Genomic DNA, 55792 nt, shown 5'->3' with positions numbered 1-55792 from the left:
GTCGGTGCGGTTGGCGACACCCTCCAGCTCGGCGAACTCGGTCCCGCCGAACTGGAAGCGGTACTCGATGTCGACGGTGCGCTTCGAGTAGTGCGACAGCTTCTCGGCGGGGTGCTCGTACAGGCGCAGGTTGTCCGCCGAGAGGCCGAGGTCGAGGTACCAGTTCCAGCGCTCCTGGAGCCAGTACTCGTGCCACTGCTCGTCGGTGCCCGGCTCGACGAAGAACTCCATCTCCATCTGCTCGAACTCGCGGGTCCGGAAGATGAAGTTGCCCGGGGTGATCTCGTTGCGGAACGACTTGCCGGTCTGCGCGATGCCGAACGGCGGCTTCTTACGGGCGACCGTCTCGACGTTCTTGTAGTTGACGAAGATGCCCTGCGCGGTCTCCGGGCGCAGGTAGTGCATCCCCTCGTCGCTCTCCACCGGGCCCAGGTAGGTCTTCATCAGGCCGTTGAACATCTTCGGCTCGGTGAAGGTGCCCTTGTTGCCGCAGTTGGGGCAGTTGACCTCGGCGAGCGAGGTGGGCGCGTGGCCGTGCTTGGCCTCGTACGCCTCCTCGATGTGGTCCGCCCGGAACCGCTTGTGGCAGAACTGGCACTCGGTGAGCGGGTCGACGAACTCGGCGATGTGGCCGGACGCCTCCCACACCTTGCGGGCCAGGATCACCGCGGAGTCCAGGCCGACGACGTCGTCGCGCTGCTGGACCATGGTCTTCCACCACTGCCGGCGGACGTTCTCCTTCAGCTCCACGCCGAGCGGACCGTAGTCCCACGCCGACCGGGTGCCTCCGTAGATCTCGCTGGAGGGGAAGACGAAGCCTCGGCGCTTGGCGAGGCTGACGACGGCGTCGATACGGTCGGCTGGCATGTTTCCTCCTACGCCGGCTGGCGGTCGGCGGGGGCGAGATGTGGATGGATCGGTCGGTTCGGGACAACGGTACGACCACCGGCGTCCCGAGCCCAGCAGAATACCGGGGGCGGGTCAGCTCACCCCGCAGACCTCCATGCCGCCGGTCTGACCGTCCTGGCCCAGGCTGACCTGCTGCCGCTCCCGCTCGCCGCCGTCGAGGGTCACGTCGACTCCGACGGTCAGGTTGGTGGTGTCCACCTCGCCCACCCGGAACCCGGTGACCTGCGGCTCGGCGGCCGCCCGCCGTTCGAACTCGGGGCGGGACTCATGCCGCTGCGCGTCGTCGCAGAGCTGGTCGTACGCCTTGCCGTAGTTGTGCTCGACGAGCGCCTGGTAATAGTCGCCGGTCACCGTGCGGCCCTGCTCGCGTACCGCCTGCACGCCGCTCACGGCCAGGCCGACGACGGCCGTGCCTCCGCCGCCACAGCAGAGCAGCACGGCCAGGGCGCCGACGCCGAGGCCGATCCAGAGCCGGGTCCGCCGACCTTCGGTGGGCGGTGCGGCGAACGGCGGAGCCACACCGGGACCGGGCGGCGGGGCGGGTGCGGTCATAGGAGCAGGGTAGTGCCCGACGGCTCAGCGGTAAGGACCAGCGGCCCGATCACTCTCGGCGACCACCACGGCTCCCCCGGGCGCGGCGTTGGCCAGCGCCTCGTACGCGGACGGCTCGTCGACCGACTCGGCGAGCAGCGGCACCGCGCTCACCTTGACCTCGAAGGCGCCCAGCGCCCGCCGGTAGGTGCCGACCGACTCCCACTCGGTGACGAGTGACCAGTACCGGGGGTCGTCCAGGGCCCGGACCAGTTGACCGCGCAGGTAGCCGGGGCAGGCGGCGAGCGCGGTGAGGGCGGCGTGCGCCCGTTCGGTGAAGCCGTCGGCGGTATCGACGTCGACCACGAACCGGTTGGTCACCAGCACCGGGGGTTCCTCCTCGTAGAGTCTGTGGGATGCAGCGTACGCAGCGCCCCCTGCTGGCCCGTCTGGCCGGGGCGAACCCGACGTCGGTGTTCCTGCTCGCCCTGGTGGTGGTGCTGGTGGCGTTCTTCACGCCGGGGGCGGTGGGTGGGGTGCTGACGTTGGCGCTAGCCGCCGCCCTGATCGCCCTGTTGGCGACCACGTGGTCGGTTCAGGCGCCGCAGACCCGGCTGATCCGGCTGCTGATGCTGACTCTGCTGGTCACGGTGGGTCTGGCGAAGCTGCTCTGACATGCAAGCATGCGTTTTTGACAATCATTGTCGTTACCACGGACAGTTGGGCACATGACCAACCGCACCACGTCCCGCGCCCTGGCCGCCGCGACCGCCCTGCTCGCCCTCGGTGCCGTCGCCGGCTGCTCCACCGGTGGCCCGGCCGGCGCCGATCCCCAACGGGTCGACGTGGTGGCCGCGTTCTACCCACTCCAGTTCCTCGCCGAGCGCGTCGGCGGTGACGACGTCCGCGTCACCAACCTGGCCAAGCCCGGGGCCGAGCCGCACGACCTGGAACTGAGCCCACGCCAGGTCGGCGACATCACCGAGGCCGAACTGATCGTCTACCTGAAGGGCTTCCAGCCCGCGGTGGACGAGGCGATCGCGCAGGACGACGATGCCCGCGTGTTCGACGTGGCAAGCGTGCAACCGCTCCTGGACGCGAGCGCCGGGGGCCACAACCACGAGGGCGAAGAGGAACAGGGCGACAAGCGGCACGAGCACGCCAAGGACCCGCACGTCTGGCTCGACCCCACCCGGCTCGCCGCCATCGGCGACCAGCTCGCCCACCAGCTCGGCACGGTCGACCCGAGCCATACCGCCGGGTACACCGCCCGCGCCGCGAGCCTGCGCGCCGACCTGACCGCCCTCGACGGCGAGTTCAGCAAGGGTCTGGCGACCTGCCAGCGGCGGGAGATCGTGACCAGCCACGCCGCCTTCGGCTACCTGGCCGACCGCTACCGCCTCCAACAGGTCGGCATCACCGGGCTGAGCCCCGACGTCGAGCCCTCGCCGCAGCGACTCGCCCAGGTCGTCGAGGAGGCCAAGGAGCACCGAGCCAGCACGATCTTCTTCGAGTCGCTGGTCAGCCCGAAGGTCGCCGAGACGATCGCCGGCCAGGTCGGCGCGAAGACCGCGGTGCTCGATCCGATCGAAGGACTCGCCCCTGGCAGCGACGCCGACTACTTTTCGGTGATGCGTACCAACCTGCAGACCCTGCGGACGGCGTTGAGCTGCTCGTGAGCACCCCCGTCATCACCGTCGAGCACGGCGCGGTCGGCTACGACGGCCGTCCCGTGCTCCAGGACGTCTCACTCACCGTGACCGCCGGAGAGGTGGTCGCGGTCCTCGGCGCCAACGGCTCCGGAAAGTCCACGCTGATTCGCGCGATCCTCGGCCTGGTGCCGCTGGGCGCCGGCTCGATCACCCTCTTCGACCGGCCGTTGCGCCAGTTCCGCCAGTGGCAGCGCATCGGGTACGTCCCGCAGCGCCTCGGCGCCGGCGGAGGCGTGCCCGCCACCGTCCGCGAGGTGGTGGCCTCCGGTCGACTGGCCCGCCGGGGCATCCTGCGCCCGCCCGGCGCGGCCGACCGGGTCGCCGTCGACGCGGCTCTGCACGCGGTCGGACTCGCCGACCGGGCCACCGATCCGGTGTCCACCCTCTCCGGCGGTCAGCAGCAGCGCACTCTGATCGCCCGCGCGCTGGCCGGCCAGCCGGAACTGCTGATCCTCGACGAGCCCACCGCCGGGGTGGACGCGGCCAGCCAGGAAGCGTTCGCCGGCGCGTTGCGCGACTTCGTCGCCGACGGCGGCACGGTCCTGCTGGTGGCCCACGAGCTGGGCCCGCTGCGACCGGTGATCAGTCGGGCGGTCGTCGTCCACCAGGGCGGCATCTGTCACGACGGCCCGGTTCCGGACCCGGCCGGCCACCACGCGGAGCCCGACCACGACCACGTGCACCCGCACGGTCCCGACGAGCCCGCCGGGCTGTGGAGCAACTGACAATGGAACTCTTCCAGTACCCCTACATGCAGCGTGCCCTGATCGGCGCGCTGGTGATCGGCCTCGCCGCGCCGGCGCTCGGCATCTACCTGGTGCAGCGGCGGCTCACGCTGATCGGCGACGGCATCGGGCACGTGGCGTTGACGGGCGTCGGCGCGGGCCTGCTCCTGAACCGCTCGCCGGTGCTGGTGGCGGTGCTCGTCGCCACCGCCGGCGCGATCGCCATCGAGTTGGTCCGCGCTCGCGGGCGTACCTCCGGCGACCTGGCCCTCGCCCTGCTCTTCTACGGCGGCATCGCCGGTGGCGTCCTGCTGGTCGGCCTCTCGGACGCCACGAGCGCCAACCTCAACGCCTACCTCTTCGGATCTCTGCTCTCCACGTCGACGGCCGACCTGGTCACCGTCGGAGTGCTCGGTGCGGCGATCCTGATCACCATGATCGCCCTGCGGCCGGCGCTCTTCGCGATCAGCCACGACGAGGAGTACGCCCGCGTTTCCGGCCTGCCGGTGCGCACCCTCAACCTGTTGATCGCGGTCACCACCGCGGTCACGGTGACCATCGCGATGCGGGCCGTCGGGGTGTTGCTGATCAGCGCGCTGATGGTGGTTCCGGTGGCCACCGCCCAGCAGGTCACCCGGGGCTTCCGCAGCACGATGACCGCCGCCATGGCGCTCGGATTCTTCGCCGCCGGCTCCGGCGTCTGGGTGGCCGCCAACGCCGACACCCCGCCGGGGGCCTCGGTGGTGCTGCTGGCGATCGCCTCGTTCCTGGTGGTGGCCGTCGCCGGCGCGATCTGGCGTGGGCTGCGCCGCCGTGCCGTGCCAGCGTCCATGACGGCCGCCGAGCCGCACGAGGTCGTCCTGGACTAGGGCGCGTTGTCAACGCCCTCGCTCGTCTGGGCCCGCCGCAGGCCCGCCAGGGGCTTCGGCACGCGCCCTCAGCCTGATCGGCGGATGTCGGTGGTATTGGTTACCGTTGCAAGATGACCAGCGCAACAGGCTACGAGGGTTTCGACGGAGCCAGCGAACTGCTCCGAGCCCTGTCGGCGCCCATCCGGCTGGCCATCGTCAGCGAACTCGCCGACGGCGAACGATGTGTGCACGAGCTGGTCGAAAAGCTGGGCGCCGCCCAACCGCTGGTCTCCCAGCACCTGCGGGTCCTGCGCGGAGCGGGCGTGGTGCGCGGCTCCCGCCGAGGCCGGGAGATCGCCTACAGCCTGGTCGACGAGCACGTCGCGCACATCGTGGCGGACGCGGTCAGCCACGCGGGGGAGGGATCATGAGCGAGAGCGGCGCCGCGGTGCGCAACACCCGGCAGCGCTCGGCGGTGAGCGCGCTGCTGGGCGAGATGGAGGGCTTCCACAGCGCCCAGGATCTGCACGCGATGCTCCGGCAGCGCGGCGAGCGGGTCGGCCTGACCACCGTCTACCGCACTTTGCAGGGGCTGGCCGACGCGGGCGAGATCGACGTGATGCGCCCGCCGGGTGGGGAGCACCTCTACCGCCGGTGCAGCGAGGGGCACCACCACCATCTGGTCTGCCGGGCCTGCGGCCGTACGGTCGAGGTGGCCGGCCCGGCGGTGGAGAGCTGGGCCGACCGGGTCGCCGCCGAGCACGGGTACGCCGACGTCAGCCACACCGTGGAGATCTTCGGCACCTGCCCCGCGTGTGCGCGCTGACCAGCCGTGCCGGATCTTCGGTTCACGCCGGTCCAGCCGGCAGGCAGTGCACTGGCACTGCTGGACTGGCAGCACATCCACAACTCGATCATCCCCACGGCTCCCCTGTCGGCCGACGAGATCGTCGCTCGCGCCCAGCGCAACATCCTCGAGGTCGCGTACCTCGACGGGACGGCGGTGGGCTGCTCCACCGTGCGGCCTCCGGCACCCGACGCCGCGACCGTGATCGCACGGGTCCTGCCCGGCAGCCGTCGGCGCGGCTACGGGGAGCAGATCTACCAGCGCGGGCTAACGCAGGCCCGCGAGCTGGGGGCGACCGCGATCGAGACCGTCGTCCTGGCGTCCAACGACGAGGGCCTGCGGTTCGCGCGCCAGCACGGCTTCGTGGAAACCGACCGGTACGTCCTGCCGGGTGACACCATCGCATTCGTGGACCTGCGGCTCGCCTGATCGCGGCTTTCTGTGGACCTGCGGCCAGTCTGATCGGGGCCCGGCTGCGGCGCTCCGGCCGAGGACCTTCCCAGGCGCCGATCGACGGGTGCCGGGCCGCTGTCGTTCGTGGCACGCTGTCCGGCGTGAAGATCTACGCCGATCGGTTTCCGACCGCCGTCCGCCAGTTGCTCACCGACCTGCTCGTCGTCATCTGGGTGTACGTCGCGATCCGCGCCGCACTCTGGCTGCACGACCTGGTGCAGAAGCTCGCCGTACCCGGACAGAAGCTGGAGGGCGCCGGCGCCGGCCTTGCCGACAACCTCGCCGACGCCGGAGGCAAGGTTCGCCGGGTGCCGCTGGTCGGTGACGAACTGACCGCGCCCTTCCAGCGTGCCGCCGACGCCGCCCGAGGGCTCGCCGACGCCGGCCGGGAGCAGCAGCACCTGGTCGACCAGCTCGCCCTCGCCCTCGCCATCGCAGTGCTGATCTTTCCGCTCGGCCTGGTGCTCTTCGGCTGGCTGCCGCTGCGGCTGCGCTGGATGCGCCGGGCCGGATCGGCCGCGAAACTGGCCGCCGGGCCAGCAGGGCGGGACCTGCTCGCGCTCCGCGCGCTGGCCACCCAACCGCTGGGTCGGCTGACCCGGATCGCCCCCGACGTCGCCGAGGCTTGGCGACGCGGCGACGACGAGACAGTCGACGCCCTGGCCGCGCTGGAGCTACGCCAACTCGGCCTACGCAACAAAAGCCGATGAGCCCGACCGTCGTCGCTCTGCTCGTGAGCGCGTGCTTCGTGCGTGAGCCCGTGTCCGTGGATCTTGGCGCATCGGCACGGCGGAGGCGGGGTGGCTGACCGTGATCGACACGAGGTCGGCGATCTGGGGGTGTCCGGGCCGCTGGATACCCCCAGATCGGTGACCTGGTGTGGATCAACCGCCTGTTACCCCCGCCTGCCGCAGTCTGCCTGCGGATCCAGGCCGTTAAGGTCGTCGGGTGTTCTACTTCCTGATCGTCATCGCCGTACTGCTGCTCGGCTACGCCGCCGTTCTGGTCTCCTTCGTCCGCCGGGGCAAGAAGATCCCACCCGCCGCGTACCTCGCCCTGGCCGGGCTGAACGGTCTGATCCTGGCGGGAGTGCTGGCCTGGGCGGTCGCACGCTGACACGGCACGCCGCGACCGGGCGCGACCGGCGGGTTACGGCTTCGGCGGGATACGGCGCCGGACGTCCTCGGCCGTGGACGGGCCGGGCTGCCAGCGGGCCACCCAGGGCAACTCGTCGGACGGGGTGACCACGCCCCCTTCGACGCTCGCGTAGCGGCCGGCGAGGATCCGCTTGGCGGCGGCGGTGTCGACCGAGTCGGTGTTGTCCCAGAGGGCCGCGAACAGGGCGTCCACCCGGACCCGGGCCTGCCGGCAGAACAGGTCGGCCAGCTCGACGTTCTCCGGGCGGGTGTCGCGCTCGGCGGTTGCCCGGACGCAGACGGCGGACATGGCGAACAGTTCCGCGCCGATGTCCACGATTCGCCCGAGGAACGCCTGCTTGCGCTCCATCTTCCCCTGCCAGCGGGACATCGCGTAGAACGTCGAGCGGGCCAGCTTGCGCGAGGAGCGTTCCACCTGGCGCAGGTGGCCGGCGAGGGGGCCGAACTCGGCGTACGCCGATGGGCTCTGGCCCTTGCCGACCGTGAGGGTCGGCAGCCACCTCGCGTAGAACGCTCCCGCGCGGGCGCCGGCGCGGGCCTTGCGGCCGAGTCCCGCCTCCGGGTCGATGATGTCGCCGGCCACCGACAGGTGGGCGTCGACGGCCTCCCGGGCGATCAGCAGGTGCATGATCTCGGTGGAGCCCTCGAAGATCCGGTTGATGCGCAGGTCGCGGAGCACCTGCTCGACGGTGGCCGGGCGTTCACCGCGGGCGGCCAGCGAGTCGGCCGTCTCGTAGCCGCGCCCACCCCGGATCTGGACCAACTCGTCGGCGATCTTCCAGGCCATCTCACTGGCGTAGAGCTTGACCAGCGCCGCCTCGATCCGGATGTCGTTGCGGTCGTCGTCGGCGAGCAGGCAGCACAGGTCGAGCATGGTCTCCATGCCGTACGTGGTGGCGGCGATGAAGGAGAGCTTCTGGGCGACCGCCTCGTGCGCGCCCACCGGACGGCCCCACTGGACGCGGTCGGCGGCCCATCCCCGGGCGACGTTCAACGCCCACTTGCCGGCGCCGACGCACATGGCCGGCAGGGAGAGCCGGCCGGTGTTCAGCGTGGTCAGGGCGATCTTCAGTCCTTTGCCCTCGCCGCCGATGACGTTCTCGGCGGGCACGAACACGTCGTGGAAGCGGGTCAGGCTGTTTTCCAGGCCGCGCAGGCCGACGAACTCGTTGCGCCGTTCCACGGTGATGCCGGCGCTGTCACCGTCCACCACGAACGCGGTGATGCCGCCGCGTCGCCCATCGGCGGCGGGCACCCGGGCCATCACCACCAGCAGGGTGGCCACGGTGCCGTTGGTAGCCCAGAGTTTCACGCCGTTGAGCCGGTAGCCGGTGCCGTCCTCGGTCGGTTCGGCGGTGGTGGCGAGCCGGGCCGGGTCGGAGCCGACGTCCGGCTCGGTGAGCAGGAACGCGGAGACCTCACCCGCGGCAAGTCGGGGCAGGAAACGCTGCTTCTGCTCGGCGGTGCCGAACATCTTGAGCGGTTGCGGCACGCCGATCGACTGGTGGGCCGAGAGCAGCGCGCCGATCGCCGGGCTGACCGAGCCGGCCAGCATGAGGGCACGGCAGTAGTGCAGGTTGCTCAGCCCCAGGCCGCCGTACTTCCGGTCGATCTTCATGCCGAACGCGCCGAGGTCCGCGAGCCCGTGGAAGACGGAGTCGGGGATGGAGGCGTCCCGCTCGATGGCCGCGCCGTCCACCTCGGAGGTGACGAAGGCGCGGAGCTGGCCGAGGAACTTCTCGGCACGGGCCATGTCGTCCGGGTCGGAGCGCGGCCACGGGTCGATGAGGTCGAGCCGGAACCGGCCGAGGAACAGCTCCTTGCCGAAGCTGGGACGGTCCCAGGTGGACTCGCGGGCCGCCTCGGCGACCCTGCGGGCCTCCTTCTCGGAGACCTGACCGGCCTCGGCGGGCAGCGGTGCGGCGGTGCCAGCGGTGGGCGGGGCAGCGGCTCCGGCGGCGGGCGGCGCAGCGGTGCCGGCGGCGGCTTCGGGATCGGGGCCGTCCGGTGCCGGTCGGCCGTCCTGTGTCGTGGTCACGGCTGCCCCCTCGAAACTCGATGTGGCTGCGTCGACGTGCGCGACTAACGCCACGCTACCCCCGGTTGTTACCCAGGGGTAGCGTGGCGTGAACATCGAGGGAGATCAGCCGGCGCTGAGCGTGGCCGGGTCGTCGTCCTCGTCGTCGATGTCGTCGTCACCCCAGTTGCGCCGCGCGAACGGCAGGAACACCCAGAAGGCGAGGAACCAGAGGCCGGCCAGCGCGCTGAGCACGAAGGCGATCGGCCGGTCCAGCACGAAGTCGGTGATCAGCAGGACCGCGCTGACCATCGCGATGAGCATGAAGCCGAGGCCGCCGGTCGCCATGCGGTGTGCGAACCGCACCAGCTCCGGCTTGCGCCCCTGACGGAACAGCGCCCGGTGGAACGCCACCGGTGAAATGATCATCGCGGTGGCGGCGGCAGCGGCGAGCAGGGCGACGATGTAGACGTCCCGCTGGAACTCGCTGGTCCGGGTGAACCCGTTGCTGAACGGCAGGGTGAGCAGGAAGGCGAAGAGGATCTGCACGCCGGTCTGGGCGACCCGCAACTCCTGGAGCAGGTCGGCGAAGTTGCGCTGCCAACGCTGCTTCTCGGTCTCCTTGGACACGCGCTACCTCCGGTCAGACGGTACTGCCGGCGGTCCCGGCCGCCGGCAGCAACGCCAATGCCCCACACGGCCGAGCACGAAACTGGTTCACGACATGTCCCGGCCATCTGCCGGCCACCCGCCGGACACCGCGACGTCGATCGACCGGACCGGGTCAGGACCCGCGGCGAATCCGACCGGCGTACCGGGCCTCCAGCGCGTTGTTGTGCGCGTCCCCGTCCGGGATGTTGGCCGACAGGTAGACCGGGGGCCGCTCCCCCGCCGCGAGTATCCGGGCGACCACCTCCACGGTGACCTGCTGGGCCAGGAGCGCGGCCGTGATCGAGGAGACCGCGCCGACCGCGCCGCCGCCCGGCAGCGGCAGCGTCGCGTCGCCGTACGGCGCGCCGTTGTCGAGCACCACGTCGGCGAGATCGGCCAACGTGCGTCCGGACGGGTGGCGGGAGGTCATCCGGCCGGAGTGCTGCGCGGAGGTGATCGCCACCAGCGGATGGCCCCGCTCCTTGACCAGCGTGGCGAACTCGACCATCGCGCCGTTGACCCCGGAGTTCGAGGCGAGCACGAAGACGTCGGCGGGCCGTACGGGAGCCAGCTCGTAGAGCCGGTGCGCCACCGCCGGGTCCCGCTCCAGCAGCGGCCCGAGCACGTCGGCCGGCTCGCCGCCGAGCAGCACCAGGTCCCGCAGGGCGATCCGGTTGGTGGGCACCAGCCCGCCCGCCCGACCGGCGATCTCCATGGCGAGGGCCTCCGAGTGCCCGGTACCGAAGGCGTGCACCACCCCGTCGGCGCGTACCGCGTCGGCGATCAGATCGGCGGCCCGGCCCACGGCCTCCCGCTGGCTGGCGGCGACCCGGGACATCGTCTCGGTCACCACGGTCAGGTAGTCCTCGGCACTCACCGTCATACGTCCTCCATCCGTCTGTTGCGGGCGAACCACCGCACCGCGAAGTCGACAGCCGCCCGCTGGCCCACCAACCTCGCCGTTCCGGCGCCCACCGGGCCGACGCGGACCACCGCCGTGTCGTCGAGGTCGCGGCCCAGCGCGCCGAAGTCACTTCCGTCGATCCGGACGTCCTGCCACCACACCCATTCGCGGCCACCGTCGGCGGTCCGCACCGCCGCGCCCAGTCGCTCACGCACGAGGGCGGGTCGGCGGTACTCGGCCAGGTGCAGCGAGGTGTTGACGCTGTGGTCGACCCCGAGCAGCAGGACGTCGGCGTCCAGGTCGTAGAGCCGGGCCAGCGGAGATCCCTCGCCGAGCATGTCGGCCAGGGTGTGCCCGGCGACCACCCGCTCGGCCGCCGGGCCGAGCGCGGCGAAGGACACCTGGGGGTGCCCGCTGCGCAGCGCCGACGGCCAGCAGCGGACCGTCTCGGCGAACACGCCCATGTGCCTGCTCGGCGTGACCACCGGGTCGAAGCCGGGCATCTCGGCGCGGATCAACGGCCACCAGTCCACCGGCACCGGCGGATTCCGCCACTGCGCCGGGTCGCTGTTGTCAGGTGTGTGGGTGGGCACCACGATCGTGCCGTCCGGACCGAGGGCGTCACGCAGGGCGAGCACCAGCGCCTGCGGCCCGCCACAGACGTAGCCCAGCGGGCGCATCCCGGCGTGCACCAGCACCGTCGATCCGGGGCGTACGCCCAGTAGGCGCAGCTCCGCGGCGATCGACCGGCGAGTGCCCGGCCCGCCGACGGGAACGGTCACGACTCTCCCCCGCCCGGCACGGCTCAGGCCGTCCCGGCGACCCGCGCCAGGACCGCCTCGGCCAGCACGGCGGGCGCGGCGTCCGGGATCCAGTGGCTCACCCCGGCCAGGGGTACGAAGAGGTAGTCGCCGGTCACGTTCGCGGCGCACGCCTCGGCGGCGGCCCGGCCGATCGCGACGTCCCGGTCGCTCCACACGTACGTGGTCGGTACGGCGACCGGGCCGACGGCGGCCAGGTCGGCACGGGACATGGCCCGGTACCAGTTCAGGGCGGCGGTCAGTGCGCCCGGCTCGCGCATCGGGTCGGCGTAGCGGTCGACGCGGGAGGCGTCGCCGACCCCGCCCAGCAGCTTGCGCAGCGCCGTCGCGTGCCACGCCAACAGCACCTTCTCGGCCTTGCCGGGTTTACGGAACAACGCGATGTACGACGAGCGGGCCTTCTGCTGAGCGTCGGTGGCGAGCGCGTGCGCCATGGCCGCCGGATGGGGCACCGACACCGCGGTCAACGTACGGACACGCTGAGGGTGCGCGGCGGCCACCGCCCAGGCCACTATCGCGCCCCAGTCGTGGCCGACCAGGTGCACGGCGTCCAGACCGAGCGCGTCGAGCACCGCGACCGCGTCGGCGACCAGTTCGGGGATGCGGTACCCCGCCACCTCGGCGGGCCGGGCACCCGGCGAGTAACCCCGCTGGTCCAGCGCGTACGTGCGCAGGCCGGCGGCGTGCAGTGGCGGCACGACCGCGTCCCACTCGCCGCTGTGCTGCGGAAACCCGTGCAGGAGCAGGATGGGGGCACCGTCGGACGGGCCGCCGGTGCGTACCTCGAACGTCAGACCCCGCGCGTCGACCTGCATGATCGTCAGCCTACCCAGCCGTCGTCGTGCCGGCCCGGATGCGCGCACGTCACGACGCCCTGCTGGGCTGTTACCCCTGGTCGGTGCTAGCGTCAGCGAGACAACTTCACATCCGACAGGGGAGCGCACAGCGCTGAGAGTGCGGGCACGCCCGCAGACCCTCGAACCTGATCTGGGTAATGCCAGCGCAGGGAGTTCGGTCGACCTCCAGCCGCGCCGTGAGTCCGGTGCCACCGGACGCGCGGCGTGCGTCTTCTCCTGGTTCGTTTCACTGAACTGGGAGCACAGCATGGACAACACCACCAACCGCTGGCGCACGATCGACATCGTGGTCGCCTCGGTGATCGCGGTCGCCTTCGGCGTCATCTTCTGGGCCTGGGGCCTGGTCTGGAGCGCCACCGAGGGCGCGTTCGCCTTCTTCCCACCGGCGCAGACGCTGATCTACGGCGTGTGGCTGCTGCCGGCCGTGGTCGGCGGGCTGGTCATCCGCAAGCCCGGCGCCGCGCTCTACTGCGAGACGGTGGCCGCGGTCGTCTCCGCGCTGCTGGGCAGCCAGTGGGCCGGCACGGTCATCCCGCAGGGCATCGTGCAGGGCATCGGGGCCGAGCTGGCGTTCGCCGCGTTCCGCTACCGGTCGTACCGGCTGCCGACAGCCGTGCTGGCCGGCGCGCTGACGGGCCTCAGCGCGGCCCTGTTCGACTTCTTCGTCTGGAACGCGGACTACGCGCTGGGCGACTACCGCATCCCGTACGCGCTGCTCACCATCGTCAGCGCCACGATCATCGCGGGTGTCGGCGGCTGGCTGCTCACCCGCGCCCTGGCCAACACCGGCGCCCTGGACCGCCTCCCCTCCGGCCGAACCCGCGCGCTGATCTAGACCTGCGCGCGCACCCCGTGATCAAGAGGTTCGCGTCATCGGCAGGCGGAATTCTGACGCGAACCTCTTGATCACCGGCGAGGACATGGAGGGAGGGGTCGTGGGCGTACTGCTGCGGGGTTTCGGGTGGCGGCACGCCGGGCGGCGGGCCTGGGCCGTACGCGGGGTGGACCTCCGGGTGGAGGACGGCGAGCGGGTCCTGCTGCTCGGGCCCTCGGGGGCCGGCAAGAGCACCCTGCTCAGCGCGCTGGCCGGGCTGCTGGCGGAGGACTCCGGTGAGCAGGAGGGCACCGTCGAGATCGACGGGCTCGACCCCCGCAAGGGCCGGGAACGGGTCGGCATCGTCTTCCAGGACCCGCAGACCCAGCTGGTGATGGCACGCAGCGGCGACGACGTGGCGTTCGGGTTGGAGAACCGGGGCGTACCGACCGACGAGATCTGGCCACGGGTCGACGAGGCGCTGCGGCGGGTCGGCTTCCCGTACCCCCGGGACCGCGGCACCGCCGCCCTCTCCGGCGGCGAGCAGCAGCGTCTCGCCCTGGCGGGCGCGCTGGCGCTGCGGCCCGGCCTGCTGCTGCTCGACGAGCCCACCGCCAACCTCGACCCGGACGGGGCTGCCCTGGTCCGGGGCGCCGTGGCGGGCGCACTGGACGCCGACACCACCCTGATCCTGGTCGAACACCGGGTCGCCGAGGCGTTGCCCCTGGTCGACCGGGTGGTCGTCCTGGAGCCCGGCGGTGGGGTCCGCGCGGACGGGCCACCCGACGTGGTCTTCGCCGCGCACGGTGACACCCTCGCCGCCGAGGGGGTCTGGGTACCCGGCCATCCCGTCGCGCCGCGCCGGGCCACCGCCGCGGCCGGCGACGTGTTGCTCACCGCCGACCGGCTCGGCCTGCCGCCCCGGCTGGGCTCCACCGATCTGACGGTACGCGCCGGAGAGGCGCTCGCCGTGCGCGGACCGAACGGCGCCGGCAAGTCCACCCTGGCGCTGCTGCTCGGCGGGCTGCTCAAACCGGGCACGGGCCGGGTCACCGCCTCGGCCGAGCTGGCCGGCGCCCACCACCGCACTCCCCCGCACCGCTGGCGCGCGCCCGCGCTGGCCCGACGGATCGGGTCGGTCTTCCAGGACCCGGAGCACCAGTTCGTCACCGGCACCGTCTTCGACGAGCTGGCGCTCGGCCCACGCCGGACGGGCCAACCCGAGGCGGCGGTCAAGGAGACGGCGGCCGGGCTGCTGGAGCGGCTGCGGCTGACCAGGCTCGCGGCGGCCAACCCGTACACCCTCTCCGGCGGCGAGGCGCGACGCCTCAGCGTGGCGACGGCCCTGGCCACCGCGCCCCGCCTGCTGATCTGCGACGAGCCCACCTTCGGCCAGGACCGGCGGACGTGGGGCGAGCTGGTCGACCTCTTCGCCGACCTGCGCGACGCCGGGCACGGCGTCGTCAGCGTCACCCACGACGTGGACTTCGTCGCCGCGCTCGCCGACCGCACCGTCACCCTGGAGCGGTCGTGACCGTGCCGGCGCGTCGCGACCGACGCCTCGACGCCGGACGGGAGTCGCACCGATGATCAGCATCGAACCGGTCGCCCGGCCCGGGGCGCCGCTGGCCCGGCGCAACCCGGTGGCGAAGCTCGCCGCCGCACTGCTCTTCTCGTTCACCCTGCTGGCCACGCTCGACCCGCTGGCGCCCGCGATCGCCATCGCCGTCGAACTCGCGGTCCTGCCGCTGTTCGGCCTCCGCTACCGGGTGCTGGCCCGGCGTGCCCTGCCGCTGCTGCTCAGCGCCGTCGGCATCCTGGTCACCCTGGTGCTCTTCGCCGCCGACCAGTCCGGTCGCGTTCTGCTGGACGCCGGCCCGGTGCTGGTGAGCACCGGCGTGCTGCTCACCGCGCTCGGCCTGGTGCTGCGGATCTTCGCGGTGGCCCTGCCCGGCGTGATCGTCTTCGCCACCACCGACCCGACCGACCTGGCGGACGCGTTGATCCAGAACGCGAGGGCGCCGGCGCGGTTCGCCGTCGGGGCGCTGGCCGCGTTCCGGCTGGTGCCGCTGCTCGGTCAGGAATGGCAGATGATCAGCATGGCCCGCCGGGCACGTGGCGTGGACGCCGGACGCAACCCCGTGGCGAAGCTGCGGCTGTTCGCGTCCACGGCGTTCGCGCTGCTGGTCGGAGCGATCCGTCGAGGTACCCGGCTGGCCGTCGCGATGGACGCCCGCGGTTTCGACGCCGACACACCCCGTACCGTCGCGCGCCGCCAGCACTTCGGCCTCGCCGACACACTGCTCGTCGTCGGCGCGTTCGCGCTGGCCGGCGCGGCACTGACGACAAGCATCCTGGTCGGTACCTTCCGCCCCCTGCTCGGCTGACGCCGCCCGACGCCGGACCGCCGTCCACCCCGGCCGCCGTGCGCCGGGCCGCGCCGCGCCGGGCCGCGCCAGGCCAGGCCGGGCCGGGCCGCGCCGCGCCGCGCCGGCGGCAAGATCCGCGCAACTTCAGGGATGTAGTGGCCTCGTCAGCGTGGGAAGCCACTACATCCCTGAAGTTGCTGTCGCGGAGTCGTGCGCCAGAGCGGGCGCACGGCTCGGTCAGCTTCGCCGGAAGGCGTAGCGGCGGGTCTGCCCCGCCGCCTGGCTGCGGCCACCGGTCGAACGGTTGCCCCGGCCCGTGGGCGGCCCGGCCGTCGGTGCTGACGGTCGGCTGGCCGGCGTGGGCAGATCCTCCACCGCAGGCGCCTCGACAGCCGCCGGCACGTCGACAGGCAGCGCCGCGTCGGCCGGGACCGCTCCGGGCCGGAGCGGCTCGACGGTCACCGCCGGGTCGACCAGCGCCGCCAGTGGCGCGGACTCGACGGACGCCGCCGGGTCGACCAGAGCCGCCGGCAGCGTCGGCGCCGCCGGCTCAACCAGCGCCGCCGGCAGCGCGGGCTCCACGAGCGCCGCCAGTGGCGCCGGTTCGACCAGCACCGCCGGCAGGGCCGGTTCGACCGCGACATCCGGGCTGGACGACAGGCTCGTGCCGCGACCAGTCGTCGGGCCGTGGTCCGCCGCCGGAACCTGTCCGGAGGGGGACATCTTGGGGGTACGGGACTTCTTCGGGTTACGCCTGGCGGGCATCCGGGTCTCCTTCGGTGCCGACCGTCCCGGCCGTTCCCGCGCTCCGGCGGTCGGTCGGATCGGCTGGTGACCGTCGCGGCGCGACGGTCGGATGGGAAGGGACTGCTCACCGGGAATCAGGAAGGCTCGACGCCGCCGAACGGCGGGGACGCGCGACGCCCGGGAGCGCACGGACCGCGACGCGGGGCGGCGGACCGGCTCGGAAAAAGGGGCGTCAGTTACGCATGCCGGAACCCTAACCGTCACACGAGGAGACGCGCACCCTGTTTACTGGCACGATCGGCGCATGCTGATCGCGTTCTCGATCACCCCGCTCGGCGGCGGCGACTCCGTGGGCGACCTCGTGGCCGAGGCGGTACGGGTGGTCCGCGAGTCCGGGCTGCCGAACCGGACCGATGCCATGTTCACCACCGTCGAGGGCGAGTGGGACGAGGTGATGGCGGTGGTCAAGCGGGCGGTCGACGTGGTGGCCGCGCAGGCGCCCCGGGTGAGCGTCGTCCTCAAGGCAGACGTCCGGCCCGGTGTCACCGACGCGCTCACCGCGAAGGTGGCGCGTGTGGAGGAACGACTCGCCCAGCGGTGAGCGACCGGTGGACGGACGGGCCGCGACCAGGCGGTGACCCGCCGTGGGACGACCTGCCCGCGATGCCGTGTGCCGCGATACGGTCGCAGGGACAGTTCGACGGCGAGAGGTGGCGGCACGAATGGCTCAGCAGGCGACAGCGCAGATCGGCGTGACCGGGCTGGCGGTGATGGGCCGTAACCTGGCCCGCAACCTGGCCCGTAACGGCTTCACCGTGGCGGTGCACAACCGGTCCCCGGAACGCACCCGCAGCCTTGTCGCCGAGCACGGTGACGAGGGCACCTTCGTGCCCGGTGAGTCGATGGCCGACTTCGTGGCGTCGCTGGAACGGCCCCGCGCGGTGATCGTGATGGTCAAGGCGGGTGCGCCCACCGACGCGGTCATCGACGAGCTGGTGCCGCTGCTGGACGAGGGCGACATCATCGTCGACTGCGGCAACGCCCACTTCGCCGACACCCGCCGCCGCGAGGAGTCGCTGCGCGCGCAGGGGCTGCACTTCAGCGGCACCGGCGTCTCCGGCGGCGAGGAGGGCGCGCTGCTCGGCCCGAGCATCATGCCGGGCGGTTCCACCGAGTCGTACGCGAAGCTCGGGCCGATGTTCGAGAAGATCGCCGCCCAGGTGGACGGTGTGCCGTGCTGCACGCACGTCGGGCCGGACGGCGCCGGGCACTTCGTCAAGATGGTGCACAACGGCATCGAGTACGCCGACATGCAGCTCATCGCCGAGGCGTACGACCTGCTGCGGGCCGGTCTGGACGCGACGCCGGCGGAGATCGCCGAGATCTTCCGCGACTGGAACAACGGCGAGCTGGAGTCGTTCCTCATCGAGATCACCGCCGACGTGTTGGCGCACACCGACGCGGCGACCGGCCGCGCGTTCGTCGACATCGTGCAGGACCGGGCCGAGCAGAAGGGCACCGGCCGGTGGACCGTGCAGAGCGCCCTCGACCTGGGCATTCCGATCACCGGGATCGCCGAGGCGACGTTCGCGCGCTCGTTGTCCGGGCACGTCGACCAGCGCGAAGCGGCCCGCCGGGCCTTCCCGGACGCCGGTGACAAGTGGCAGGTGGCCGACCGGGACGCGTTCGTCGAGGACGTCCGTCGGGCGCTGCTCGCTTCCAAGATCGTCGCGTACGCCCAGGGCTTCGACCACATCCGGGCCGGCAGCAGCGAGTACGACTGGGACATCGACCTGGGCGGCACGGCGACCATCTGGCGGGGTGGCTGCATCATCCGGGCGCGCTTCCTGAACCGCATCCGCGAGGCGTACGACGAGCAGCCCGACCTGCCGACGCTGCTGGTCGCGCCGTACTTCGCCGAGGCGGTCAGCGCCGGCGTGCCGAGCTGGCGGCGGGTGGTGGCCGACGCGGCGCAGGCGGGTGTGCCGACGCCGGCGTTCTCGTCGTCGCTGGCGTACTTCGACGCGCTGCGCGCCGAGCGGCTGCCCGCCGCGCTGATCCAGGGCCTACGGGACAACTTCGGCGCGCACACCTACCAGCGCGTGGACCGCGAGGGCTCCTTCCACACCACCTGGGCCGGCGACAAGACGGAATCCCCGGCGTAAGGCACGACGCACGACGCACGGCATGATCGTGCTCGATCCACGATGTAGTGGCCTCCCGTGTCAGGGAGGCCACTACATCCATGTTCGGGCGCGATCATCTCGTGGACGCGGCTGCGCTCAGGCGACGGTGGCGTGCATCTCCCACACGAGGATCTCCGCCGGCTCGTCGGCGGTGACCCGTCGGCCGCCGGTCATGGTGAGCCGCGCCGCGTCTCCGGTGCCGAGTGGACCGCTGCCTTCCAGGGTGACCGTGCCGTCGGGCACGTACAGGTGCACGAAGGGCGCGTCCGGGATGGTGACCTCGTCGCCGGGGCGGAGGCGGGCGGCGTGCAGCGTCGCGTACCGGTTGCGAATCCGGATCGCGGACGCTCCGTCGTAGCGGTCCATTCCCGAGGCGATCGGCACCAGGCCGCCGCGCAGCAACTCGTCCTCGATCTCCAGCTGCTCGTAGCCGGGGTCCACACCCTGCTCGTCCGGGAGCACCCACATCTGCACGAAGTGCACGGGGTCGCTGTGCGGCTGTTGGTTGTCCAGGAGCCGCCACGCGTCGTTCTTCTCCGAGTGCAGGATGCCGGTGCCGGCGCTCATCCGCTGCGCCAGGCCCGGGTAGATGACCCCGGAGTGGCCGGTGGAGTCCTGGTGCACGAGCGAGCCGCGCAGCACCCAGGTCACGATCTCCATGTCCTGGTGCGGGTGGGTCTCGAAGCCGGCGCCCGGCCGGACCACGTCATCGTTGTTGACCAGCAGCAGGCCGTGATGGGTGTTGGCCGGGTCGTAGTGCCGGGAGAACGAGAAGGAGTGCTTGGAATCCAGCCAGGAGATCCGAGTGGCGAAGCGGTCGTCGGCACGGCGTACGTCGACGGCCGGGGCGGCTGCGGTCACCAGGCACGCTGCCCGGCGTCGGGAGTCGAGGGCGCCCAGGTCAGGGCCGGCTCTCCGGTGGCCAGTTCGGCGATCTCACCGGTCCGCAGCGCGGGCGTGTGACCGAACTCGGCACAGTGCTGCTCGGCGATCTCGGCGCAGATCTCGGCAACCTGCTCACAGATCGGGTCGCCCAGGTCGGCCGCGTTCAACGCCATGATCATTTTGTACCGGAGATCCCGCACACCCAACCACCCCCACCCGACAGGTCCCGCCCCCTCCCGAACCCTACCGACCCCCACCACCCCAAACCCCCAAATCCCCCACCCCACCCAGCCCCCACCCCACCCCACCCCACCCCACCCCGCCCAGCCCCCGTCCCCGCCCCCGCCCCGTCCCCGCCCCCGCCCCGCCCCGCCCCGCCCCGCCGATCTTGCACTTATGGTGGTCGATCGGTCCACTTCCACACCTTTTGTCGCCACCGAAAGTGCAAGATCGGCGGCACCATCGCGCGGGGGTGGGGCGCGGGTACAGGGGGAGGCGCCGCTCTGCACGTCTTGTGCGGGGCGGCGCCTCGGGGTGTTTTCGCGTTACCAGAATCGGCGACGCTTGGCTTTCTGCGGGCGGATCAGGTCCGCGCCCTTCGTCAGCAGCCGGGTCGCCCCGGAGGGACCACGGCGGGCCTCCAGGGTGTGGCTGAGCCGGCGGGCGCCGGCCGCGGCCAGTGGCACCGCGACGGCCATCACCGCCCACTGGGCAATGCGCTTCTGGATCATGTGGGTTCACCTCCGTCAGTGGCTTCTGACGTCTCTGATACCCAGCGTGACGTGTGGGTAAGCCTTCCTCAGGCCGTCGGGGCCACCGGGTTGGGCAGCGCGCCGCCGAAGCGCCGGTCCCGCTGGGCGTACAGCTCGCAGGCGTACCAGAGGTGGCGGCGGTCGAAGTCCGGCCAGAGCGTGTCCAGGAAGACCAACTCGGCATACGCGGTCTGCCAGAGCAGGAAGTTGGAGATCCGTTCCTCGCCCGAGGGCCGCAGGAACAGGTCCACCTCCGGGATCTCCGGGTGGTACAGGTATTTCGCGACGGTCTTCTCGCTGACCTTCGCCGGGTCGAGTCGACCGGCCGCCACGTCCCGCGCGATGGCGGCGGCGGCGTCGCCGATCTCGGCCTGACCGCCGTAGTTGACGCAGAACTGCAGAGTCAGGGTGGAGTTGCCCCGGGACATCTCCTCGGCGGTCTGCAACTCGGAGATGACGCTCTTCCACAGCCGCCCCGGACGCCCCGACCAGACCACCCGCACGCCCAGGTCGACGAGCTGGTCACGACGTCGACGGATCACGTCCCGGTTGAACCCCATCAGGAACCGGACCTCGTCGGGCGAGCGCCGCCAGTTCTCGGTCGAGAACGCGTACGCCGACAGGTACGGGATGCCCATCTCGATCGCGCCCTCGATGGTGTCGAAGAGGCTGTGCTCTCCCGCCTCGTGGCCCTTGGTGCGGGCCAACCCGCGCTCCTTGGCCCACCGGCCGTTGCCGTCCATCACGATGGCCACGTGCTTCGGCACGGCCCCCGGGGGCAGCGCCGGCGGCCGGGCGCCGGACGGGTGGGGCTTCGGTGGCGTCGGCTCGCGCCTCGTCGATCGGATCACTCGGCTCTCTCCCTGCTCGTGCCGTCCGCTCCGGCCTGGACGTCACCGCCCGGCCGGAACATCGCAGCCCCCGCCTCGACGTCACCGCGCGGCCGGAGCATCCCAGCCCCACCACCGCCCGGTGGCGGGACCGTGCCGGTGACCGAGGTGCCCCGGTCGACCAGCGGCAGCGAGCGTAACGCGCGTTCCAGGTGCCACTGGAGGTGCGCCGCCACCAGACCGCTGCACTCCCGGCGTACACCGGTGTCGGTGGCGTCGGCGACCACCCAGTCGCCGGTGGTCAGCGCGGACATCAGGTCGATGGTGGCCGGCGCGGGATGGGCCGCGCCGGGCGGTCGGCAGTCCGGGCAGACCGCGCCGCCGGCCGGCACGGAGAACGCGCGGTGCCGCCCGGGGGTGCCGCAGACCGCGCAGGCGGTCAGGGCCGGAGCCCAGCCGGCGAGGGCCATCCCCCGCAGCAGGTACGCGTCGAGCACCAGGGTGGTGTCGTGCTCACCCCGGGACAGCGCCTTCATCGCCCCCACGGTGAGCTGGAACAGTCGCAGCGACGGCTCCCGCTCGACGGGAGTCAGCCGCTCGGCCGTCTCGGCGATCGCGCTGGCCGCCGTGTAGCGGGGATAGTCGCCGAGGAACCGCTTGCCGTACAGGTCGATCCCCTCGACCTGGCTGACCGTGTGCAGTGAGCTGCCGTGGTTGCCCTTGGGGTCACCGGCGAGTTGCAGGTCGACGTGACCGAACGGCTCCAGCCGGGCGCCGAACTTGCTCATGGTGCGGCGGACCCCCCGGGCGACCGCCCGCAGCCGGCCGTGCCGACGCGTGAGCAGGGTGATGATCCGGTCGGACTCGCCGAGCTTCTGCACGCGCAGCACCACCGCGTCGTCGCGGTAGAGCTGTCGGCGATACCCGGCCATCGGACCATTCTCCCTCGGGGTGTGAAATCAGGGTCGCTTCGGGGTGGACGCGCGGATGAACCCCGATGCGCCGGGCCGATGACCGCCCGTAGCGTGCTGGCCATGGCACTGCACCAGAGCACCGCCGCCCGTCGTCACCGGGCCACCGCACCCGTCGCGTTGGGGCTGTCCACCGCCCTCATCCTGCTGGCCGGGTGCGACAACCTGTCCTTCCGCCGGCTGGACTACGACGACACCGAGCCGGTGAAGATCACCACCATCCGGGTGGACGGGGGCTCCGGTGACGTTATCGTCCGGGGCACCGGCGCGGCGGGCGAGGCGCGGATCAAGCGGGTGGTGCGCTACCAGGGCGGCGAACCCAAGGCACGGTACGAGATCAAGGACAGCGAGTTGGTGTTGAACACCGACTGCGGCGACCGGTGCAGCGTGTCGTACGAGGTGACCGTCCCCGAGGGGGTCACCGTGCAGGGCGACAGCGGCTCGGGGGACGTCGAGCTGACCAAGGTGGGCGCGGTGAAGCTGCGACTCGGCTCGGGCGACGTGCGGATGACCGAGGTCACGGGGGCGCTCGACGTGGAGACCGGCTCGGGCAACATCGACCTGAGCGAGGCCCGTTCGACGGTACGGCTGCGGGCGGGCTCCGGCGACGTCAGCGCCCGCCGCGTGGCCGGCGCCACCGACGCCGAGGCCGGCTCCGGCAACGTGACCGTCGAGATGGAGACGGCGGCCTCGGCCCGGGCGCACGCCTCCAGCGGCGACGTCTCGCTGCTCGTGCCGGCGGGCAGCTACCGGGTCCGTTCCAACACCGGCTCCGGGGACGCACGGATCACCGTGACGGACGACCCGGCGGCGTCCCTGGTGCTCGACGCCTCGGCCGGCAGTGGCGACGTGACGATCACCCAGCGTTGACGATCGCCGGGCGTCGGCCCGTCCCACGGACCCGCCGACGCCCGCGCCGCCCGACCGGGCCGGCGGCGAACCCTCAGAAACCCAGCTTGCGCAACTGCCGCGGGTCGCGTTGCCAGTCCTTCGCGACCCGCACGTGCAGGTCCAGATAGACCCGCGAGCCGAGCAACTCCTCGATCTGCCGGCGGGCGTTGGTGCCGACCTCCTTGAGCCGGCTGGCCCGGTGGCCGAGCACGATCGCCTTCTGGCTGGGCCGCTCCACGTACAGGTCGGCGTAGATCTTCATGACCTGACCCTCGGGGATCATCTCCTCGACCACCACGGCGATGGAGTGCGGCAGCTCGTCGCGGACGCCCTCCAGGGCCGCCTCCCGGATCAGCTCCGCGACCATCACCTGCTCCGGGTCGTCGGTCAGCATGTCGTCCGGGTAGAGCTGCGGCGACGGCGGCAGGTATTTGGTCATCACGTCGACGAGCGTGTCCACCTGGTGGCCGGAGACCGCGCTCACCGGCACGATCTCGGCGAACTCGCCCATCTCGCTGACCGCGAGCAACTGCTCGGCCAGCCGCCGCTTGTCGACCAGGTCGGTCTTGGTGACCACGGCCAGCACTGTCGCCTTCAGCTCGGCCAGCTCGCCCGTGATGAACCGGTCACCGCGGCCCACCGGCTCGTCCGCCGGGATGCACAGACCGATGACGTCGACCTCGGTCCAGGTGGAGCGGACCAGGTCGTTGAGGCGCTCACCGAGCAGCGTACGGGGGCGGTGCAGGCCCGGCGTGTCCACCAGGACCAGCTGGGACTCCGGACGGTGCAGCACCGCCCGGATGACGTGCCGGGTGGTCTGCGGCTTGTTCGAGGTGATCGCGATCTTGGTGCCCACGATCGCGTTGGTCAGCGTGGACTTGCCGGCGTTGGGTCGCCCGACGAAACAGCCGAACCCGGCCCGGTACGGGCGGGCCTGTGCATCCTGCACCGGGCTCACTCGGTCACCGTGCCGAGGACCGTGCCGTCCGGGGCGGCGACATGGATCGGCGCATCCGCCGCGAGGTCGCGCACCACGGCATGACCCGCGCCGTCCAGCGTCGACGCCTCGGTCACCACCGCCGCCGCCTCCAGCCGGCTCGCCCCGGCGGCAACAGCCGAGGCCACCGCCAACTGCAACGCGGTGAGGGTCAGCGAGGGCAGCGCGACGCTGGACGCCGCGTACGTCCGGCCGTCCTGATCCCGGACCGCGGCGCCCTCCACGGCACCGACCCGCGCGCGGGCGCCCCGGGCCAGGACGACGAGCTTGCCGTCCTCAGCGCTCAGCGGCGCCGGCGCGCCGGGGGTGGGCCGGGCGGTGGGCGCGGCGGGTGTCTCAGGCATCGGCGGCTTGCCTCTCCTCGTCTCGATAATGATCCGGGTCGTCCCCGGGGCCGGCGTGGTCGCCGCGCCCGTCGGTGTCCTGCTCGTCGCCCGACTCCACCCTGCTGACCAGGACGGTGTCGATCCGGTTGCGCCGGCCCGTGGTGCCCTCGGCGACCAGCCGGAGGCCGGCCACGTCGGCCTGCGCTCCGGGGATCGGCACCCGCCCCAGCGACTGGGCGAGCAGGCCACCGACCGTCTCCACCTCGTCGGTGGGCAGGTCGGTGTCGAACAGCTCGCCCAGGTTCTCCACCGGCAGGCGGGCGGTCACCCGCACCGAGGAGTCCGCGAGGCGTTCGACCGGCGGGCGCTCGACATCGTACTCGTCGGTGATCTCACCGACGATCTCCTCCAGGATGTCCTCGATGGTGACGAGGCCGCCGGTGCCGCCGTACTCGTCGACCACGACGACCAGGTGGTTGCGCGCCGCCTGCATCTCCGACAACAGGTCGTCGACCGGCTTGGACTCCGGCACGAAGGTCGCCGGGCGCATCAACTCGGCCACCGGCACCTGCTCGGCGTCCGGGTCACCGCCGCGGGACCGGCGGATCAGGTCCTTGAGGTAGAGCACACCGAGTACGTCGTCGACGCTCTCGCCGATCACCGGGATGCGGGAGAAACCCGATCGCAGGAACAGCACCAGCGCCTGGGCGAGGGTCTTGCCCTCCTCGATCCACACCATCTCGGTACGCGGCACCATCACCTCACGAGCGATGGTGTCGCCAAGCGCGAAGACCGAATGGATCATCTGCCGCTCGCCGTGCTCCACGACGCCGCGCTGCTCGGCGAGGTCGACCAGCTCGCGCAGCTCGACCTGGCTGGCGAACGGTCCCTCCCGGAAGCCCCGCCCCGGGGTGACCGCGTTGCCGATCAGGATGAGCAGCGACGCGAGCGGGTTGAGCGCGCGACCCAGCCAGCGGACCAGAGGCGCGACCGCCCGGCCCACGGCGTACGCGTGCTGCCGGCCGATGGTGCGCGGGGCGACACCGACCACCACGAAGCTGACCACGGTCATCGCGCCGGCGGTGACGAGCGCTGCCCGCCAACCCGCCCCGAAGCTGTCCACCGCGACCAACGCCACGAGCGTGGTGGCGGTCAGTTCGGCGAGCAGCCGGAGCAACAGCAGCAGGTTGAGGTGCCGGACGACGTCCCCGGCCACGACCTGGAGGGTACGGGCGCCGCGCACACCGTCCCGGGCCAGTTCGGCGGCCCGGGCCGGCGAGACCGCGGCGAGCGCCGCCTCGGTCATCGCGATCACACCGGCCAGCACCACCAGGCCGGCCGCGAACACGATCAGTTGCAGGTCGGGAAGGCCGGCCGTGGGGCCGACCGCCAGTAACGAGGGAGTGGACATCACTGGGTGCGGGTCGACCGCCAGCTCGTCAACAGTCGAGCCTGGAGGGCGAACATCTCCCGCTCCTCCTCCGGCTCCGCGTGGTCGTAGCCGAGCAGGTGCAGCACACCGTGCACGGTGAGCAGGTGCAGCTCGTCGGCCGGGGCGTGCCCGGCGGTAGCCGCCTGCTTGGCCGCCACCTCGGGGCACAGCACGATGTCACCGAGCAGGGCCGGCTCGCCGCCGGCCGGGGCGGTCTCGCCCGGGCCGTGGTCGACACTTCCCTCGTCCATCGGGAAGGCGAGCACGTCGGTCGGGCCGTCCCCACCCATCCAGCGGTGGTTCAGCTCGGTCATGTAGTCGATGTCGACCAGCAGCACGGACAGCTCGGCGAGGGGGTTGACCCCCATCTCGTCGAGGGCGTGCCGGGCGACGGCGAGCACGGCGTCGGTGTCGACCTCGACACCGGACTCGTTGGCGATCTCGATGGACAACTGCTTTCCTCTGCTTTAGCGGCGACGGCCGGCCCGGCCGCCCTGGGCGGGTCGCCCGGGCACGGCATGGACGCCCTGCGCCTGCTGGTTCTCCCGCTCGGCGTCCCAGCGGGCGTACGCGTCGACGATCTCCCCGACCAGCCGGTGGCGAACCACGTCGGTGCTGGACAACTGGGCGAAGTGCACGTCGTCGACGTTTTCCAGGATCTCCCGGACGACCCGCAGGCCGCTGCTCGTCCCGCCGGGAAGGTCCACCTGGGTGATGTCACCCGTCACGACGATCTTGGAGTTGAAGCCGAGCCGCGTCAGGAACATCTTCATCTGCTCGGGCGTCGTGTTCTGCGCCTCGTCCAGGATGATGAACGCGTCGTTGAGCGTCCTTCCGCGCATGTACGCCAGAGGCGCCACCTCGATCGTGCCGGCGGCCATCAGCTTCGGGATCGACTCCGGGTCGAGCATGTCGTGCAGCGCGTCGTAGAGCGGGCGCAGGTACGGGTCGATCTTCTCGTTGAGCGTGCCGGGCAGGAAGCCCAGCCGCTCACCCGCCTCGACCGCCGGCCGGGTCAGGATGATCCGGTTGACCTGCTTGGCCTGCAACGCCTGGACGGCCTTCGCCATCGCCAGGTAGGTCTTGCCGGTGCCGGCCGGGCCGATGCCGAAGACGATGGTGTTCGAGTCGATCGAGTCGACGTACCGCTTCTGCCCGAGCGTCTTCGGACGGATGGTGCGGCCACGGCGGGAGAGGATGTCGAGCGTCAGGACCTCGGCGGGCCGCTCGGCGCTGCCCTGCTCGAGCATGCCGACGGTACGCCGGACGGCGTCAGTGGTCAGGGTCTCGCCTTTCTCGATGAGTTCGAGCAGCTCACTGAAGACCCGCTCGGCGAGGGCGTTGTCCGCGGGGGCGCCGGTGATCGTGATCTCGTTGCCCCGCACGTGCACGTCGCTGGCGACCGAGCGTTCGACGAGACGCAGGATCTCGTCACCCGCGCCGAGCAGGTTGACCATGATCTTGGGGTCGGGCACGGTGATCCTGGTCTGCACCCGGGGCGGGCCGGGAGGTGGGGTGCCAGTCATGGGTCGGGCCGAGGGGCCCTGCGCACCTGCTCTCGATCTCGGCGCCGGCCCTGCTGGCACGGCGTGCGGACGTTACACCCATCGTATCGGGTCAACGCGGGCCGCATCGCGTCCATTTCCGCTGGCCGCGATCAACCACCGGCCCGAAAGTCGTACCGGTCGAAGGTCTCCTGGTGGCGGGTGAACCGGTAGGTCGCCCAGTGCATCCGTACCACCGTTCCGGCCTCGTCGCGGGTCAGCCGCAACAGCTCGCCGACCTCCCGCCCGGAGACCGTCCGGAACACGTCCGGCCGATCCGGCAGAGGGGCGAAGACCGCCGGCGGGCGCCCCGCGGGGTCGACGGCGCGCTGCGCCCGCAGCGTCCCGTCCCGCCAGGAGAAGGCGTACTCGAAACCCTCGCCCCACCAGCGGCCGAGCAACCCCCGCAGGTGCGTCGGGGCGGGCGCGCCGGGCGTCCACGGGACGATGTCGGCGGGGTCCTGCTCGACCGCCTCGGTGAGCAGTTGGTGCGGCAGGTCGAACAGCTCCGCCGCCGTACCGGACGAACCGAGCACCGCGACGCCCATCGCCCCGGCCGTGCCGTCGCCGCCCCGGCGGCCGTACACACCGGCGAGGAAACCGGGCATCGCCCCGTCGTGCCCCACGTGCACCACCCGCTCGCCCTGCGGGATCAGGATGAGGCCGAGGCCGAAGCCGGTGCCCCAGAGCGTCTCGTCGGTGGTGGTCAACGGCCAGCGCATCTCGTCCAGCGTGGCCGGGGTGAGCACCGCCCCGGCCGGGTCGAGTGCCGCCGGGTCGGCGAGGAACGCCGCCCAGCGGGCCATGTCGGTGGCGGTGCTCCAGAGCTGGGCGGCCGGGCCGACAGCGCCGAAGTCGGTGGGCGGCTCCGGGTGCGCCTCGTCGGAGTACGCGTCGACCAGGTAGCCGGTGGCCGCCGAGGGCCGGGGGCTCACGGTCGTGTCGGTCAGCCCCAGCGGCGTCAGGATCCGCTCGGCGAGCACCTCGGCCCAACGTCCGCCGCGCAGTCGGCCCACCAGCAGGCCGAGCACCGCCATGCCGAGGTTGGAGTAGTGGAAACGCCGGCCGGTGGGCAACACCTGCTCGGCGCGGTCCAGCCCGGCCACCAACTGCTCGGCGTCCGGCGCGTGCAGGGTGTCCCAGACGTCGCCGAACGGCTCGCGTTGCAGGCCGCCGGTGTGCGAGAGCAGCCGGCGTACGGTCAGCTCACCGTGCGTCGGCAGGTCCAGGTGCCGCCCCACCGGGTCGTCCAGATCCAGCAGACCGTCGTCGCGGCACTGCAGGGTGAGCACCGCCGTGAAGGTCTTGGTGACCGAGCCGATCCGGAACTGGGTGCCCGGCCCCAACGGGCTGTCGGTGCCGGTGCCGCCGACGGTGCAGCTCCACAGCGGGCGGTCGGCCCGGTGCAGCGCCGCCGACACCGCCGGGACGCGGGCGTCGGCCTGCACCCGGCGGACCAGCCGGTCCAGACGGGTGTACGGGTGCGGGCCGACCGTCACGTCAGGTCCCGGGCGAGCATCGGGCCCAGGGGCGCGCCACCGAGCAGGTGGGCGTGCGCGTGGAAGACCTCCTGCCCGCCGTACGCCCCGGTGTTGAACATCAGCCGGAACCCGTCGCCGAGCAGCCCCTCGTCCTCGGCCACCGCGGCGGCCGTGGCCAGCACCGCACCGGCCAGCGCCGGGTCACCCTCGGCGAGGGTGGCGACGTCGGCGTAGTGCTCCTTCGGAATGACCAGGACGTGCACGGGGGCCTTCGGGTCGATGTCGCGGAAGGCGAGCGTGGTGTCGGTCTCGCGGACCACGGTGGCCGGGATCTCCCCGGCGACGATGCGGCAGAACAGGCAGTCGGATCCCATCGGGGCAGTGTAGGGACTGACGGGCCGGAGGCGCTCCGGCGCGGCATGCGCCGACGGCCTGTTCGCGGTGGGGTACGGCTGAGGCAGGATGGCCGGCATGACGGATCGGGCGATTCTGGTGACGGGTTCCTCGCGCGGCATCGGACGGGCCGTGGTGGAGGCGTTCGCCGCCAGCGGGGACCGGGTGGCGATCCACCACCGCGACTCCGCCGAGGCCGCCGAGGAACTGCGCGCCCGGCTGCCCGGCTCGGGGCACGTCGTGGTCCGCGCCGACCTCACCGACCCGGACGCCGTACGCACCATGGTCGACCAGGCCGCCGAGCAGCTCGACGGCCTGGACGTGCTGGTCAACAACGCCGGGACGTACGGCGACCGGGACGTCCCGCACCCGATCTTCGGCACCTCGTACGCCGAGTGGCAGGCGCGCTGGCGTCAGGTGCTGGAGACCAACCTGACCGGCGCCGGGAACGTGATCTGGTGCGCCGCCCAGCACCTGCGGGCGCGGGGCGGCCGGATCGTCAACGTGTCGTCCCGGGGCGCGTTCCGCGGTGAACCGGAGCAGCCGGCGTACGGTGCCAGCAAGGCGGGGCTGAACGCGCTGGGCCAGTCCCTCGCGGTGGCGCTCGCGCCGTACGGCATCACGATCGCCACGGTGGCGCCGGGCTTTGTGGCGACCGACATGACGACCGAGCACCTGCGCGGCGAGCGGGGCGCGGCGATCCGGGCGCAGAGCCCGTTCGACCGGGTGGCCCGGCCGGAGGAGATCGCGGCCGCCGTGCACTGGCTGGCCTCACCCGAGGCGGAGTGGGCCTCCGGCACGATCGTCGACCTCAACGGGGCCTCCTACCTGCGCAGCTGACCGCCGCAGACCGGCCGCCGCCAGCCCCGCCGCCGCCAGCCCCGCCGCCGCCAGCCCAGTCGCCGGCAACGCGGTCGTGTCAGGTGCCGACCCGACCGACGACCGGCCAGGTCTCCCCCACCTGCTCATCGCGTCCTTTGCTCTGCTTCAACCACGGCAACACTCAACGGCCGAAAGTGTTGCGTCGGTTGAAGCAGAGCAAAGGACGCGCACAAAGGTTGGCCAGGCCGGACACGAGGACAGGACCCACCGCAACCACAACCGCGGCGGGCACAAAACACCGCAACCGGGCCGGACACGACCCACCGGCAACCGGAGCTGGGTCTACCAGCGGCCGAGGCGGGTGGCGAGCACGCTGAGCGCGGCCACGCCGGCCGTGGAGGTACGCAGCACCTCCGGCCCGAGTCGTACCGGCCGGCCGCCGGCCTCGCGGAAGGCGGTCAGCTCGGCCGGGGCGATGCCACCCTCCGGGCCGATGACCAGGACGATCTCACCGGTGGAGGGCAGCTCGGCGGTGGTGAGCCGCTCGTCGGCCTCCTCGTGCAGGACGAACCCGGCGGCGGCACCGGCGATCCGGCGGGCCACCGTGGCGGTGGACTCGTCCGGCGCGCCGGCCACGACCGGCAACCAGGGCCGGCGGGCCTGCTTCGCGGCCTCGCGGGCGGTCGCGACCCACTTCTGACGGGCACGTACGCCCCGGTCGCCGCGCCACTGCGCCACCGAACGTGACGCCGCCCAGGGCACGATCTCGTCCACCCCGACCTCGGTCATCGCCTGCACGGCCAGCTCGCCCCGGTCACCCTTGGCGATGCCCTGCACGGTGACGATCCGGGGTACGGGCGCGTCCGCGTACCCCCGGGAGGTCACGGCGACCTCCAGGCTGCCCCGACCGACGGCGGTGACCACGGCGGCGGCCGTGCCACCCCGGCCGTCGGCGAGCAGCAGCTCCTCGCCGACCCGCAGCCGCTGCACGGTGGCGGCGTGGTGCCCCTCGGGGCCGTCGAGCGTCAACGCGTCGCCGGTGGGCAGCGCGTCGACCAGGAACAGCGGCGCGGACACCTCAGGCGTGGCCGTTGAACGCGTCGCGCATCCGGGAGAAGAAGCCGCCCTGCTTGGTCAACTCGGCGACCTCCTCGCCCCGGGTCTTGGCGAAGTCGCGCAGCATCTTCTCCTGGTCGGGGTCGAGCTTGGTGGGCGTCCGCACGTCGAGGTGCACGTAGAGGTCGCCCCGGCCGGTGCCGCGCAGGTGCGGTACGCCCCGGGCGCGCAGCCGCAGCGTGCTGGCCGGCTGGGTGCCGGCCTTGACGTCGACGATCTCCTCGCTGTCCAGCGTCTTGATGGTGAGCCGGGTACCCAGCGCGGCGGCCGTCATCGGCACGGTGACACGGCAGTGCAGGTCGTCCCCCTTGCGGGAGTAGACGTCGTGCGGGCGCTCGTGGATCTCCACGTAGAGGTCGCCGGCGGTGCCACCGCCCGGGCCGACCTCACCCTGCTGGGCCAGCCGGATCCGCATGCCGTCCTCGACGCCGGCCGGGATCTTGACGGTCAGCGACCGGCGGGTGCGTACGCGACCGTCGCCGGCGCAGGTGGGGCAGGGGTGCGGGATGGTGGTGCCGTAGCCCTGGCAGACGGTGCACGGCCGGGCCGAGACCACCTGCCCGAGGAAGGTGCGCTGCACGGACTGCACCTCGCCGCGGCCACCGCACGCCTCGCAGGTCGCCAGGTGGGTGCCGGCCGCGGTGCCCGCGCCCGAGCAGGTGGTGCAGAGCACAGCGGTGTCGACGGTGATCGGGGCCTCGACGCCGAACGCCGTCTCGTGCAGGTCGAGTTCGAGGCGCAGGATCGCGTCGGCGCCCGGACGGGTCCGTGGACGCGGCCCACGGCCGGCGCCGCCTGCGGCACCACCGAAGAAGGCGTCCATGATGTCCTGGAAGCCGACGAACGGGCCGGCACCGCCCGGACCACCCGGGCCGCCCGCGCCCCCGCCTCCCGGGGCGAGCGGGTCGCCACCCAGGTCGACGATCTGCCGCTTCCGATCGTCCGAGAGGACCTCGTACGCGGCGTTGATGTCCTTGAACTTCTCCTGGGCCTCCGGGTCCGGATTGACGTCCGGGTGGAACTGGCGCGCCAGCTTGCGGTAGGCGCGCTTGATCTCGTCATCGGAGGCTTCCCGGCTGACACCGAGGATGCCGTAGTAGTCCCTGGCCACTGCGTTCCGTGTCCTCATGTTCGTCTCGCGTTGCGCCGACCGGCGGCCGCAGCCGGCCGTCGGCCCTGACTGGTCAGTTCTGGGCCAGCAGCTCGCCCACGTAGCGTGCCACGGCGCGCACCATGGCGATATTGCCGGGGTAGTCCATCCGGGTGGGCCCCAGCACCCCAAGGCCGCCCACGATGGTGGCCCCCGGGCCGTACCCGGTGCTGACCACCGAGGCGGCGCGCAGGTTGTCGAACTCGTTCTCGTCGCCGATCAGCACACGGGTCGTGCTGGGTTCGGTCTCGCCGATGAGCTTGAGGAGCACGACCTCTTCCTCCAGCGCCTCCAGGATCGGCCGCAGCGAACCCTGGAAGTCGAGCAGACCACCCCGGGTCAGGTTGGCGGTGCCGGCCAGGGCGATGCGTTCCTCGTGCCGCTCGACAAGCGTCTCCAGCAGGACGGTGGAGAGCGTGGTCATGGCGGGGCGCAGCTGCACCGGCGCCTCCTCGACCAGCGCCTGCACCAGGGGAGGCGTGTCCGACAGGCGCTCACCGGTGAGCTTCTCGTTGACCAGGCGACGCAGGTCGGTCACGTCCTCGGCGGGCACCGGCCCCGGCAGCTCCACCAGCCGCTGCTCCACCCGGCCGGTGTCGGCGATCATGACGAGCATCAGCCGGGTGGTGGAGATCGGCACCAGCTCCAGGTGTCGCACCGAGGAGCGGGCGAGGCTCGGGTACTGCACGACAGCCACCTGGCGGGTCAGCTGGGCGAGCAGCCGTACGGTGCGGTGGACCACGTCGTCGAGGTCGACGGCGCCGACGAGGAAGCGCTCGATGGCGCGCCGCTCGGCCGGGCTGAGTGGCTTGACCCGGGACAGCCGGTCGACGAAGAGCCGGTAGCCACGGTCGGTGGGCACCCGGCCGGCGCTGGTGTGCGGCTGCCGGATGTAGCCCTCCTCCTCCAGCACGGCCATGTCGTTGCGGACCGTCGCCGGGGAGACCCCGAGCTGGTGCCGCTCGACAAGCGCCTTGCTGCCGACCGGCTCCTGGGTCGAGACGTAGTCCTCGACGATGGCGCGGAGCACGGCGAGCTTCCGGTCGTCCAGACCCATCCTCCGCACCTCCTGTCGCACGTCGGCCTGCCGGCCCATCCGGGCCGACCGGCCGTCCTGGCACTCGACTGTAACGAGTGCCAGTCTACGTCGGTGCCCCCGCCGACGCGATGATCAAGGTCGTCGCCGTCCGTTCCGTCGGGCCGGCCCGACGGAGTCGCACTGGTGCGACATTGCCATCGGCACCTACCGTGACAACCATGACTGAACCACCTCGCCCTCCCGGCGCGGGAGACCCCGGCGGTTATCCGCCGGAGCCGACCTCCCCCGGCTCGTCCTACTCGGGCGAGCCGCCCACCGCACCACTGTCCGGGGCACCCGGCCCGGGCGGCTATCCCCCGGCCGGTGGCTATCCGCCGCCCACCGGTGACCAACCGCCGTCGGGCGGCTACCCTCCGCCGGGTGGCTACCCCCCACCGGGCGGTTACCCGCCGGGTGGCGCGACTGGCGGCTATCCGACGGGCGGCGCGTACGGCGGCCCCGGCGGCGGCTACGCCAACAACGAGGACAAGACCTGGGCCTTGGTCGCGCACTTCGGTGGCGCGGCCGGCATGATCATCAGCGGCGGCGTGCTCGGCTGGATCGCTCCGCTGGTGGCGTTGCTGGCCCGGGGCAACCAGTCCCCGACCGTCCGGGCGCACGCCGTGTCGGCGCTCAACTTCCAGCTCATCTGGTCGATCGTCGGCCTGGTCGGCTGGGTGCTGTCCTGCATCCTCATCGGCTTCATCGGCGTTGCGGCGGCCGTCGTCCTCGGGGCCGTGTTCGGCATCATCGCCGGCATCAAGGCCAACGAGGGCAGCCAGTACCGCTACCCGCTCTCGGCCAACCTCGTCAAGTGATCCGGGCCGGCCGCTCCCCCGGCCGGTCCCGGCACGTCAGGGCAGCAGGTCGCGCACGACGGCGTCGGCGAGCAGCCGGCCGCGCAGGGTGAGCACCGCGCGGCCGGCGGCGTACCTCCCGGCGTCCAGCAGGCCGTCGGCGAGGGCCCGCTCGGCGCCGGCCCGGCCGGCGGCGTGGAGCACTCCCAACGGCAGGCCGCTGGCGAGCCGCACCCGGAGCATCACGTCCTCCATGTGCGCCTCGTCGGCGGTGAGCACCTCGCGGGCCAGGCCGGGTGACGCGCCGGCCGCCAGCCGCTGGGCGTACGTCGTGGGGTGTTTCACGTTCCACCAGCGCACCCCGCCGACGTGGCTGTGCGCGCCCGGCCCGAGGCCCCACCAGTCGGCGCCGGTCCAGTAGAGCAGGTTGTGCCGGCACCGGGCCGCCTCGGTGCGCGCCCAGTTCGACACCTCGTACCAGGACAGGCCGGCCGCGTCGAGGGCGGCCTCGGCGGCCAGGTAGCGGTCCGCCGCCACGTCGTCACTGGGGTACGGCAGCTCGCCGCGCTTCATCCGGGCGGCGAGCCGGGTGCCGTCCTCCACGATGAGGGCGTACGCGCTGACGTGGTCGACCCCAGCGGCGACGACCTGCTCCAGCGTGGCGGCGAAGTCCTCGGCCCGCTCCCCCGGGGTGCCGTAGATCAGGTCCAGGTTGACGTGCTCGAACCCGGCCTCGCGCGCCTCCCGGGCGGCGGCGGTGGCCCGGCCGGCGCTGTGCTTGCGGTCCAGGATCGCCAGCACCCCGGGCGACGCGGACTGCATGCCCAGCGAGATCCGGGTGTAGCCGGCCGCCCGCAGCCGCCGCAACGATTCCGGGGTGACCGACTCGGGGTTGGCCTCGGTGGTCACCTCGGCGTCGGCGGCGAGCCCCCAGGTGCGGTCGATGCCCTCGAGGATGCGGGCCAGGTCGTCGGCGGGCAGCAGGGTGGGCGTGCCGCCGCCGACGAAGACGGTGTCGACACGCGGCGGCGGGTTGTCGCCGAGCACCCGGGAGGCGAGCGCCAGCTCGGCCAGCACGGAGTCGGCGTACGACTCGCGGCTCACGCCTCCGCCCAGCTCGCTGGCCGTGTACGTGTTGAAGTCGCAGTAGCCGCAGCGGCTGGCGCAGAACGGCACGTGGACGTACACGCCGAAGCCGCGCGCGCCGACCGCCGTGGTGGCGGTGGCGGGCAGCGATCCGTCGACGGGGACGGTCTCACCATCTGGAAGGACGCCGGGCATGGCCACTAGTGTGCCCGGCATGACCTCTCCCGACGTCCTCGTGCGGGTCGCCACGGCCCGTGGGGTGACCACCCTCACCCTGGACAGCCCGCACAACCGCAATGCGCTCTCCACCGCCCTGATGACCCAGTTGCTGGCCGGGCTGGCGGACGCGGTGGCCGACGACGCGGTCCGGGTGATCGTGCTCGACCACACGGGCCCGGTCTTCTGCTCCGGCGCGGACCTGAAGGAGACCGCCGCGGCGTACGCCAGCGGGACGGTGCCCGCCGGCATGCTGGGCGACGTGCTCGCGGCGCTCTGGGAATGCCCGAAGCCGGTGCTCGCGCGGGTCGCCGGGCCGGCGCGGGCGGGCGGGTTGGGCCTGGTCGCCGCCGCCGACCTGGCGGTCTGCGCCGACGAGGCGACGTTCGCGTTCACTGAGGTACGTATCGGGGTGATCCCGGCGGTCATCTCGGCGACCGTGCTGCCCCGGCTGCACCCCCGCGCCGCGGCCGAGCTGTACCTGACCGGGGACACCTTCGACGGGCGTCGTGCCGCTGCGGTCGGCCTGGTCACGGCTTCGGTGCCGGCCGAGGAGCTGGACGACGCGGTGCGCGGCTACTGCGACTCCCTGGTACGCGGCGCGCCCGGCGCGCTGGCCGGCGCGAAGGAGCTGCTGCGCCGGCCGACCACCGCCGAGCTGCGCGGCGACCTGGCCCGCCTCTCCGCCCTCTCGACGGGTTACTTCCTGTCGGAGGAGGGTCGCGAGGGCGTCACCGCGTTCCGCGCGAAGCGGACACCTCGGTGGGTGGCCGCCCTGGACGGTGGTTCCGCCGATCATGCCGGGTAGGACCGGGGGCGTCGGCCGGTTGCGGTGACCGACGGGGTGCCGGTGCCCTCCGCACGTCCTTTGCTCTGCTTCAGCGGGCGCAACACCCGAGGGCGTCGAGTGTTGCGTCCGGTGAAGCAGAGCAAAGGCTCTGCCTGAGGGGGCGGGTCGGGGCCCCGCCCGGAAGCGGCGGCGCCCCGAAATCGGTCACCACGCCGTCGCGCCGCCGTCGACCGGGTAGTTGGCGCCCGTGATGTACGACGCGCGGTCGGAGGCGAGGAAGACCACCAGTTCGGCGACCTCCTCGGGCTGCGCGAACCGCCTGAGCATCGTCTTGCCGATGATCGCGTCCCGGGCCGCCTGGTTGTCGCCGAGGTCGCGCTCGCTGGCCGGGCTGATGATGGGCCCGGGGCTGACCGCGACCGCCCGGATGCCGTGCGGCGCGCCTTCGAGCGCGAGCTGTCGCGTCATGCCGATGACGCCGGCGTTCGCCGCAGTGTGCCCGACCATCGGCGGGACGTGACCGGCGATCATGCCGGCCATCGAGGCGGCGTTGATGATGACGCCACCGCCGCGCCGGACCAGGTGCGGCCAGGCGAACTTCGACACGAGGTACGGAATGTCGAGTTCGCCGGCGATGGTGTACCGCCAGTCCTCGACCGAGAAGTCCGGCAGCGGGCCGAAGCGCAGCGCGGCCGCGTTGTTGTAGACCACGTCGAGCCCCCCGTAGGCGGCCACGGCGTCCTCGACGAGCGTGCGGGCCTGTTCCGGGTCGGTCAGGTCGACGGGCGCGATGCTCGTCATCTCCCCGCCTGCGGCCCGGACGAGGTCGACGGTCTCGTTGTTGCCGTCGACCTGGATGTCGGCCCCGACGACCTTGGCACCCTCGCGGGCGAAGGTCAGCGCCGCGACGCGGCCCAGACCGCCGCCGGTGCCGGTGATCAGTACGACCTTGCCGTCCAGCGTTCCCATCGAACTCCTCCTCAGCTGTCCACGACCCGTCCGATTGACGTGTCAACCGGGAAAGTCCCTGACCAGCGAATCTCTTCCGGTCATTGACGCATGGTGACGCGCCAGACACACTCGATCGGCCCTTCTGCGAAACCCGCAGGTGAGATCGGGCCCGGAGCGGGAAGGTCCCGATCGGTACGCGACGGCCGAGCGAACCCCGAAACGGTCCGGACGACCCGGACGACACCAACGGGGACGTACGCTTGTCGAACTGTCGATGAGGGGGTGTGGGTGCGAACTCGGGCAGCCGTGGCGGGTGGAGTGGTGCTGATCCTCGTCGCCGTGATCGCGATCTGGCTCGTGATCCGGCGGGTCGGGGACGAACTGCGGCTGCCACTGGCCGGACGCACCTGCACGGTCCAGGCCGACGGCCGGGTGGTCCTGGACGTGGAGCAGATGGCGAACGCGGCGACCATCGCGGCGATCGGCGTCCAGCGCGGCATGCCCGAGCGCGCCGTGGTGGTCGCGCTGGCCACCGCGTACCAGGAGTCGGGGCTGCGCAACCTCGATCACGGTGACCGCGACTCGCTCGGGCTGTTCCAGCAGCGCCCGAGCAAGGGATGGGGCACGCCCGAGCAGATTCGCGACCCCCGCTACGCGGCGAACAGGTTCTACAAGGCGCTCAAGAAGGTGCGCGGCTGGGAGAAGATGCGGGTCACGGACGCCGCCCAGCGGGTGCAGCGCTCGGCGTTCCCCGAGGCGTACCAGAAGTGGGCCGACGACTCCGAGGTGCTCACCAAGGCCCTGCTCGGTGACGCCACCGAAGCGGTGGCCTGCACGGTGGGGCGTACCCCGGTGATGCACGGCGCGGCGGCGGCCGCGCAGCTGACCCGCAACCTGGTGCTGGACTGGGGTGTGCCGAGCGCCGACGAGGCCAGCCAGACCGGCCTGGCGGTGACCGCGCACGATCAACGCGACGGCTGGCGGTACGCGCACTGGCTGGTCTCGCACGCCCAGGACCACGGGGTGAAGCGGGTCCGGTTCGGCGACCTGGAGTGGACCGCCCGCAACGGCACCTGGGGCCGGGTGACCGGTGCGCAGGGCCCCGCGGGCCAGGTGGTGGCCGAGGTCTTCGCCGAGGGCTGAGCGACCCGGATCTCTTAACCGGCAGTGACCGCACAATCGGACAAAAACCCGCAAGCCTGACCGGTGATCACTTAAATGTGACTCCGCGCACCGGTACCGCTGCGCGCGGTCCGGCCCGGGGCCGCACCCCCGCCGCTCGCCCTCCCACCGTCCCGGCACTCGCGTTACGATCGGCGGCCTGTGCCAGAAATGGTTTCACCTCATGGGGAGGGGTACGACGCGGTGTTCGATTACGGCGACCGGACCGGCTACGAACCGATCAGCGACACTGACCGCAAGGAGTTCCACGAGCAGGGTTTCCTCCTGCTGCGCAACGTCCTGACGGAGGACCACCGGGCGGCGCTGGAGGCGGCGGTCGACCGCGTCTACGCGGAGGAGCAGGCCAAGGGCGCCACCAAGAAGGACGGCACCCTGCACCTGCTGGGCTTCCTGGAGCGCGACGAGCTCTTCGGTGAGCTGCTCACCCACCCGATCGCCTTCCCGTATATGTGGGGGCTGGCCGGCTGGAACATCTACACCCACCACAACCACCTGGACGTCACTCCGCCGGCCGCCGAGCCGGAGAAGCCGTACTGGGGTTGGCACCAGGACGGGTACCGCCAGAACTCCGACCCGGAGACGATGGACCCGAACCTGCCCCGGCCGATGTTCTCGCTGAAGGTCGGGTACGTGCTCTCCGACCTGTCGGAGACCGGCCGTGGCGCGACCAAGGTCATCCCGGGCAGCCACCTGTGGAACTCGCTGGACCGTCCCAAGGACCTCAGCGTGCACAACCCGGACCCGGAGGGCACGGTGGAGATCACCGCGAACCCGGGCGACGCGTTCATCTTCGACCGCCGGCAGTGGCACTCGCGCTCGACGAACCTGTCGACCATCACCCGCAAGATGCTCTTCGTCGGCTACACCTACCGGTGGATCCGTCCCCTGGACGAGCTGCACCCGGACGTGAACGGCGAGTGGTACCGCAACCGCACGCCCGTGCAGCGCCAGCTGATCGGTGAGGGCACCCACACCGCCAACTACTGGGGCATCAACTGGGACGGGTACGTCGACGACGAGATCCCGTTGCGCAAGGAGCTCAAGGAGCGCGGTCTGCTCGACCGCAACATCCCCTGGCTGCGCTGACCCGCTCTCCGCAAGCCCCTGCCGACACCGCTCGGCGGGGGCTTGCGCGTGTCAGCTACGGCCGGCGAGGCGGCGGCGGACCTTGTCCCGGAGCTTCTCCGGCAGGTCCGGTGCGTCGAGCAGCCGGGGCAGCAGCTCCGGCTCCAGACTCGTCGCCCGGAACACCTCACCGATTGTCACCCCGTGCGCGGGCCGCTCCACCACCTCGACCGGGTCGCCGGCGCCCACCTCGCCCTCGCGCAGCACCCGCAGGTATGCCCCCGGGCTGGCACGGACGGTGAAGCGCCGGATCAGGTCGGGCACACCCCAGAAGCCGGCGAACGTCGTGCAGGGCGTCCGCGGCTTGGTCACCTGGAGAAGGGCGGAACCGACCTGCCACTGCTCGCCGATCACCGCGCCGGTCACGTCGACCGCGTAGGTGGTCAGGTTCTCCCCGAAACCTCCCGGCCCGATGCCTCGGCCCAGTTCGGCGGCCCACCATGCGGCGTCCTCCTCGGCATAGACGTACACCGCCTGGTCGGGGCCACCGTGCACCGGACGCTCGGCGACGAAGTCACCGGCCAGGCCACCGGCGAGCACCGCCACCGATCCCTCGACCGGCCGCTTGTCGATGCCGCTGCGACCACTCGCGTCGCCCGCCCACTCCGCCTCGGTCACGATGCCGAGGTTCACCGCTGCCAGCCTGCCCGTCATGGCGGCCAGCCTAGCGGCGGCGCGGGCCCTGACCGGTCCCCCGCCGCGCGCTCAGCCCTTGACCGCGCCAGCGACCAGACCGGAGACCATCTTCCGCTGTACCAGCAGGAAGAAGATGATGACCGGCAGGGTGAACAGCGTGGAGGCGGCCATGACCGGCCCCCAGTTGGTGTCGTCCCGGCCGAAGAAGAAGGTCATGGCTACCGGCAGGGTGTAGCGCCCCTGGTCGTTGATGAACGTCAACGCGAAGATCAGCTCGTTCCACGCGGTGATGAAGGAGAAGATGCTTGTCGCGACCAGGCCGGGCGCGACGAGCGGGAACAGCACCCGTCGGAACGTCTGGGCGCGGCTCGCGCCGTCGATGGCCGCCGCCTCCTCCAGCTCCTTGGGCACGGCGGCGACGAATCCGCGCAGCATCCACACCGCGAACGGCAGCGAGAAACCGAGGTACGTGAGGATCAGGCTGGGCAGGGTGTTGTAGAGCCCGAGCCGCTGGATCATCAGGAACAGCGGGATGACCAGCGCCTCCAGCGGGATCATCTGCACGATCAGCAGCATGATCAGGAAGCTGGTCCGCAGCTTGAACCGGAACCGGGCCACCGCCGTCGCGGCGAGCAGGGCGACCAGACCGCTGAGCACCACCGTGGACACCGCGACGATCGCGCTGTTGAGGAAGAAGTCGAGGAAGGTCACCCCGGGGATCAGGTTGCCGGTGAGGATCTCCCGGTAGTGCGCCAGCGTCGGATGCGTCGGCACCGGCTGCGGCGTGGACGAGAAGATCTCGCTGCTCGGCTTCAGCGACGTCGCGATCATCCAGTAGACCGGGAACGCCGCGAAGAGCGCGACCAGCAACCCGGCGGCGTTGAGGGCGACCTTCTTCACGACTCGTCCTCCTGCCTGAGCACCATCCGTACGTAGAAGCCGGTGACCACGAGCAGGATCAGCGTGAGGATCACCGCGATGGCCGCGCCGAGTCCGTACTTCGGCGGCGGCGAGAAGGCCTCGGCGTACGAGTAGATGGAGAGCATGAACGTCGGGCGGTCCTGGGTGCCGCCGGCCAGGACGAACTGCTGGGTGAACACCTTGAAGTCCCAGATGGTGGAGAGCACGATCAGGATCCCGAAGACCGGGCGCAGCAGCGGGAAGGTGATCTTCCAGAAGACCCGCCACGGGCTCGCGCCGTCCACCCGGGCCGCCTCGTGCAGCTCACTCGGCACGCTCTTGAGGCCGGCGAGCACGCTCACCGCGATGAACGGGAACGAGTGCCACACGACCACCAGGGTGAGGATGGCGAAGAACAGCAGCGGCGAGTTGAACCAGCCGTAGCCGGTCCAGTCGCTACGGCCGAACAGAGCGTTCGAGAACCCGTCCGGCAACGCGTTGAACAGCCAGGTGACCAGGCCGCTCGTGTCGTCGAAAATCCACTTCCAGACGATCGTGCCGGTCAGCGCCGGGGTCGCCCAGGCGAGCATCACGCAACTGGCCACGAAGGTCGCCATCTTGCGACCGAGCCGGTTGAGCAGCAACCCCACCAGGGTGCCCAGCACCATCGTGAGCAACACGTTCGCCGCGGCGAACAGGACCGTGTTGCGCAGCACCGTCAGGAAGAACGGGTCGGAGAGGATGTCGGTGTAGTTGCCGAGCCCCACCCACGGCCACTCCCGGTCGCCCCGCAACTGCCGGACGCTGTTCAGCCGGTAGAAGGACATCGCCACCACCTGGCCGAGCGGCCAGAGCAGCAGCACCCCGATGATGACGAGTGCGGGCAGGAGCAGCAGGTAGGGCAGGCGGTCGACCCGGCGACGCCGCCGCGCGGGGTTCTCCCGCGCGGCGGACGTCTCCGGGTTTTTGGTCTGTGAGCTCACTTGCTGTTCAAAATGCCTTCCATCTCACCGGCCGCGTCGGCGGTAGCCTTCTCGACCGTCTTCTGACCCTTCATGACCGAGCTGTTCATCGCCTGGGTCACCGTCTTCGTCCGGCTGACCTCCACCCACTTCGGGGTGAGCGGCGTGAGCTTGGTGTTCTGCATGGTGGTGGCGAAGGCCGCCATCACCTTGTCGTTGGCGTACGTGTCGCTGGCGACCAGGTCCTTGTAGACAGGGAAGAAACCGAGGCTGCTCGCGAAGCTCTGCGCGTTCTTCTTGTTGAGCAGCACGGTCAGGTAGTCCCAGGCCAGGTCCTGACGCTCGCTGTCCTTCCAGATCGCCACGTCCGAACCGCCGGCGAAACCGGGTGCGGCCTTGCCGTCCGGGCCGGGGATCGGGAACGTACCCCAGACCTTCTCGATCTCGGGGTTGTCCTTCTTGATGGCGCCCTGCTGCCAGCTACCGGCGAACGCCATCGCGGCCTTGCCGGTGGCGAACTGCGTCCGCGCGTCGATCTCGTTCCAGCCGGCGGCGGCCGGCGGGGCGACCTTGTGCACGGTTACCAGGTCGGTCCAGTACTTGACGGCCCGCTGCGCCTCCGGCGTCGTGTAGCCGGACTTCCACGTGCCACCCTGGTTGGTGGCGATCTCGGCGCCAGCGCCCCAGAGGAAGGAGTAGAAGGGCAGTTCGGAGTTGCCCGGCAGCGCGATGCCGTAGGTGCCCTTCTTCTTGGCCTGCACGGCCTTGGCGACGGTGACCAGCTCTTCCCACGTCTTCGGCGGCTGCACGCCCGCCTCGGCGAACCAGTCGGTGCGGTAGTAGATGGCCCGCACGCCGGCGTACCAGGGAACGCCGTACTGCTTGCCGCCGAGCTGCGCGTTGCGCACCAGGTCGGGCAGCAGGTCCTTGCCGTCCGCCCAGCCACCCATCCGACCACTCACGTCGGCGAGCGCCTCCTGCGCGGCCCAGCCCTGGGTCTCGGTGTTGCCCAGCTCGGTGATGTCCGGGCCCGCACCGCCGGCGAGCGCGGCCTGGAACTTCTTGGGCGCTTCCAGCCAGGGGATGTACTGCACCACCACATCGGTGTCGGGGTGCTTCTGCCGGAACTCGGTCTCCACGCTGTCGAGGAAGGCGTTCTGGGCGTCGCCACCCTCACCCATCATCCAGACCGTGAGCTTGCTGTCGTCGGTCGATTCCTCGCCGGAGCCCCCACAGCCGCCCATCACCATGGCGACCGAGGCCACCACGGCAGTGACCGGGGCCAGCCGCTTCCACCTGTTCACGCCACTTCTCCCCTCGCGTCGCCTGGAACTAACCTTCTCCGCCGCACCTTAGTACGAAGAAATCCTTTACGACAGTGGGCAGCAGGCCGAAGCGTGGCGACCGTACCGCAGCCCGTGGACGCGGGTGCCCAGGGAACAGGGCCGAACCCGGGCATGACATCACGAAAGAGCGCCCAGCCATTCGGCCGGGCGCTCTTTCGAGTGGTGCGGTGATGCCAGGTTGTTACCGGGTGACGCTGCTCGTCATCGGGTGACGCGGCGGCGGCCACCGACACCGGCCACCAGCGCGACCGCGATCGCGGCCACCACGACCTGCACCAGCAGCTCGGTCCAGTCGATACCAGCGGTCTCGGTCGCGATACCCATCGCCCGCGCCAACACCGTACCCAGCAGAGCCGCGCCGACACCGATCAGCAGGTGCAGCCAGATCGGCATGTTCTGCCGACCCGGAACGACCAGGCGGCCGAGCGCCCCGACGATGAGACCAACAACGATGGCGGTGATGATGCCCCACACGGTGAGCTCCACGGTCGCGCTCCTTCTAAGAATGTCTGACACACAATGTGTGCTTCCTGTCGTGACCACTAAGTTCCCGACCCACCAAAAATCCAAACCGACTTCACGCCCCAGACGATCACGACTTGGCAAACAAGGGCACGGACCCCACGCCCCGACCCCCCGAGCCCCGAGCCCCGAGCCCCGAGCCCCGAGCCCCGAGCCCCGGCGATCTTGCACTCTCGGTTGTCGATAGGAGTGGAATGCCCGGCATGTCGCAGCAGAAAGTGCAAGATCGGCGCGGGTTGGGGCGCCGCGTGTGCTGGTCGGACCGCCTCGCGCGCTCGCGTTCCGCGCCCGTCTCGGATCGCACCCGAAGTCGTGCTCCATCCAGGAAGTAGTGGCATCGGGCATCACGGTGACCACTACAACCAGGATCGAGCACGATGTTGGCGCGGGAACGTGGGGCGCAGGCGCGGGACGCGGGACGGCTGCCGGACACTGGCCGGGGCGGGCATCGCGGTTCGCCGAATGAGGTACCGGTGACCGTCCGGTACGTCGACGACGCCTCCGACGACGGCGCCCTGTCGATCCGGACCACAGCGCCGAGGGGCGCCCAGCCTGATGGCCGGGCGCCCCTCGAAAGCGTTGCGGTACTACGGGTGTGCGGTGTTACCGGGTGACGCGGCGGCGGCCACCGACACCGGCCACCAGCGCGACCGCGATCGCGGCCACCACGACCTGCACCAGCAGCTCGGTCCAGTCGATACCAGCGGTCTCGGTCGCGATACCCATCGCCCGCGCCAACACCGTACCCAGCAGAGCCGCGCCGACACCGATCAGCAGGTGCAGCCAGATCGGCATGTTCTGCCGACCCGGAACGACCAGGCGGCCGAGCGCCCCGACGATGAGACCAACAACGATGGCGGTGATGATGCCCCACACGGTGAGCTCCACGGTCGCGCTCCTTCTAAGAATGTCTGACACACAATGTGTGCTTCCTGTCGTGACCACTAAGTTCCCGACCCACCAAAAATCCAAACCGACTCACCCGCACAAGAAGTCGTCGGCATCGATGTCGAGCGGCTGCGTCGATTGGCGTGGAGACACGTCCGTACAGGTCAGACAACATGTTGCCCAGGGCGACAACCCGAGGAGAGCCAACCAAAATTTTCCCGCCCACCCCCGGTTCCACCGGGCCCACCCCCGGTCCCACCCGGCCCGACCCCGGTGATCAAGAGGTTCGCGTCAGCATCCGGGCTTCGGATGACGCGAAGCTCTTGATCAACACGGGTGGCCGGGCCGGTCCGGAGGAGGGCCGGGGGTTGGGTCGGGGGTTGGGGGTTACTTCTTGGGGGCCTTGGTGTCGCCGGAGTCGGAGGACAGGGCGGCGATGAAGGCCTCCTGGGGCACCTCGACGCGGCCGACCATCTTCATCCGCTTCTTGCCTTCCTTCTGCTTCTCCAGCAGCTTGCGCTTTCGGCTGATGTCACCGCCGTAGCACTTGGCAAGGACGTCCTTACGGATCGCGCGGATGGTCTCCCGGGCGATGACCCGGCTGCCGATGGCCGCCTGGATCGGCACCTCGAACTGCTGGCGCGGGATGAGCGTACGCAGCTTGGCGGCGATGGTGACGCCGTAGTTGTACGCCTTGTCCTTGTGCACGATGGCACTGAACGCGTCCACGGGCTCGCCGTGCAGCAGGATGTCCACCTTCACCAGGTCGGACGCCTGCTCGGTGGTGGGCTCGTAGTCCAGCGAGGCGTAGCCCTTGGTACGGCTCTTCAACTGGTCGAAGAAGTCGTAGATGATCTCCGCGAGCGGCAGCGTGTAGCGCAGTTCCACCCGGTCGGCGGAGAGGTAGTCCATGCCGAGCAGGGTGCCCCGCCGGCCCTGGCAGAGCTCCATGACCGCGCCCACGTAGTCGTTGGGCGTCAGCACGGTGGCTCGGACCACCGGCTCGTACACCTCGGCGATCTTGCCGGTCGGGTACTCGCTCGGGTTGGTCACGACGATCTCCTCGCCGTCGTCCGTGATCGCCCGGTAGACGACGTTCGGCGCGGTGGAGATCAGGTCGAGGTTGTACTCGCGTTCCAGCCGCTCCCGGATGATCTCCAGGTGGAGCAGGCCGAGGAAGCCGCAGCGGAAACCGAAGCCGAGCGCGCCGGAGGTCTCCGGCTCGTAGTCCAGGGCGGCGTCGTTGAGCTTGAGCTTGTCCAGAGCCTCACGCAGGTTCGGGTAGTCGGAGCCGTCGATCGGGTAGAGGCCGGAGTAGACCATCGGCTTCGGGTCCTTGTAGCCACCCAGCGCCTTGGCCGCCGGCCGACTGTTGATGGTGACCGTGTCACCGACCCGGGACTGCCGGACGTCCTTCACACCGGTGATCAGGTAGCCGACCTCGCCGACGCCCAGCGCCTCGGCCTTGACCATCTCGGGTGAGATGACGCCGATCTCCAGCAGCTCGTGCACCGCGCCGGTGGACATCATCTTGATCCGGTCGCGGGCGCTGATCCGGCCGTCGATGACCCGGACGTACGTGACGACGCCGCGGTAGACGTCGTACACCGAGTCGAAGATCATCGCCCGGGCGGGCGCCACGGCGTCACCGACCGGTGGGATGAACTGCCGGACGATCTCGTCGAGCAGGTACGGAACGCCCTCGCCGGTCTTGCCGGAGACCCGGATGCAGTCGGCGGGGTCCCCACCGATGAGGTGGGCCAGTTCCTCGGCGTACTTCTCCGGCTGCGCGGCCGGCAGGTCGATCTTGTTGAGCACCGGGATGATGCGCAGGTCGTTCTCGAGGGCCAGGTAGAGGTTGGCCAGGGTCTGCGCCTCGATACCCTGCGCGGCGTCGACCAGCAGCACGGCACCCTCGCAGGCCGCCAACGACCGGGACACCTCGTAGGTGAAGTCGACGTGCCCCGGAGTGTCGATCATGTTGAGCACCGCGTGCTCACCGGCCCGCTCGCCGTCGCGGATGGTCCACGGCATCCGGACGGCCTGGCTCTTGATGGTGATGCCGCGCTCGCGCTCGATGTCCATCCGGTCCAGGTACTGCGCGCGCATCTGCCGTGGGTCGACCACACCGGTGAGCTGCAACATCCGGTCGGCCAGGGTCGACTTCCCGTGGTCGATGTGGGCGATGATGCCGAAGTTCCGGATGCGACCGGGGTCGGTGGCACCAGGGGCGTTCGCGCCGGGATCGAGCTTCGGTGGCACAGCGGTCCGTTCTGGTCGGCTGACGTGAACAGGCCGGCGCGCCGCCGACCCCCTCCATGTTCCCACGCCGCCGGGGTACGCCCACTGCGTGGGCGACGGATCGGTCCCGAGAACTCCTCACTCCATGGGCGGCTCCACGAAGAGCGCGGCCAGTCGGGGCAGCCGGCGGCGGGCCTCCTCCTCGTCGTCGAAGTCCCAGAAGTCGTTGAGGTCCGGCGTCCGGACCGGCTCCCGGGACTCCGGCAGCTCCGACGCGGTGGCCTTGCGGTAGGCGTCCCACGGCACCGCCAGCATCTGCTCGGCGGAGAACTCCTCCCCGCTGAGCGAGGCCGCCCGCACCTGGGGCAGTTCCGCCAGCGAGTCCGGTTCGGCGACCGCGCGGGCGAAGACGGCACGCCCCTGGGTCATCAGCCAGCCCCGGAAGTGTTCGAAGCCGTCGGCCGAGGCGCCACCGTTGATGAGGTAGGCCGCACCCCACAGGTCGGCCTTGTGCGAGGCCGCCAGCACCCGCGTCTGGTGCTGGGCGTACCCGACGATGTCCGCCGGATCGCGCTCGGCGAGCAGCGCCACGGCCCGCGCGGCGACCGGCCCGGGTTCACCGCCGCCCCCGGCGCGGGCCTGGTCGATCAGATGCCAGAAGTCCTCGGTCCTCATGGCTTGGCAGTCTGGCAGTGTCGCCGCGCGCCGCGCACGTACCCCGGGGCAGCATGGTGGGGTGTCCTCGCCGCCGCTGCCCCCCGTGCCACGCCACTCGGGTGCGCCGCGCCCGTCGTGGCCGGCGCTGCCGGCGGCGCTGCGGGTCGCCATCGCCGACCGGCTCGGCGCGCCGGTGGTCACCGTCCGCGTCGCCACCGCGGGCTTCACCCGGGGCTTCGCCGCCGTGCTGCACACCGCAGACGGTGGTCGGGCCTTCGTCAAGGCGTCACCCACCGTCGCGCACCTCACACCGGGGTACGCCCGGGAGGCCGCGATCCTCGACCGGCTGCCGGCGGACCTGCCGGCGCCCCGCCTGCGGTGGACGCTGGACGAGGCCGGCTGGTTCGCGCTCTGCACCGACGCGGTCGACGGGCACACCCCACGCCTGCCCTGGGCGCGTGCCGAGCTGGACGCCACGCTCGCGGCGTACGCCGAGGTGGCCGCCGCGCTCGCCGACCCGCCGGCCGGGCTGACCGCGCTCGGCCTGCCCCACCTGGCCGAGCTGGCCCGCTCGGACATCCTCTGGTGGGAGGAGGTCGCCGCGGGCCGGGAGCCGCCTCCGGCGCTGCCCGCCGCCGCCCGGGGTCGACTGCCCGAGCTGGTGGCGCTGGAGTCCCGCCTCCCCGGGTACGCGGACGGTGCGACCGGCCTGATCCACGGTGACCTACGGGTGGACAACGTGCTCGTCGGTCCGGGCGGCCGGGCCTGGCTCTGCGACTGGACCTGGGCCTGCACCGGGCCGGCCTGGTTCGACCTGGCGACCCTGCTGCTCACCGCCTACGCCAGCGGCCTGGACACCGACCGGATCTTCGCCGCGCACCCGGTGACCACCGGCGCTGCGCCGGACGCGCTGGACGCCACCCTGGCCGCGTTGGCCGGCTACTACCTCACCGGGGCGGACGCGGCGTCGGCGACGGACTCGCCGCACCGGTCGGCGCACCAGCGGTGGAGCGGCGAGCAGGCACTCGACTGGCTCGCCCGCCGGCAGGGCTGGCGGTGACAGCGGCCCCGCGGGGCCCCGGCGGCCCGCGCGGCCCGGGATCGGCTCGGTTTCCTTGAAGTCGGGCTGTCAGCCATTCTCGGATACTGCGGTTTCCCGGAAGCCGAGTGGATCAAGCCGTCGACCGTTCGGCGGCACCCGCGAGCGGGGACGGACCCTCTTCGGGCGGAGCCGTTTTGGCTCGTCCCGGGCGACCTGGTAACCTGGCTCTTCGCGCAGTGGTGACGCATGTCGTCATCCCGCGCACAAGCTGACCAACCCGAGCTATCAAGACGAGGCTGTCGCGTGGCGAACATCAAGTCCCAGATCAAGCGCAACCGGCAGAACGAGAAGGCCCGGCTGCGTAACAAGTCGGTCAAGTCGTCGCTGAAGACCGCCGTCCGGAAGTTCAACGAGGCTGCCGAGGCCGGTGACGTCGAGAAGGCCACCGCGCTGATGCAGGAGGCCTCGCGCAAGCTGGACAAGGCCGTCAGCAAGGGCGTGATCCACTCCAACCAGGCCGCGAACCGCAAGTCCGCGATCGCGAAGCGCGTGGTGGCGCTCTCCGCCTGACGCTTTGCCGTCAGACTGATTCGGAAAGCCCCGGACCTCGGTCCGGGGCTTCCGTGTGTCCAGGTGCCGCCGTGTGTCCAGGTGCCGCCGGGTGTCCAGGTGCCGCCGTGTGTCCAGGTGCCGCCGACGTGCTCGCCGCCCCGGCGGTCGTCAGTCCCGTACGTCCCTGCGACGGGTGGGACACACCCGGTCGGCGGGGATCGCCACCGCCGTCACCGCGTTGGACATCCACTCGACCCGGGCCCGGCCGACCACCGGCTCCATCTGCCGGCGGAAGCGGTCCCGCTCCTGCTCGGGCACGAGCGCGGCGGATCGGACCACCACCGCGGCCACCATGTCGTTGAGCTTGACCATCGCCGCCACGACGACGGGCAGCACCAGCACCGCCCACCAGGTGACCAACTCCGCCAGGGCGAGCAGCACGGCCAGGGCGATGGCGCCCTCGAAGAACAGGAAGCAGAGCACCCCACCGGGGTTGACGAACCGCAGGCCGAGCAGCCGAGCGTAGAGCGGCCGGTACCGCTCCTCGTCGACGGGCAGGGTGGCCCAACCGGTACGGTTCGGCCCCGTCACCGGCTGCTGCCCTGCCGGGCGGCCACCACCGAGAAGACGGCCCGTTCCAGGGCGTACGCCCGGTCGTCCGAGCCCCCCTTGACGGCCGCGTTGCACTCCGCGGCGACCTGCATGGCCCGGACCAGCCCTTCCGGGCTCCAGCCGCGCCCCTGCCGCTGCGCCCGCTCGATCTTCCACGCCGGCATCCCGAGGCTGCTGGCGAGCTGGTACGGGCTGCCCCGCCCGGCCGACGCCACCCGGGCCACCGTGCGCACCCCGTCGGCCAGGGCGTCGGCGATGGGCACCGGGTCGACTCCGACGTGCAGGGCCCAGCGCAGCGCCTCCAGGGCGGCCGGTACGTCGCCGACCATCGTGGCGTCCGCCACGGTGAAGCCGGTCACCTCGACCCGACCCCGGTAGTAACGGGCCACCGTCTCGGCGTTGATCCGCCCGTCGGTGTCGGCCATGAGCTGCGAGCAGGCGGCGGCCAGCTCGCGCAGGTCGTTGCCGACCGCCGCGATCAGCGCGTCGGCGGCGTCGTCGGCGCACCTGCCGCCGGCCCGGCGGATCTCGTCACGGACGAAGGCGACCCGCTCGCGGTGCCCCTTGAGTTTGGCCGCCGGGACCACCGTGGCGCCCGCCGATCGCAGCCCGTCGGCGAACGCCTTGCCCTTCGCGCCGCCCAGGTGCAGCACCAGGAGCTGGACCTCCGGGTCGGGGTTCTTGGCGTACGCCAGCAGTGCGGCGACCAGGTCCTTGCGGGCGTCCTGGCCCGAGCGCAGGATGAGCAGCCGCCGACCGCCGAACAGCGACGGGCTGAGCATCTCGGCGATTTCGCCGACGGTGAGCGCGCTCGCCTGGTACTCGCGGACGTCCACGTCGGGGTCGGTGCCGCGGGCCCGTTCGACAGCTTCGGAGACGGCGCGCGTGGCGAGCAGCTCCTCGTCGCCGACGACGAGCACAATGGGGGCGAGGTTGGCGGGGGTCACGTCGCCCATATTCGCACGGCCTACGGCAAGTACGGGTCTGCTCATTCGCCGCCCGGTCGGTGCAGCCCGCACTAAGCGCAAATCCAGACATTTACCTCGGTTCACCATCTAATCCGCAAGCCGGTCGGGATTTCGCCTGGGCGCGCGCAATTTCCACCGCGCCGACGCCCCTGACCTGCGGTTCCTCTCACAGTGGTCGTCCCGGCGGCACCCCTCGGCGGGCCACCGCCAAGCCATCGGTGGTCCGGATCGCCGCCACATCGCCGTCGATGTCGGTCCGCAGGACCCGGGCACCATGACTGCTCAGTCGGGCGAGAAGCGCGCGGTTCGGATGCCCGTACGAGTTGCCCGTGCCGACCGGCACCAGCGCGACGGCCGGCCGTACGGCGGCGAGGAAGCCCTCGTCCTGGTATGCCGAGCCGTGGTGCGCGACCTTCAACACGTCCGCCCGCAGCTGTGCCGACGGGCTCCGGACCAGCACCGCGTGCTGCTCCTCGGTCTCGGCGTCGCCGGGCAGCAGGACCGAGACACCGGCGACCGTGGCACGCAGCACCAGCGAGTTGTTGTTCGGGTCCGATCGGGTGCCGGCCAGCGGGTACGGCGGACCGAGCACCAGCAACTCGACATCGCCGACCCGGTGCCGTGTCCCGGCGGTGGTGTCCCGCATCGTGGCCCGGCCGCCGATCGCCGCCGCGCGGACCGCCGCCCGACCGCTCGCCGGTTCCGTCGAGGGTGGGGTCAGCACGGCCACCACTCGCCGGCCCCGGAACACCCCGGCCAACCCGCCCACGTGGTCGAGGTGGAAGTGGCTGATCACCAGCAGCGACACCTCCCGAATGCCGAGCCGCCGCAGGCACCCGTCCACCGCCCCCGGGTCCGGCCCGGCGTCGACCAGCACCGCCCGGCCGGGTGCGACGGGCAGCACCAGGGCGTCGCCCTGCCCCACGGAGCAGGCCACCACCACCCAACCCGGCGGTGGCCAACCCCCGGCGATCAGGCGGACTCCGAGGGCACCGAGCAGGACGGCGACGGCGACGACCGCCACCAGCCGGCGCACCAGCGGTCGACGGGCGGCCACCAGCAGTGCCACCGTCAGCCCGGCCAGCAGCAGGGCACCGGCCGCACCACCCGGCCAGGGCAGGGTGCCGGCCGGGAGGCGGGCGCCGTGGCGGGCGATGACGACCAGCCACCATGCCGGCCAGCTCGCCAGCCACGCGACGAACCCGGCGCCGGCCGGCCAGACCGGCGACAGCACGGCGGCCGTGACGCCCAGCACCGTCGCCGGGGCGATGGCCGGCACCGCCAGCAGGTTGGCCGGTACCGCGACCAGACTGACGGTGCCGGAGATCCCGGCGACGATCGGCCCGCACGCCACCTGGGCCGCCGCCGGCACCGCCAGCGCCTCGGCCAACCCGGCCGGGACGCCCCGGTGGCGCAGCCCGTCCCGCCAGCGCGGAGCGAGCAGCAGCAGGCCCCCGGTGGCCAGTACGGACAGCGCGAACCCGGCGTCGCCGGCCAACTCGGGGTCGACGAGCACCAGCACCGTGACGGCGGCGGCCAGCGCGGGCAGCGCGGCCCGGGGTCGACCGGCGGCCAGCGCGACGAGCCCGATCGCCCCCATCGTGGCGGCCCGTACGACGCTCGGTGACGGGCGAACCAGGATGACGAAGCCCACCAACGCCACCCCGCAGAGCACCCCGGCGACCCAGGGCCCGGCGCGCGCCCAGCGGGCCAGCAGCAGCACGGCGCCCACGACGATCGCGACGTTGCTGCCCGAGACGGCGTTGAGGTGCGTCATGCCGGTCGCCCGAAAGTCCTCCTCGACGGCGGACGGCAGGCGGCTGACGTCCCCCACCACCAGCCCCGGCAGTAGGCCACCAGGGTCGTCGGGCAGCGGCGCGCAGGCCCGTTGCAGACCCGCGCGTAACGTGCCGGCGGCGCGCTGCGCCCACGACGGCGTACCGTGCCGCTCGGGTGGACCGGTGGTGGCGAGCACCGCCGCGGTGAGGTCACCGCCACGCGGAACACCGAGTCGCCCCTCGGTGGTCAGCCGCTGCCCCGGCAGCAGTCCTCGCCAGGCCGGGTCGGTGGCGAGCACCAGTACCCGTACCGACGCCCGGAGCCGCCGGCCGTCCGGACCGGTCAGCCGGATCAGCTCACTCGACACCAGCAGCATGCCGGGACGCCCGGCGGAGCGGATCGGGCGTGGGTCGTCACGGACGACGAGATCGGCGGTGACCGGGGCGCGCTTTTCGGCGAGGGCACGGACCGGCGGCGCGTCCCGGACGACCAGCCGGGCGGCGGTCGTCGCCGCGCCGCAGAGCACGCCGAGGCCGACCGCGACGGCGACCCAGCCGTAACGGTGGGCGAGAGCCCCGGGCCGACCGAGCCGGCCGAGCAGGTGCAGGGTGCTCAGCGCTGTCGACACGGCCGCCCCGCCGGCCACCAGCAGCAGTGGACGGGTGCCGAGGTGCAGGCCGGCGAGCGCGGTGAGCCAGGCGGCCACGGCCAACCCGGCGAGCCGGAGATCCGGTGGCGGCGCGTCGCCGACGACAGGTGGGGCGTTCATACCGTCACCAGGTCCTTGAGCTGTTCGTAGCGCGCGTCGCCGATCCCCTCGACCTGACGCAGGTCGCCCACGGTCCGGAACCCGCCGTGCTGATCCCGGTAGGCGAGGATGCGCTGGGCGAGCACCGGCCCCACCCCCGGCAGCGCGTCGAGCTGGGCCAGCGTCGCGGTGTTGAGGTTCACCACCCCGCCGGGCGCCCCGCCGGCTGCGGGACCGGCCGCGGCGCCCGGTGTCGGCGGTGGCGTCACCCCGACGACGATCAACTCGCCGTCGGTGACCTTCCGGGCGGGGTTGAGCAGTGTCACGTCCACGCCGGGGAGCGGGCCGCCGGCCTCGGACAGGGCGTCGGCCAGCCGGGCCCCCGCCGGTACGCGCACCAGCCCGGGTCGGCGTACCTTGCCCGCGACCGCGACCACCAGCTCGCCGGACGCCGACGCGCTGCCCTGCACCTCGGCGACGGCGGGGGTGGCCTCGCCGACCGGCGGGGTGACCGGTTCCGCGTGCGGCCGGGACCGCCAGGCCCAACCGGCGGCGGCCAGCACCACCACGAGGGCCACGGCAGCCAACGCCCGCACACCGCGCCGTCCCGGATCGAACGCCCCCGGGCCGGGCAGTCGTGGCGCACCACCGCCGGGACCGGTGGGTGCCTCCGCCGTCGACGCACCACTGCCCGACGGAGTCGGCGACCCGCCACCCGTCGCGGCCGTCAGCCGGCGCAGACGCTGACGTACCGCTGTCTCCTCGTCCTCTGCCACGCCGCGACGCTAGGACGTCGGGCGCCACGACGGGGCACCGCGACCCCGTCCTGTGGACAGTCGACGGCACTGTGGACAACGCCCTGATCAAGCTCGTGTCTGCTACGGCGCAGGGGCCGCCGGAAGGTAGCGCGCTTCCATGGATGGCGATTAATGTTAGCGCTATCACGCGTGACATCACCCCCACCACCACCGCCGCACGCAAGGGGAATCCATGGACGTGAAGAGAAGGCTGCACCGCCTGCTGGCCGCAGCGGGGACCCTGCTGGTCCTCGTCGCCGGCGCCGGCGTCTACGTGGTCTCGGAGACACCCGGCGTCGCCCGCGCCGCCGGCACCGGACCGTGCGACATCTACGCCTCCGGCGGCACACCGTGCGTCGCCGCGCACAGCACCACCCGGGCCCTCTACGGCGCGTACAACGGCGCGCTCTACCAGGTCCGCCGATCGTCGGACAACACCACGCGCGACGTCGGCGTGGTCAGCGCCGGCGGCGTCGCCAACGCGGCCACCCAGGACACGTTCTGCGCCAACACGAGCTGCGTCATCACGATCATCTACGACCAGTCCGGTCGCAACAACCGCCTCACCCAGGCACCTCCGGGTGGCTTCAGCGGCCCCGCGGCCGGCGGGTACGACAACCTCGCCGACGCGAAGGCGGCACCGGTCACCATCGGCGGCCAGAAGGCGTACGGCGTCTACATCGCCCCGGGCACCGGCTACCGCAACAACAACACCAACGGCGTCGCGACCGGCGACCAGCCCGAGGGCATCTACGCCGTCGTGGACGGCACGCACTACAACCAGTGGTGCTGCTTCGACTACGGCAACGCGCAGACCAACGTCCTGGCCGACGAACGCGCCATCATGGAGACGGTCTACTTCGGCGCCAACAAGCAGTGGGGTTACGGAGCCGGTGCGGGCCCCTGGATCATGGCGGACCTGGAGTGGGGCCTGTTCTCGGGGGTGAACGCGGGTTACAACAACATCGCGTCCATCAACCACCGCTTCGTGACGGCGATGGTCAAGGGCGAGCCGAACCACTGGGCGATCCGGGGCGGGAACGCGCAGTCGGGTGGCCTGACCACCTACTTCGACGGCCGTCGTCCCAACGGCTACAACCCCATGAAGAAGGAGGGGGCCATCCTCCTCGGCATCGGTGGTGACAACAGCATCACCGGCCGCGGCACCTTCTTCGAGGGCGTGCTGACCTCCGGCTACCCGACTGCGGCCACCGAGGACGCCGTACAGGCCAACATCGCCGCTGCCGCCTACACCCCCGCCAGCGGCGGCAACCCGCAGCAGAACGCCCAGATCGTCGGCGCCCAGTCCGGTCGCTGTGTCGACGTGCCGAACGGCACCAGCACCAACGGCACCCAGGTGCAACTGTGGGACTGCATCAGCAACAGCACCGCGCAACGCTGGACCTACACGGCCGGAAAGCAGATCCAGGTGTACGGCAACAAGTGCCTCGACGCCAACGGTCAGGGCACCGCCAACGGCACTCAGGTGATCATCTGGGACTGCCACGGCGGCACGAACCAGCAGTGGAACGTCAACGCCAACGGCACCATCAGCGGCGTCCAGTCCGGGCTCTGCCTGGACGCCAACGGCGCCGGCACCGCCAACGGCACGAAACTCATCCTCTGGGCCTGCAACGGGCAACAGAACCAGCAGTGGTCGCTGCATAGCTGAGCGAGCAGGCGGGTCGATCTCCAGGTCGCCGATCGTGATGGTGCGCGACGGCGTCGGCGCGCTCGCCCGCCGCAGCACCGAGCGGACCCGGGCCACCAGCTCCG

Annotated in this window: 61 protein-coding genes and 1 riboswitch (1 of these 62 cut by a window edge); of the genes, 23 read left to right on the top strand and 38 right to left on the bottom strand. The window is 71.9% G+C overall.

Translation table 11 applies throughout. The annotated features are described in order from the left end of the window. From ABZU91_RS23545 to ABZU91_RS23535, 3 genes are all read right to left on the bottom strand, one after another. A protein-coding gene (locus ABZU91_RS23545) for a glycine--tRNA ligase (RefSeq protein ID WP_234587283.1) crosses the window boundary here: on the bottom strand, positions 1-867 show its 5' portion. Its footprint begins 513 nt before the window's first position; 867 of the gene's 1380 nt are visible here — the first part of the coding sequence; its start codon is at positions 865-867; the stop codon falls past the left edge of the window. Positions 868-981: 114 nt separating this feature from the next. Further along, entirely contained in the window at positions 982-1461 is a 480-nt protein-coding gene (locus ABZU91_RS23540; RefSeq protein ID WP_355244215.1) for a hypothetical protein, read from the bottom strand. Positions 1462-1485: 24 nt separating this feature from the next. Beyond that, a complete protein-coding gene (locus ABZU91_RS23535) occupies positions 1486-1827 on the bottom strand; it encodes an antibiotic biosynthesis monooxygenase (protein WP_355244213.1) in 342 nt (113 codons plus the stop codon). 29 nt (positions 1828-1856) lie between these two features. On the opposite strand from ABZU91_RS23535, the gene ABZU91_RS23530 reads away from it, so the two are divergent. The 9 genes from ABZU91_RS23530 (at position 1857) to ABZU91_RS23490 (ending at position 7144) form a co-directional block, all read left to right on the top strand. Then, positions 1857-2114, top strand: coding sequence for a hypothetical protein (locus ABZU91_RS23530; protein ID WP_355244210.1), 258 nt, complete (start codon positions 1857-1859; stop codon positions 2112-2114). 54 nt (positions 2115-2168) lie between these two features. Next, entirely contained in the window at positions 2169-3119 is a 951-nt protein-coding gene (locus ABZU91_RS23525; protein ID WP_355244208.1) for a metal ABC transporter substrate-binding protein, read from the top strand. Next, positions 3116-3877 (top strand): metal ABC transporter ATP-binding protein, encoded by a 762-nt coding sequence (locus ABZU91_RS23520; RefSeq protein WP_355244205.1) that lies wholly within the window; start codon positions 3116-3118, stop codon positions 3875-3877. The genes ABZU91_RS23525 and ABZU91_RS23520 overlap by 4 nt, the downstream gene beginning before the upstream one ends. Positions 3878-3879: 2 nt before the next feature. Beyond that, a complete protein-coding gene (locus ABZU91_RS23515; protein WP_355244202.1) occupies positions 3880-4746 on the top strand; it encodes a metal ABC transporter permease in 867 nt (288 codons plus the stop codon). Positions 4747-4859: 113 nt separating this feature from the next. Then, complete coding sequence (locus tag ABZU91_RS23510; RefSeq protein WP_282257156.1) at positions 4860-5159, top strand: metalloregulator ArsR/SmtB family transcription factor; 300 nt, start codon at positions 4860-4862, stop codon at positions 5157-5159. Then, the gene (locus ABZU91_RS23505) at positions 5156-5554 is read left to right on the top strand and encodes a Fur family transcriptional regulator (protein ID WP_355244198.1); all 399 of its coding nucleotides are present in this window, start codon (positions 5156-5158) and stop codon (positions 5552-5554) included. Before ABZU91_RS23510 ends, ABZU91_RS23505 begins: the two co-directional genes overlap by 4 nt. Positions 5555-5560: 6 nt before the next feature. Next, complete coding sequence (locus ABZU91_RS23500) at positions 5561-6004, top strand: GNAT family N-acetyltransferase (protein ID WP_355244195.1); 444 nt, start codon at positions 5561-5563, stop codon at positions 6002-6004. Between the two features lie 125 nt (positions 6005-6129). Beyond that, positions 6130-6738 carry a hypothetical protein gene (locus ABZU91_RS23495; protein ID WP_355244193.1) on the top strand — a complete coding sequence of 203 codons (609 nt, stop codon included), beginning with the start codon at positions 6130-6132 and terminating at the stop codon, positions 6736-6738. Between the two features lie 238 nt (positions 6739-6976). Then, the gene (locus ABZU91_RS23490; RefSeq protein WP_355051277.1) at positions 6977-7144 is read left to right on the top strand and encodes a hypothetical protein; all 168 of its coding nucleotides are present in this window, start codon (positions 6977-6979) and stop codon (positions 7142-7144) included. Between the two features lie 33 nt (positions 7145-7177). Here ABZU91_RS23490 and ABZU91_RS23485 read toward each other — a convergent pair whose 3' ends face one another. From ABZU91_RS23485 to ABZU91_RS23465, 5 genes are all read right to left on the bottom strand, one after another. Then, the gene (locus ABZU91_RS23485) at positions 7178-9223 is read right to left on the bottom strand and encodes an acyl-CoA dehydrogenase family protein (RefSeq protein ID WP_355244190.1); all 2046 of its coding nucleotides are present in this window, start codon (positions 9221-9223) and stop codon (positions 7178-7180) included. A 105-nt stretch (positions 9224-9328) separates the two neighbouring features. Then, positions 9329-9832 carry a DUF6328 family protein gene (locus ABZU91_RS23480; RefSeq protein ID WP_355244188.1) on the bottom strand — a complete coding sequence of 168 codons (504 nt, stop codon included), beginning with the start codon at positions 9830-9832 and terminating at the stop codon, positions 9329-9331. Between the two features lie 154 nt (positions 9833-9986). Then, positions 9987-10736 carry an SIS domain-containing protein gene (locus tag ABZU91_RS23475; RefSeq protein ID WP_355244185.1) on the bottom strand — a complete coding sequence of 250 codons (750 nt, stop codon included), beginning with the start codon at positions 10734-10736 and terminating at the stop codon, positions 9987-9989. Next, the gene (locus tag ABZU91_RS23470) at positions 10733-11539 is read right to left on the bottom strand and encodes an AAC(3) family N-acetyltransferase (RefSeq protein WP_355244182.1); all 807 of its coding nucleotides are present in this window, start codon (positions 11537-11539) and stop codon (positions 10733-10735) included. Before ABZU91_RS23470 ends, ABZU91_RS23475 begins: the two co-directional genes overlap by 4 nt. 23 nt (positions 11540-11562) lie before the next feature. Beyond that, positions 11563-12393 carry an alpha/beta fold hydrolase gene (locus ABZU91_RS23465; protein ID WP_355244179.1) on the bottom strand — a complete coding sequence of 277 codons (831 nt, stop codon included), beginning with the start codon at positions 12391-12393 and terminating at the stop codon, positions 11563-11565. A gap of 107 nt (positions 12394-12500) precedes the next feature. Further along, positions 12501-12605, top strand: a riboswitch (TPP riboswitch). Between the two features lie 77 nt (positions 12606-12682). Between ABZU91_RS23465 and ABZU91_RS23460 the strand changes: the two genes are divergently transcribed. From ABZU91_RS23460 to ABZU91_RS23450, 3 genes are all read left to right on the top strand, one after another. Then, on the top strand, positions 12683-13270 hold the full coding sequence (locus ABZU91_RS23460; protein ID WP_355244176.1) for an ECF transporter S component: 588 nt from the start codon (positions 12683-12685) through the stop codon (positions 13268-13270). Between the two features lie 85 nt (positions 13271-13355). Further along, complete coding sequence (locus ABZU91_RS23455; protein ID WP_355244174.1) at positions 13356-14783, top strand: ABC transporter ATP-binding protein; 1428 nt, start codon at positions 13356-13358, stop codon at positions 14781-14783. A 52-nt stretch (positions 14784-14835) separates the two neighbouring features. Then, the gene (locus ABZU91_RS23450) at positions 14836-15636 is read left to right on the top strand and encodes an energy-coupling factor transporter transmembrane component T (RefSeq protein ID WP_355244171.1); all 801 of its coding nucleotides are present in this window, start codon (positions 14836-14838) and stop codon (positions 15634-15636) included. Positions 15637-15855: 219 nt separating this feature from the next. Here the strand turns inward: ABZU91_RS23450 and ABZU91_RS23445 are convergent, their stop codons facing one another. Continuing rightward, positions 15856-16383 carry a hypothetical protein gene (locus ABZU91_RS23445; RefSeq protein ID WP_355244168.1) on the bottom strand — a complete coding sequence of 176 codons (528 nt, stop codon included), beginning with the start codon at positions 16381-16383 and terminating at the stop codon, positions 15856-15858. A gap of 286 nt (positions 16384-16669) precedes the next feature. Here ABZU91_RS23445 and ABZU91_RS23440 point away from each other — a divergent pair, with 286 nt between their 5' ends. Together ABZU91_RS23440 and gndA are read left to right on the top strand one after the other, a co-directional pair. Continuing rightward, positions 16670-16966 carry an MTH1187 family thiamine-binding protein gene (locus ABZU91_RS23440; protein ID WP_355244165.1) on the top strand — a complete coding sequence of 99 codons (297 nt, stop codon included), beginning with the start codon at positions 16670-16672 and terminating at the stop codon, positions 16964-16966. A gap of 121 nt (positions 16967-17087) precedes the next feature. Then, positions 17088-18530, top strand: a complete 1443-nt coding sequence (gndA, locus tag ABZU91_RS23435; protein WP_355244162.1) for an NADP-dependent phosphogluconate dehydrogenase — start codon at positions 17088-17090, stop codon at positions 18528-18530. Positions 18531-18647: 117 nt separating this feature from the next. Here gndA and ABZU91_RS23430 read toward each other — a convergent pair whose 3' ends face one another. The 5 genes from ABZU91_RS23430 to recO all read right to left on the bottom strand — a co-directional run bounded on the left by ABZU91_RS23430 (position 18648) and on the right by recO (position 21950). After that, complete coding sequence (locus tag ABZU91_RS23430; protein WP_355244159.1) at positions 18648-19412, bottom strand: pirin family protein; 765 nt, start codon at positions 19410-19412, stop codon at positions 18648-18650. Beyond that, on the bottom strand, positions 19409-19609 hold the full coding sequence (locus ABZU91_RS23425) for a thioredoxin reductase (protein ID WP_355244157.1): 201 nt from the start codon (positions 19607-19609) through the stop codon (positions 19409-19411). Before ABZU91_RS23425 ends, ABZU91_RS23430 begins: the two co-directional genes overlap by 4 nt. Before the next feature lie 372 nt (positions 19610-19981). Further along, on the bottom strand, positions 19982-20167 hold the full coding sequence (locus ABZU91_RS23420) for a hypothetical protein (protein WP_334630275.1): 186 nt from the start codon (positions 20165-20167) through the stop codon (positions 19982-19984). A 68-nt stretch (positions 20168-20235) separates the two neighbouring features. Continuing rightward, complete coding sequence (locus ABZU91_RS23415; RefSeq protein ID WP_355244153.1) at positions 20236-21039, bottom strand: isoprenyl transferase; 804 nt, start codon at positions 21037-21039, stop codon at positions 20236-20238. Further along, positions 21036-21950, bottom strand: a complete 915-nt coding sequence (gene recO, locus ABZU91_RS23410) for a DNA repair protein RecO (protein WP_355244150.1) — start codon at positions 21948-21950, stop codon at positions 21036-21038. The genes ABZU91_RS23415 and recO overlap by 4 nt, the downstream gene beginning before the upstream one ends. A gap of 102 nt (positions 21951-22052) precedes the next feature. Here recO and ABZU91_RS23405 point away from each other — a divergent pair, with 102 nt between their 5' ends. Then, positions 22053-22859, top strand: coding sequence for a DUF4097 family beta strand repeat-containing protein (locus ABZU91_RS23405; protein ID WP_355244147.1), 807 nt, complete (start codon positions 22053-22055; stop codon positions 22857-22859). A gap of 73 nt (positions 22860-22932) precedes the next feature. Here ABZU91_RS23405 and era read toward each other — a convergent pair whose 3' ends face one another. The 7 genes from era to ABZU91_RS23370 form a co-directional block, all read right to left on the bottom strand. After that, positions 22933-23838: a GTPase Era gene (gene era, locus ABZU91_RS23400; protein ID WP_355244144.1), complete on the bottom strand. Its 906-nt coding sequence runs from the start codon at positions 23836-23838 to the stop codon at positions 22933-22935. Next, positions 23835-24221, bottom strand: coding sequence for a cytidine deaminase (locus ABZU91_RS23395; protein WP_355244142.1), 387 nt, complete (start codon positions 24219-24221; stop codon positions 23835-23837). Before ABZU91_RS23395 ends, era begins: the two co-directional genes overlap by 4 nt. Then, positions 24214-25638: a hemolysin family protein gene (locus ABZU91_RS23390; RefSeq protein ID WP_355244323.1), complete on the bottom strand. Its 1425-nt coding sequence runs from the start codon at positions 25636-25638 to the stop codon at positions 24214-24216. The genes ABZU91_RS23395 and ABZU91_RS23390 overlap by 8 nt, the downstream gene beginning before the upstream one ends. Next, entirely contained in the window at positions 25614-26087 is a 474-nt protein-coding gene (ybeY, locus tag ABZU91_RS23385; RefSeq protein WP_355244140.1) for an rRNA maturation RNase YbeY, read from the bottom strand. Before ybeY ends, ABZU91_RS23390 begins: the two co-directional genes overlap by 25 nt. 15 nt (positions 26088-26102) lie before the next feature. After that, positions 26103-27161: a PhoH family protein gene (locus ABZU91_RS23380; protein ID WP_355244137.1), complete on the bottom strand. Its 1059-nt coding sequence runs from the start codon at positions 27159-27161 to the stop codon at positions 26103-26105. A gap of 131 nt (positions 27162-27292) precedes the next feature. After that, positions 27293-28678, bottom strand: coding sequence for a serine hydrolase domain-containing protein (locus tag ABZU91_RS23375; protein WP_355244134.1), 1386 nt, complete (start codon positions 28676-28678; stop codon positions 27293-27295). Further along, on the bottom strand, positions 28675-29034 hold the full coding sequence (locus ABZU91_RS23370) for a histidine triad nucleotide-binding protein (protein ID WP_355244131.1): 360 nt from the start codon (positions 29032-29034) through the stop codon (positions 28675-28677). Before ABZU91_RS23370 ends, ABZU91_RS23375 begins: the two co-directional genes overlap by 4 nt. Before the next feature lie 97 nt (positions 29035-29131). Between ABZU91_RS23370 and ABZU91_RS23365 the strand changes: the two genes are divergently transcribed. Continuing rightward, complete coding sequence (locus ABZU91_RS23365; RefSeq protein ID WP_355244128.1) at positions 29132-29893, top strand: SDR family oxidoreductase; 762 nt, start codon at positions 29132-29134, stop codon at positions 29891-29893. 324 nt (positions 29894-30217) lie between these two features. On the opposite strand, the gene ABZU91_RS23360 is transcribed toward ABZU91_RS23365, so the two are convergent. The 3 genes from ABZU91_RS23360 to hrcA form a co-directional block, all read right to left on the bottom strand. Next, on the bottom strand, positions 30218-30952 hold the full coding sequence (locus ABZU91_RS23360; protein ID WP_355244125.1) for a 16S rRNA (uracil(1498)-N(3))-methyltransferase: 735 nt from the start codon (positions 30950-30952) through the stop codon (positions 30218-30220). A gap of 1 nt (position 30953) precedes the next feature. After that, entirely contained in the window at positions 30954-32102 is a 1149-nt protein-coding gene (gene dnaJ / locus ABZU91_RS23355) for a molecular chaperone DnaJ (protein ID WP_355244320.1), read from the bottom strand. A gap of 73 nt (positions 32103-32175) precedes the next feature. Continuing rightward, a complete protein-coding gene (hrcA, locus tag ABZU91_RS23350) occupies positions 32176-33198 on the bottom strand; it encodes a heat-inducible transcriptional repressor HrcA (RefSeq protein ID WP_355244122.1) in 1023 nt (340 codons plus the stop codon). A 200-nt stretch (positions 33199-33398) separates the two neighbouring features. Here hrcA and ABZU91_RS23345 point away from each other — a divergent pair, with 200 nt between their 5' ends. Next, on the top strand, positions 33399-34037 hold the full coding sequence (locus tag ABZU91_RS23345; RefSeq protein ID WP_355244119.1) for a DUF4870 domain-containing protein: 639 nt from the start codon (positions 33399-33401) through the stop codon (positions 34035-34037). A gap of 36 nt (positions 34038-34073) precedes the next feature. Here the strand turns inward: ABZU91_RS23345 and hemW are convergent, their stop codons facing one another. Further along, on the bottom strand, positions 34074-35297 hold the full coding sequence (gene hemW / locus ABZU91_RS23340; protein WP_355244317.1) for a radical SAM family heme chaperone HemW: 1224 nt from the start codon (positions 35295-35297) through the stop codon (positions 34074-34076). A 19-nt stretch (positions 35298-35316) separates the two neighbouring features. On the opposite strand from hemW, the gene ABZU91_RS23335 reads away from it, so the two are divergent. Next, a complete protein-coding gene (locus ABZU91_RS23335; RefSeq protein WP_355244117.1) occupies positions 35317-36126 on the top strand; it encodes an enoyl-CoA hydratase-related protein in 810 nt (269 codons plus the stop codon). 186 nt (positions 36127-36312) lie between these two features. Here ABZU91_RS23335 and ABZU91_RS23330 read toward each other — a convergent pair whose 3' ends face one another. Further along, positions 36313-37077, bottom strand: a complete 765-nt coding sequence (locus ABZU91_RS23330) for an SDR family NAD(P)-dependent oxidoreductase (RefSeq protein WP_355244114.1) — start codon at positions 37075-37077, stop codon at positions 36313-36315. Positions 37078-37341: 264 nt separating this feature from the next. Between ABZU91_RS23330 and ABZU91_RS23325 the strand changes: the two genes are divergently transcribed. Together ABZU91_RS23325 and ABZU91_RS23320 are read left to right on the top strand one after the other, a co-directional pair. Next, complete coding sequence (locus tag ABZU91_RS23325) at positions 37342-38202, top strand: hypothetical protein (protein ID WP_355244111.1); 861 nt, start codon at positions 37342-37344, stop codon at positions 38200-38202. A gap of 222 nt (positions 38203-38424) precedes the next feature. Continuing rightward, complete coding sequence (locus ABZU91_RS23320; protein ID WP_355244109.1) at positions 38425-39327, top strand: phytanoyl-CoA dioxygenase family protein; 903 nt, start codon at positions 38425-38427, stop codon at positions 39325-39327. A 51-nt stretch (positions 39328-39378) separates the two neighbouring features. On the opposite strand, the gene ABZU91_RS23315 is transcribed toward ABZU91_RS23320, so the two are convergent. The 8 genes from ABZU91_RS23315 to ABZU91_RS23280 all read right to left on the bottom strand — a co-directional run bounded on the left by ABZU91_RS23315 (position 39379) and on the right by ABZU91_RS23280 (position 47536). Further along, positions 39379-40020 (bottom strand): MOSC domain-containing protein, encoded by a 642-nt coding sequence (locus tag ABZU91_RS23315; protein WP_355244107.1) that lies wholly within the window; start codon positions 40018-40020, stop codon positions 39379-39381. Between the two features lie 51 nt (positions 40021-40071). Continuing rightward, positions 40072-40902, bottom strand: coding sequence for a carbohydrate ABC transporter permease (locus tag ABZU91_RS23310; protein ID WP_355244105.1), 831 nt, complete (start codon positions 40900-40902; stop codon positions 40072-40074). Beyond that, positions 40899-41885: a sugar ABC transporter permease gene (locus tag ABZU91_RS23305; protein WP_355244102.1), complete on the bottom strand. Its 987-nt coding sequence runs from the start codon at positions 41883-41885 to the stop codon at positions 40899-40901. The genes ABZU91_RS23310 and ABZU91_RS23305 overlap by 4 nt, the downstream gene beginning before the upstream one ends. Further along, positions 41882-43168, bottom strand: a complete 1287-nt coding sequence (locus ABZU91_RS23300; RefSeq protein ID WP_355244099.1) for a sugar ABC transporter substrate-binding protein — start codon at positions 43166-43168, stop codon at positions 41882-41884. Before ABZU91_RS23300 ends, ABZU91_RS23305 begins: the two co-directional genes overlap by 4 nt. A gap of 243 nt (positions 43169-43411) precedes the next feature. After that, the gene (locus ABZU91_RS23295; protein ID WP_053656080.1) at positions 43412-43696 is read right to left on the bottom strand and encodes a transglycosylase; all 285 of its coding nucleotides are present in this window, start codon (positions 43694-43696) and stop codon (positions 43412-43414) included. A gap of 639 nt (positions 43697-44335) precedes the next feature. Then, the gene (locus ABZU91_RS23290; RefSeq protein WP_053656080.1) at positions 44336-44620 is read right to left on the bottom strand and encodes a transglycosylase; all 285 of its coding nucleotides are present in this window, start codon (positions 44618-44620) and stop codon (positions 44336-44338) included. A 387-nt stretch (positions 44621-45007) separates the two neighbouring features. Then, positions 45008-46882, bottom strand: coding sequence for a translation elongation factor 4 (gene lepA / locus ABZU91_RS23285; RefSeq protein ID WP_355244096.1), 1875 nt, complete (start codon positions 46880-46882; stop codon positions 45008-45010). A gap of 117 nt (positions 46883-46999) precedes the next feature. Continuing rightward, positions 47000-47536, bottom strand: coding sequence for a DUF4240 domain-containing protein (locus tag ABZU91_RS23280; protein WP_355244093.1), 537 nt, complete (start codon positions 47534-47536; stop codon positions 47000-47002). Positions 47537-47597: 61 nt separating this feature from the next. Here ABZU91_RS23280 and ABZU91_RS23275 point away from each other — a divergent pair, with 61 nt between their 5' ends. Together ABZU91_RS23275 and rpsT are read left to right on the top strand one after the other, a co-directional pair. After that, positions 47598-48578 (top strand): phosphotransferase, encoded by a 981-nt coding sequence (locus tag ABZU91_RS23275; RefSeq protein WP_355244091.1) that lies wholly within the window; start codon positions 47598-47600, stop codon positions 48576-48578. 285 nt (positions 48579-48863) lie between these two features. Then, positions 48864-49130 carry a 30S ribosomal protein S20 gene (gene rpsT, locus ABZU91_RS23270; protein ID WP_053656074.1) on the top strand — a complete coding sequence of 89 codons (267 nt, stop codon included), beginning with the start codon at positions 48864-48866 and terminating at the stop codon, positions 49128-49130. Positions 49131-49280: 150 nt separating this feature from the next. Here rpsT and ABZU91_RS23265 read toward each other — a convergent pair whose 3' ends face one another. The 4 genes from ABZU91_RS23265 to ABZU91_RS23250 all read right to left on the bottom strand — a co-directional run bounded on the left by ABZU91_RS23265 (position 49281) and on the right by ABZU91_RS23250 (position 53995). Beyond that, a complete protein-coding gene (locus tag ABZU91_RS23265; RefSeq protein WP_355244088.1) occupies positions 49281-49703 on the bottom strand; it encodes a hypothetical protein in 423 nt (140 codons plus the stop codon). Continuing rightward, a complete protein-coding gene (holA, locus tag ABZU91_RS23260) occupies positions 49700-50680 on the bottom strand; it encodes a DNA polymerase III subunit delta (RefSeq protein WP_355244085.1) in 981 nt (326 codons plus the stop codon). The genes ABZU91_RS23265 and holA overlap by 4 nt, the downstream gene beginning before the upstream one ends. 178 nt (positions 50681-50858) lie before the next feature. Further along, positions 50859-53240 (bottom strand): ComEC/Rec2 family competence protein, encoded by a 2382-nt coding sequence (locus ABZU91_RS23255; protein ID WP_355244082.1) that lies wholly within the window; start codon positions 53238-53240, stop codon positions 50859-50861. Next, positions 53237-53995, bottom strand: coding sequence for a helix-hairpin-helix domain-containing protein (locus ABZU91_RS23250; protein WP_355244079.1), 759 nt, complete (start codon positions 53993-53995; stop codon positions 53237-53239). The genes ABZU91_RS23255 and ABZU91_RS23250 overlap by 4 nt, the downstream gene beginning before the upstream one ends. Before the next feature lie 214 nt (positions 53996-54209). Here ABZU91_RS23250 and ABZU91_RS23245 point away from each other — a divergent pair, with 214 nt between their 5' ends. Beyond that, complete coding sequence (locus ABZU91_RS23245; RefSeq protein ID WP_355244076.1) at positions 54210-55688, top strand: arabinofuranosidase catalytic domain-containing protein; 1479 nt, start codon at positions 54210-54212, stop codon at positions 55686-55688. Positions 55689-55792: the final 104 nt, after the last annotated feature.

It is taken from the genome of Micromonospora sp. NPDC005174 (assembly GCF_040608495.1).
GTDB lineage: Bacteria > Actinomycetota > Actinomycetes > Mycobacteriales > Micromonosporaceae > Micromonospora.
This window is presented reverse-complemented; position numbering and strand designations above follow the sequence as displayed.

What these genes read in the sequence shown, in the direction of transcription:
- ABZU91_RS23440 (WP_355244165.1), top strand. Translation starts at nt 16,670, where the DNA reads ATGCTGATCGCGTTCTCGATCACCCCGCTCGGCGGCGGCGACTCCGTG.
- ABZU91_RS23475 (WP_355244185.1), bottom strand. Translation starts at nt 10,736, where the DNA reads ATGACGGTGAGTGCCGAGGACTACCTGACCGTGGTGACCGAGACGATG.
- ABZU91_RS23450 (WP_355244171.1), top strand. Translation starts at nt 14,836, where the DNA reads ATGATCAGCATCGAACCGGTCGCCCGGCCCGGGGCGCCGCTGGCCCGG.
- ABZU91_RS23460 (WP_355244176.1), top strand. Translation starts at nt 12,683, where the DNA reads ATGGACAACACCACCAACCGCTGGCGCACGATCGACATCGTGGTCGCC.
- ABZU91_RS23405 (WP_355244147.1), top strand. Translation starts at nt 22,053, where the DNA reads ATGGCACTGCACCAGAGCACCGCCGCCCGTCGTCACCGGGCCACCGCA.
- ABZU91_RS23455 (WP_355244174.1), top strand. Translation starts at nt 13,356, where the DNA reads ATGGAGGGAGGGGTCGTGGGCGTACTGCTGCGGGGTTTCGGGTGGCGG.
- ABZU91_RS23245 (WP_355244076.1), top strand. Translation starts at nt 54,210, where the DNA reads ATGGACGTGAAGAGAAGGCTGCACCGCCTGCTGGCCGCAGCGGGGACC.
- ABZU91_RS23315 (WP_355244107.1), bottom strand. Translation starts at nt 40,020, where the DNA reads ATGACGGGCAGGCTGGCAGCGGTGAACCTCGGCATCGTGACCGAGGCG.
- ABZU91_RS23330 (WP_355244114.1), bottom strand. Translation starts at nt 37,077, where the DNA reads ATGGGAACGCTGGACGGCAAGGTCGTACTGATCACCGGCACCGGCGGC.
- ABZU91_RS23505 (WP_355244198.1), top strand. Translation starts at nt 5,156, where the DNA reads ATGAGCGAGAGCGGCGCCGCGGTGCGCAACACCCGGCAGCGCTCGGCG.
- ABZU91_RS23380 (WP_355244137.1), bottom strand. Translation starts at nt 27,161, where the DNA reads ATGACTGGCACCCCACCTCCCGGCCCGCCCCGGGTGCAGACCAGGATC.
- ABZU91_RS23420 (WP_334630275.1), bottom strand. Translation starts at nt 20,167, where the DNA reads ATGATCCAGAAGCGCATTGCCCAGTGGGCGGTGATGGCCGTCGCGGTG.
- hemW (WP_355244317.1), bottom strand. Translation starts at nt 35,297, where the DNA reads ATGCCCGGCGTCCTTCCAGATGGTGAGACCGTCCCCGTCGACGGATCG.
- ABZU91_RS23530 (WP_355244210.1), top strand. Translation starts at nt 1,857, where the DNA reads ATGCAGCGTACGCAGCGCCCCCTGCTGGCCCGTCTGGCCGGGGCGAAC.
- ABZU91_RS23345 (WP_355244119.1), top strand. Translation starts at nt 33,399, where the DNA reads ATGACTGAACCACCTCGCCCTCCCGGCGCGGGAGACCCCGGCGGTTAT.
- ABZU91_RS23445 (WP_355244168.1), bottom strand. Translation starts at nt 16,383, where the DNA reads ATGCCCGCCAGGCGTAACCCGAAGAAGTCCCGTACCCCCAAGATGTCC.
- ABZU91_RS23365 (WP_355244128.1), top strand. Translation starts at nt 29,132, where the DNA reads ATGACGGATCGGGCGATTCTGGTGACGGGTTCCTCGCGCGGCATCGGA.
- ABZU91_RS23465 (WP_355244179.1), bottom strand. Translation starts at nt 12,393, where the DNA reads ATGCAGGTCGACGCGCGGGGTCTGACGTTCGAGGTACGCACCGGCGGC.
- ABZU91_RS23370 (WP_355244131.1), bottom strand. Translation starts at nt 29,034, where the DNA reads ATGGGATCCGACTGCCTGTTCTGCCGCATCGTCGCCGGGGAGATCCCG.
- ABZU91_RS23510 (WP_282257156.1), top strand. Translation starts at nt 4,860, where the DNA reads ATGACCAGCGCAACAGGCTACGAGGGTTTCGACGGAGCCAGCGAACTG.
- recO (WP_355244150.1), bottom strand. Translation starts at nt 21,950, where the DNA reads ATGGCCGGGTATCGCCGACAGCTCTACCGCGACGACGCGGTGGTGCTG.
- ABZU91_RS23425 (WP_355244157.1), bottom strand. Translation starts at nt 19,609, where the DNA reads ATGGCGTTGAACGCGGCCGACCTGGGCGACCCGATCTGTGAGCAGGTT.
- gndA (WP_355244162.1), top strand. Translation starts at nt 17,088, where the DNA reads ATGGCTCAGCAGGCGACAGCGCAGATCGGCGTGACCGGGCTGGCGGTG.
- ABZU91_RS23525 (WP_355244208.1), top strand. Translation starts at nt 2,169, where the DNA reads ATGACCAACCGCACCACGTCCCGCGCCCTGGCCGCCGCGACCGCCCTG.
- ABZU91_RS23280 (WP_355244093.1), bottom strand. Translation starts at nt 47,536, where the DNA reads ATGAGGACCGAGGACTTCTGGCATCTGATCGACCAGGCCCGCGCCGGG.
- ABZU91_RS23335 (WP_355244117.1), top strand. Translation starts at nt 35,317, where the DNA reads ATGACCTCTCCCGACGTCCTCGTGCGGGTCGCCACGGCCCGTGGGGTG.
- ABZU91_RS23255 (WP_355244082.1), bottom strand. Translation starts at nt 53,240, where the DNA reads ATGAACGCCCCACCTGTCGTCGGCGACGCGCCGCCACCGGATCTCCGG.
- ABZU91_RS23395 (WP_355244142.1), bottom strand. Translation starts at nt 24,221, where the DNA reads ATGCCTGAGACACCCGCCGCGCCCACCGCCCGGCCCACCCCCGGCGCG.
- ABZU91_RS23515 (WP_355244202.1), top strand. Translation starts at nt 3,880, where the DNA reads ATGGAACTCTTCCAGTACCCCTACATGCAGCGTGCCCTGATCGGCGCG.
- hrcA (WP_355244122.1), bottom strand. Translation starts at nt 33,198, where the DNA reads ATGGGTCTGGACGACCGGAAGCTCGCCGTGCTCCGCGCCATCGTCGAG.
- holA (WP_355244085.1), bottom strand. Translation starts at nt 50,680, where the DNA reads ATGGGCGACGTGACCCCCGCCAACCTCGCCCCCATTGTGCTCGTCGTC.
- ABZU91_RS23540 (WP_355244215.1), bottom strand. Translation starts at nt 1,461, where the DNA reads ATGACCGCACCCGCCCCGCCGCCCGGTCCCGGTGTGGCTCCGCCGTTC.